Origin of the sequence: Pseudomonas cremoricolorata DSM 17059 = NBRC 16634, from assembly GCF_000425745.1 — a bacterium.
Classification (GTDB): Bacteria; Pseudomonadota; Gammaproteobacteria; order Pseudomonadales; family Pseudomonadaceae; genus Aquipseudomonas; species Aquipseudomonas cremoricolorata.
The window spans coordinates 280,309-335,314 of sequence record NZ_AUEA01000006.1; the positions used below are offsets into that span (position 1 = coordinate 280,309).

At 63.6% G+C, this 55,006-nt stretch carries 55 protein-coding genes and 5 tRNA genes (2 of these 60 running past the window's edge); 18 read left to right on the forward strand and 42 right to left on the reverse strand.

The features are described 5' to 3' along the window. From pstA to pstS, 3 genes are all read right to left on the reverse strand, one after another. Positions 1–457: the 5' portion of a phosphate ABC transporter permease PstA gene (gene pstA / locus H618_RS0108005; RefSeq protein ID WP_028694583.1), read on the reverse strand. It extends 437 nt beyond the left edge of the window; the window shows 457 of its 894 coding nt (coding positions 1–457); the start codon lies at positions 455–457; the stop codon falls past the left edge of the window. Next, complete coding sequence (gene pstC, locus H618_RS0108010) at positions 457–1,422, reverse strand: phosphate ABC transporter permease subunit PstC (RefSeq protein WP_028694584.1); 966 nt, start codon at positions 1,420–1,422, stop codon at positions 457–459. Before pstC ends, pstA begins: the two co-directional genes overlap by 1 nt. A 69-nt stretch (positions 1,423–1,491) precedes the next feature. Beyond that, positions 1,492–2,520 carry a phosphate ABC transporter substrate-binding protein PstS gene (pstS, locus tag H618_RS0108015; protein ID WP_028694585.1) on the reverse strand — a complete coding sequence of 343 codons (1,029 nt, stop codon included), beginning with the start codon at positions 2,518–2,520 and terminating at the stop codon, positions 1,492–1,494. Positions 2,521–2,898: 378 nt separating this feature from the next. On the opposite strand from pstS, the gene H618_RS0108025 reads away from it, so the two are divergent. Then, positions 2,899–3,333, forward strand: a complete 435-nt coding sequence (locus tag H618_RS0108025; RefSeq protein WP_050577246.1) for a DUF2846 domain-containing protein — start codon at positions 2,899–2,901, stop codon at positions 3,331–3,333. Between the two features lie 99 nt (positions 3,334–3,432). On the opposite strand, the gene H618_RS0108030 is transcribed toward H618_RS0108025, so the two are convergent. Together H618_RS0108030 and phnN are read right to left on the reverse strand one after the other, a co-directional pair. Continuing rightward, a tRNA-Arg gene (locus H618_RS0108030) sits at positions 3,433–3,509 on the reverse strand. A 116-nt stretch (positions 3,510–3,625) separates the two neighbouring features. Next, positions 3,626–4,222: a phosphonate metabolism protein/1,5-bisphosphokinase (PRPP-forming) PhnN gene (gene phnN / locus H618_RS0108035; protein ID WP_028694587.1), complete on the reverse strand. Its 597-nt coding sequence runs from the start codon at positions 4,220–4,222 to the stop codon at positions 3,626–3,628. Between the two features lie 347 nt (positions 4,223–4,569). Between phnN and H618_RS0108040 the strand changes: the two genes are divergently transcribed. Beyond that, positions 4,570–4,896, forward strand: coding sequence for an Arc family DNA-binding protein (locus tag H618_RS0108040; protein WP_028694588.1), 327 nt, complete (start codon positions 4,570–4,572; stop codon positions 4,894–4,896). A gap of 65 nt (positions 4,897–4,961) precedes the next feature. Here H618_RS0108040 and mgtE read toward each other — a convergent pair whose 3' ends face one another. The 20 genes from mgtE to acs all read right to left on the reverse strand — a co-directional run bounded on the left by mgtE (position 4,962) and on the right by acs (position 26,211). After that, positions 4,962–6,404, reverse strand: a complete 1,443-nt coding sequence (gene mgtE / locus H618_RS0108045) for a magnesium transporter (RefSeq protein WP_028694589.1) — start codon at positions 6,402–6,404, stop codon at positions 4,962–4,964. 348 nt (positions 6,405–6,752) lie between these two features. Then, positions 6,753–6,829 (reverse strand) — tRNA-Arg (locus H618_RS0108050). 71 nt (positions 6,830–6,900) lie between these two features. Beyond that, positions 6,901–6,977: transfer RNA gene (locus H618_RS0108055), tRNA-Arg, on the reverse strand. Positions 6,978–7,084: 107 nt separating this feature from the next. Beyond that, a tRNA-Ser gene (locus tag H618_RS0108060) sits at positions 7,085–7,175 on the reverse strand. Between the two features lie 72 nt (positions 7,176–7,247). After that, positions 7,248–7,436: a carbon storage regulator CsrA gene (gene csrA / locus H618_RS0108065; protein ID WP_028694590.1), complete on the reverse strand. Its 189-nt coding sequence runs from the start codon at positions 7,434–7,436 to the stop codon at positions 7,248–7,250. Positions 7,437–7,586: 150 nt separating this feature from the next. Continuing rightward, positions 7,587–8,822, reverse strand: a complete 1,236-nt coding sequence (locus H618_RS0108070) for an aspartate kinase (RefSeq protein ID WP_028694591.1) — start codon at positions 8,820–8,822, stop codon at positions 7,587–7,589. Positions 8,823–8,946: 124 nt separating this feature from the next. Then, on the reverse strand, positions 8,947–11,571 hold the full coding sequence (alaS, locus tag H618_RS0108075) for an alanine--tRNA ligase (RefSeq protein WP_028694592.1): 2,625 nt from the start codon (positions 11,569–11,571) through the stop codon (positions 8,947–8,949). A gap of 291 nt (positions 11,572–11,862) precedes the next feature. Continuing rightward, positions 11,863–12,870: a succinylglutamate desuccinylase gene (gene astE, locus H618_RS0108080; RefSeq protein ID WP_028694593.1), complete on the reverse strand. Its 1,008-nt coding sequence runs from the start codon at positions 12,868–12,870 to the stop codon at positions 11,863–11,865. 12 nt (positions 12,871–12,882) lie between these two features. Beyond that, positions 12,883–13,170 carry a topoisomerase II gene (locus H618_RS0108085; RefSeq protein WP_028694594.1) on the reverse strand — a complete coding sequence of 96 codons (288 nt, stop codon included), beginning with the start codon at positions 13,168–13,170 and terminating at the stop codon, positions 12,883–12,885. A gap of 14 nt (positions 13,171–13,184) precedes the next feature. Next, the gene (gene astB / locus H618_RS0108090) at positions 13,185–14,534 is read right to left on the reverse strand and encodes an N-succinylarginine dihydrolase (RefSeq protein WP_028694595.1); all 1,350 of its coding nucleotides are present in this window, start codon (positions 14,532–14,534) and stop codon (positions 13,185–13,187) included. A 22-nt stretch (positions 14,535–14,556) separates the two neighbouring features. After that, positions 14,557–16,020 (reverse strand): succinylglutamate-semialdehyde dehydrogenase, encoded by a 1,464-nt coding sequence (gene astD, locus H618_RS0108095; RefSeq protein ID WP_028694596.1) that lies wholly within the window; start codon positions 16,018–16,020, stop codon positions 14,557–14,559. Then, positions 16,017–17,048, reverse strand: coding sequence for an arginine N-succinyltransferase (gene astA / locus H618_RS0108100; protein WP_028694597.1), 1,032 nt, complete (start codon positions 17,046–17,048; stop codon positions 16,017–16,019). Before astA ends, astD begins: the two co-directional genes overlap by 4 nt. Before the next feature lie 56 nt (positions 17,049–17,104). Beyond that, positions 17,105–18,124, reverse strand: a complete 1,020-nt coding sequence (aruF, locus tag H618_RS0108105; protein ID WP_028694598.1) for an arginine/ornithine succinyltransferase subunit alpha — start codon at positions 18,122–18,124, stop codon at positions 17,105–17,107. Positions 18,125–18,190: 66 nt separating this feature from the next. Next, positions 18,191–19,411: an aspartate aminotransferase family protein gene (locus tag H618_RS0108110; RefSeq protein ID WP_028694599.1), complete on the reverse strand. Its 1,221-nt coding sequence runs from the start codon at positions 19,409–19,411 to the stop codon at positions 18,191–18,193. Positions 19,412–19,683: 272 nt separating this feature from the next. Then, on the reverse strand, positions 19,684–20,664 hold the full coding sequence (argR, locus tag H618_RS0108115; protein ID WP_028694600.1) for a transcriptional regulator ArgR: 981 nt from the start codon (positions 20,662–20,664) through the stop codon (positions 19,684–19,686). A gap of 91 nt (positions 20,665–20,755) precedes the next feature. Then, positions 20,756–21,520, reverse strand: coding sequence for an ABC transporter ATP-binding protein (locus tag H618_RS0108120; RefSeq protein ID WP_028694601.1), 765 nt, complete (start codon positions 21,518–21,520; stop codon positions 20,756–20,758). Positions 21,521–21,542: 22 nt separating this feature from the next. After that, the gene (locus H618_RS0108125) at positions 21,543–22,241 is read right to left on the reverse strand and encodes an ABC transporter permease (RefSeq protein WP_028694602.1); all 699 of its coding nucleotides are present in this window, start codon (positions 22,239–22,241) and stop codon (positions 21,543–21,545) included. Next, a complete protein-coding gene (locus tag H618_RS0108130; RefSeq protein WP_028694603.1) occupies positions 22,238–22,927 on the reverse strand; it encodes an ABC transporter permease in 690 nt (229 codons plus the stop codon). The genes H618_RS0108125 and H618_RS0108130 overlap by 4 nt, the downstream gene beginning before the upstream one ends. A gap of 88 nt (positions 22,928–23,015) precedes the next feature. Next, the gene (locus H618_RS0108135) at positions 23,016–23,801 is read right to left on the reverse strand and encodes an ABC transporter substrate-binding protein (protein WP_028694604.1); all 786 of its coding nucleotides are present in this window, start codon (positions 23,799–23,801) and stop codon (positions 23,016–23,018) included. A 448-nt stretch (positions 23,802–24,249) separates the two neighbouring features. Continuing rightward, positions 24,250–26,211 carry an acetate--CoA ligase gene (acs, locus tag H618_RS0108140; protein WP_028694605.1) on the reverse strand — a complete coding sequence of 654 codons (1,962 nt, stop codon included), beginning with the start codon at positions 26,209–26,211 and terminating at the stop codon, positions 24,250–24,252. 397 nt (positions 26,212–26,608) lie between these two features. On the opposite strand from acs, the gene H618_RS0108145 reads away from it, so the two are divergent. After that, complete coding sequence (locus H618_RS0108145) at positions 26,609–26,866, forward strand: DUF2790 domain-containing protein (RefSeq protein WP_028694606.1); 258 nt, start codon at positions 26,609–26,611, stop codon at positions 26,864–26,866. Positions 26,867–26,907: 41 nt separating this feature from the next. Here the strand turns inward: H618_RS0108145 and H618_RS0108150 are convergent, their stop codons facing one another. Continuing rightward, complete coding sequence (locus H618_RS0108150) at positions 26,908–28,458, reverse strand: sigma-54-dependent phenylalanine hydroxylase transcriptional regulator PhhR (RefSeq protein WP_028694607.1); 1,551 nt, start codon at positions 28,456–28,458, stop codon at positions 26,908–26,910. Between the two features lie 255 nt (positions 28,459–28,713). Here H618_RS0108150 and phhA point away from each other — a divergent pair, with 255 nt between their 5' ends. From phhA to H618_RS0108165, 4 genes are all read left to right on the forward strand, one after another. After that, a complete protein-coding gene (phhA, locus tag H618_RS0108155; RefSeq protein ID WP_028694608.1) occupies positions 28,714–29,499 on the forward strand; it encodes a phenylalanine 4-monooxygenase in 786 nt (261 codons plus the stop codon). A 38-nt stretch (positions 29,500–29,537) separates the two neighbouring features. After that, complete coding sequence (locus H618_RS0108160) at positions 29,538–29,897, forward strand: 4a-hydroxytetrahydrobiopterin dehydratase (protein ID WP_028694609.1); 360 nt, start codon at positions 29,538–29,540, stop codon at positions 29,895–29,897. Between the two features lie 128 nt (positions 29,898–30,025). Further along, positions 30,026–30,154 (forward strand): hypothetical protein, encoded by a 129-nt coding sequence (locus H618_RS23275; RefSeq protein WP_276203299.1) that lies wholly within the window; start codon positions 30,026–30,028, stop codon positions 30,152–30,154. Positions 30,155–30,412: 258 nt separating this feature from the next. Further along, positions 30,413–32,569: a TonB-dependent siderophore receptor gene (locus H618_RS0108165; RefSeq protein WP_028694610.1), complete on the forward strand. Its 2,157-nt coding sequence runs from the start codon at positions 30,413–30,415 to the stop codon at positions 32,567–32,569. 114 nt (positions 32,570–32,683) lie between these two features. On the opposite strand, the gene H618_RS0108170 is transcribed toward H618_RS0108165, so the two are convergent. Further along, a tRNA-Ser gene (locus H618_RS0108170) sits at positions 32,684–32,773 on the reverse strand. A gap of 287 nt (positions 32,774–33,060) precedes the next feature. On the opposite strand from H618_RS0108170, the gene H618_RS0108175 reads away from it, so the two are divergent. Next, a complete protein-coding gene (locus tag H618_RS0108175) occupies positions 33,061–33,756 on the forward strand; it encodes a crotonase/enoyl-CoA hydratase family protein (protein ID WP_028694611.1) in 696 nt (231 codons plus the stop codon). A gap of 151 nt (positions 33,757–33,907) precedes the next feature. Beyond that, on the forward strand, positions 33,908–34,879 hold the full coding sequence (locus H618_RS0108180) for a magnesium and cobalt transport protein CorA (RefSeq protein WP_028694612.1): 972 nt from the start codon (positions 33,908–33,910) through the stop codon (positions 34,877–34,879). Between the two features lie 15 nt (positions 34,880–34,894). On the opposite strand, the gene H618_RS0108185 is transcribed toward H618_RS0108180, so the two are convergent. Beyond that, complete coding sequence (locus tag H618_RS0108185; RefSeq protein WP_028694613.1) at positions 34,895–35,617, reverse strand: amidotransferase; 723 nt, start codon at positions 35,615–35,617, stop codon at positions 34,895–34,897. 520 nt (positions 35,618–36,137) lie between these two features. On the opposite strand from H618_RS0108185, the gene H618_RS0108195 reads away from it, so the two are divergent. After that, complete coding sequence (locus tag H618_RS0108195) at positions 36,138–36,938, forward strand: cytochrome c (RefSeq protein ID WP_028694614.1); 801 nt, start codon at positions 36,138–36,140, stop codon at positions 36,936–36,938. Positions 36,939–36,972: 34 nt separating this feature from the next. Here the strand turns inward: H618_RS0108195 and H618_RS0108200 are convergent, their stop codons facing one another. The 4 genes from H618_RS0108200 to H618_RS0108215 all read right to left on the reverse strand — a co-directional run bounded on the left by H618_RS0108200 (position 36,973) and on the right by H618_RS0108215 (position 40,259). Next, on the reverse strand, positions 36,973–37,305 hold the full coding sequence (locus H618_RS0108200; RefSeq protein WP_028694615.1) for a ribonuclease E inhibitor RraB: 333 nt from the start codon (positions 37,303–37,305) through the stop codon (positions 36,973–36,975). Between the two features lie 172 nt (positions 37,306–37,477). Continuing rightward, the gene (locus tag H618_RS0108205; protein ID WP_028694616.1) at positions 37,478–37,714 is read right to left on the reverse strand and encodes a hypothetical protein; all 237 of its coding nucleotides are present in this window, start codon (positions 37,712–37,714) and stop codon (positions 37,478–37,480) included. 112 nt (positions 37,715–37,826) lie between these two features. Next, positions 37,827–39,905 carry an LTA synthase family protein gene (locus H618_RS0108210; protein WP_028694617.1) on the reverse strand — a complete coding sequence of 693 codons (2,079 nt, stop codon included), beginning with the start codon at positions 39,903–39,905 and terminating at the stop codon, positions 37,827–37,829. A 162-nt stretch (positions 39,906–40,067) separates the two neighbouring features. Beyond that, positions 40,068–40,259, reverse strand: coding sequence for a PLDc N-terminal domain-containing protein (locus tag H618_RS0108215; RefSeq protein ID WP_028694618.1), 192 nt, complete (start codon positions 40,257–40,259; stop codon positions 40,068–40,070). A 128-nt stretch (positions 40,260–40,387) separates the two neighbouring features. On the opposite strand from H618_RS0108215, the gene H618_RS0108220 reads away from it, so the two are divergent. Then, positions 40,388–41,326 (forward strand): ZIP family metal transporter, encoded by a 939-nt coding sequence (locus H618_RS0108220; protein ID WP_028694619.1) that lies wholly within the window; start codon positions 40,388–40,390, stop codon positions 41,324–41,326. Positions 41,327–41,420: 94 nt separating this feature from the next. On the opposite strand, the gene H618_RS0108225 is transcribed toward H618_RS0108220, so the two are convergent. The 3 genes from H618_RS0108225 to H618_RS0108235 are packed head-to-tail and all read right to left on the reverse strand — an operon-like array spanning position 41,421 to position 43,252. After that, positions 41,421–41,942 (reverse strand): DUF2937 family protein, encoded by a 522-nt coding sequence (locus H618_RS0108225; RefSeq protein ID WP_028694620.1) that lies wholly within the window; start codon positions 41,940–41,942, stop codon positions 41,421–41,423. After that, complete coding sequence (locus tag H618_RS0108230) at positions 41,933–42,727, reverse strand: class II glutamine amidotransferase (protein WP_028694621.1); 795 nt, start codon at positions 42,725–42,727, stop codon at positions 41,933–41,935. The genes H618_RS0108225 and H618_RS0108230 overlap by 10 nt, the downstream gene beginning before the upstream one ends. Before the next feature lie 12 nt (positions 42,728–42,739). After that, entirely contained in the window at positions 42,740–43,252 is a 513-nt protein-coding gene (locus H618_RS0108235; RefSeq protein ID WP_028694622.1) for a hypothetical protein, read from the reverse strand. A 117-nt stretch (positions 43,253–43,369) separates the two neighbouring features. Between H618_RS0108235 and H618_RS0108240 the strand changes: the two genes are divergently transcribed. Continuing rightward, a complete protein-coding gene (locus H618_RS0108240; RefSeq protein ID WP_028694623.1) occupies positions 43,370–45,421 on the forward strand; it encodes a S9 family peptidase in 2,052 nt (683 codons plus the stop codon). Here H618_RS0108240 and H618_RS0108245 read toward each other — a convergent pair. After that, the gene (locus H618_RS0108245) at positions 45,418–45,693 is read right to left on the reverse strand and encodes a hypothetical protein (protein WP_028694624.1); all 276 of its coding nucleotides are present in this window, start codon (positions 45,691–45,693) and stop codon (positions 45,418–45,420) included. The genes H618_RS0108240 and H618_RS0108245 overlap by 4 nt on opposite strands. A 133-nt stretch (positions 45,694–45,826) precedes the next feature. Between H618_RS0108245 and H618_RS0108250 the strand changes: the two genes are divergently transcribed. Together H618_RS0108250 and H618_RS0108255 are read left to right on the forward strand one after the other, a co-directional pair. After that, a complete protein-coding gene (locus tag H618_RS0108250) occupies positions 45,827–46,195 on the forward strand; it encodes a YajD family HNH nuclease (protein ID WP_028694625.1) in 369 nt (122 codons plus the stop codon). 99 nt (positions 46,196–46,294) lie between these two features. Continuing rightward, the gene (locus tag H618_RS0108255) at positions 46,295–46,615 is read left to right on the forward strand and encodes a DUF2461 domain-containing protein (protein WP_028694626.1); all 321 of its coding nucleotides are present in this window, start codon (positions 46,295–46,297) and stop codon (positions 46,613–46,615) included. Between the two features lie 52 nt (positions 46,616–46,667). Here the strand turns inward: H618_RS0108255 and H618_RS0108260 are convergent, their stop codons facing one another. Further along, positions 46,668–47,879 (reverse strand): M61 metallopeptidase family protein, encoded by a 1,212-nt coding sequence (locus H618_RS0108260; protein WP_028694627.1) that lies wholly within the window; start codon positions 47,877–47,879, stop codon positions 46,668–46,670. Between the two features lie 40 nt (positions 47,880–47,919). Then, on the reverse strand, positions 47,920–48,369 hold the full coding sequence (locus H618_RS0108265; RefSeq protein ID WP_028694628.1) for a YcgN family cysteine cluster protein: 450 nt from the start codon (positions 48,367–48,369) through the stop codon (positions 47,920–47,922). A 213-nt stretch (positions 48,370–48,582) separates the two neighbouring features. Between H618_RS0108265 and H618_RS0108270 the strand changes: the two genes are divergently transcribed. Continuing rightward, positions 48,583–49,176 (forward strand): nitroreductase family protein, encoded by a 594-nt coding sequence (locus H618_RS0108270; protein WP_028694629.1) that lies wholly within the window; start codon positions 48,583–48,585, stop codon positions 49,174–49,176. 42 nt (positions 49,177–49,218) lie between these two features. Here H618_RS0108270 and H618_RS0108275 read toward each other — a convergent pair whose 3' ends face one another. The 3 genes from H618_RS0108275 to rnd form a co-directional block, all read right to left on the reverse strand. Further along, positions 49,219–50,151, reverse strand: coding sequence for a D-2-hydroxyacid dehydrogenase (locus tag H618_RS0108275; protein WP_028694630.1), 933 nt, complete (start codon positions 50,149–50,151; stop codon positions 49,219–49,221). A gap of 75 nt (positions 50,152–50,226) precedes the next feature. Further along, a complete protein-coding gene (locus H618_RS0108280; protein ID WP_028694631.1) occupies positions 50,227–50,520 on the reverse strand; it encodes a YcgL domain-containing protein in 294 nt (97 codons plus the stop codon). Beyond that, positions 50,517–51,650 carry a ribonuclease D gene (gene rnd, locus H618_RS0108285; RefSeq protein ID WP_028694632.1) on the reverse strand — a complete coding sequence of 378 codons (1,134 nt, stop codon included), beginning with the start codon at positions 51,648–51,650 and terminating at the stop codon, positions 50,517–50,519. The genes H618_RS0108280 and rnd overlap by 4 nt, the downstream gene beginning before the upstream one ends. 204 nt (positions 51,651–51,854) lie before the next feature. On the opposite strand from rnd, the gene H618_RS0108290 reads away from it, so the two are divergent. Continuing rightward, positions 51,855–52,091: an HP1242/YdcH family protein gene (locus H618_RS0108290; protein WP_028694633.1), complete on the forward strand. Its 237-nt coding sequence runs from the start codon at positions 51,855–51,857 to the stop codon at positions 52,089–52,091. A gap of 46 nt (positions 52,092–52,137) precedes the next feature. Here H618_RS0108290 and H618_RS0108295 read toward each other — a convergent pair whose 3' ends face one another. After that, positions 52,138–53,304 (reverse strand): trans-sulfuration enzyme family protein, encoded by a 1,167-nt coding sequence (locus tag H618_RS0108295; RefSeq protein ID WP_028694634.1) that lies wholly within the window; start codon positions 53,302–53,304, stop codon positions 52,138–52,140. 139 nt (positions 53,305–53,443) lie between these two features. Between H618_RS0108295 and H618_RS0108300 the strand changes: the two genes are divergently transcribed. Together H618_RS0108300 and moaA are read left to right on the forward strand one after the other, a co-directional pair. Continuing rightward, positions 53,444–53,905 carry an Lrp/AsnC family transcriptional regulator gene (locus H618_RS0108300; RefSeq protein WP_028694635.1) on the forward strand — a complete coding sequence of 154 codons (462 nt, stop codon included), beginning with the start codon at positions 53,444–53,446 and terminating at the stop codon, positions 53,903–53,905. A gap of 139 nt (positions 53,906–54,044) precedes the next feature. Further along, positions 54,045–55,006, forward strand: partial view of a GTP 3',8-cyclase MoaA gene (gene moaA, locus H618_RS0108305; protein WP_028694636.1) — the 5' portion only. It continues 34 nt past the right edge of the window; only the first 962 of its 996 coding nucleotides appear in the window; it begins with the start codon at positions 54,045–54,047; its stop codon lies off the right edge, out of view.

Sequence of the window (55,006 nt, forward strand, 5' to 3'; positions counted from 1 at the left end):
CCGGGGCGGAATAGGTGCCGGTGGTCATCACCACCAGGGCGTAGGCGAACACGCCGGCCAGAATCGATGGCAGACCGGTGAGCATCTTAGCGGCGAAGCGCGAGGCGTTGGCCAGCTTGCTCTCGGGCCCCAGCTCGGCGAGGAAGATCGCCGCGAGGATGCCGATCGGCACGGCAATCGCCGCAGCGATGCCGACCATGACAAAGGTACCGGCCATGGCGTTGCCGAAGCCGCCGCCCATTTCGAAGCCGGTGGGCGGCAGCTCGGTGAACACCTCAAGGCTCAGCCGCGCACCGCCACGGGTGATCAGCATGTACAGCACGGAAATCAGCGGCACGCTGGCGATCAACGCCGCGCACCAGACCAGCGACGTGAGCACCAGGCTGCGCAGGGCGCGGCCTTCGAAACGGCGCTGCAGGCTCGGCAGGGCTTTGCTGGGGGTGGTCAGGCTGGTCATCATTTATTCCCCCGTTGCGCGTAGAGCATCAGCATGGAGCCGAGCACGTTCACCAGCAGGGTGATGAACATCAGCACCAGCGCGGCGTACATCAAGACTTCGATTTCGCTCGGGCCGGCTTCCGGGAAGTTCAGCGCGAGCAGTGCCGCCAGGGTGTTGGCCGGGGCGAACAGCGACACCGACAGGGTGTTGGCGTTACCCACCAGCATGGCCAGGGCCATGGTTTCGCCAAGGGCGCGACCCAGGCCCAGCACCAGCGAGCCGAAGATGCCGGTTGCGGCCGAGGGCACCATGACCTTGAGAATCGCTTCCCAGTGGGTCGTACCCATGCCGTAGGCGGCCTGTTTGGTTTTCATCGGCACGCTGGTCAGCGCATCCTGCGACACCGCAGCGACGGTCGGCAGAATCATGATCGCCAGTACCAGTGCCGCCGGCAGCAGGCCGGGGCCGCTGAGCGAGGTGCCGAAGAAAGGAATCCAGCCCAGCTCGCTGTTGAGCCAGGTGGTCAGCGGGCGGATGGCCGGGATCACCACATAGATGCCCCACAGGCCATACACCACGCTGGGAATCGCCGCGAGCAGTTCGACGATGGTGCGAAACACCGCCGCAAGCTTGGCGGGCAGAAAATCCTGGGTGAGGAAGATAGCGATGCTGATACCGAAGACGCCGGCGATCAGCAGAGCGATGAAGGCGCTGTAGAGCGTGCCCCAGATCGCTGGAAGAATGCCGTATTTGCCTTGGTTGACGTCCCAGACGGTGCCGAACAGCACGTCGAAACCGTATTTTTCCATGCCGGGGAGCGCTTTGCGTCCCACTTCATAAACCAGTGCGAAGACCAGTGCGAGAATCAGCACGACGCCGATGCGCGCCAGCCCGCGGAAGATGCGGTCGACCAGAAAATCCTTGGCAGACGGCGGCCGACAGGCCGAGTCGGGGTTATCCGGTATGGAAAAAGGTGTATTCATGGGCGAATTCCGGAACGGGAAACGAACGCTCTCGGCCAGCCAGGGCCTGCCGAGAGCGACCTGCTTGGCTTACTGAATGTTGGCAGAAGCCTTGCGCACCTGGTCGACGACCGACTGCGGCAGCGGGATGTAGCCCATCGAGTCGGCGATCTTCTGGCCTTCGGTGAGGCTGTACTCGACCATCTCGCGCATGGCCTTGGCCTTGGCCGGGTTGCCGTTGTCCTTACGGAAGATCATCCAGGTGTAGGAGGTGATCGGGTAGGACTTGGCACCCTGTGGATCAGGCAGCCAGGCCACCAGGTTTTCCGGCATGTTCACGGCAGCCAGTGCTTCGGCACCGCTTTCGGCGCTTGGCACTACGTACTGACCGGCCTGGTTCTCCAGCTCGGCGAAATCGACCTTGGCCAGCTTGGCGAAGCCGTATTCGATGTAGCCGATGGCGCCTGGGGTCTGACGTACGGTGGCGGTGATGCCATCGTTCTTCGGCGACTTGATGAACTTGTCGGAGGCAGGCCAGTTGACCGTGTTGCCCTCGCCCAGCGCTTCCTTGAAGGCAGGGCTGATGGCCGACAGGTGTTTGGTGAAGACTGCGGTGGTACCGCTGGAGTCGGCGCGCACGACGACGGTGATCGGCGTGGCAGGCAGTTTCAGATCAGGGTTGGCGGCGGCGATCTTCGGATCGTTCCACTGGGTGATCTTGCCCAGGAAGATGTCCGAATACACTTCGCGGGACAGCTTCAGCCCCTTGGGGTTGCCTGGCAGGTTGTAGGCCAGAACGATTTCACCGGCAGTCATGGGCAGCAGTTGCACGCCCTCGCTGACCTTGGCGATTTCTTCAGGCTTCATGGCCGAGTCGCTGGCGGCGAAGTCGACGGTCTTGTTCAGGAAGTCCTGCACCCCTGCGCCACTACCTTTGGACTGGTAGTCGACGGTCACACCCTCGGTTTTCTTGCTGAAATCCTTGAACCAGGTGAGGTAGATCGGTGCAGGGAAACTGGCACCCGAGCCGGTCAGGCGGATGCTCTCAGCGGCGAACGCCGAGGTGGCGCTAAGGGAGACCGCAACGGCAAGTGCAGCAGACTTCATCAGGCGTATCATGGAAAAGCGCTCCGTGTGATGGCCGAAGCACTGTGCAGCAGCAGCGTTACAAAATTATGAACGTCCAGTGGCAGCGCAGAAAGTTCCCACAGCGGGGGAAAAAATCACGACTGTGCGGCGAGAGGATCGACTTGATTCAACGCGATGAAGTCATGCAGGCGGATGACTGAACAAGCCAATTCACCGAGTGATGCGCCCCAATCAAGGATGCCTTCTACATTGGGCATCGATCAGGCTGATGCGGCATGAGCTCAGGGGATCTGGCAGTTCGGCGATGGCCGGACCTCTGCGCATCGGGCGGGATTGGCAGACCGATGAACCCAAGGTATAAACCTCGGCGAGCGGCACTTCGCCATCATCCACAGATAGGACATCAGAATGAAAAAGCTAGCGGGCGTACTTGCCCTGATCGGCATCCTGCAAGGTTGCGCCTCGGTGCCAATGGGGGACTCGGTAGCAGATAGCGAGATGAAGCGCTTCGTCGCTCCGACAGATATGTCGAGGATCTACATCTATCGCAATGAGCTCTTCGGGGGTGGCATCAAGATGAATGTGATGGTCGACGGCCGGGTGATCGGTGCCACGTCGGCGCATACCTATCTGGTGGCAGATGTGCCGCCCGGTGCCCACACCATTGCCTCCGACGCCGAAAACCTGGTCATGCTCAAGATCGACACCCAGCCCGGCAAGAATGTCTATATCTGGCAAGAAGTGAAAATGGGCTTGGGCTATGCCCGCAGCAGGCTGCATCTGGTGTCTGAGGCCGAGGGCAAGAAAGGCGTTCTCGAAACCAAGCTGGCAGGCGCTTTGTAAGCGGTGCTACATCAAGGACTCAGGGCAGTGAATGCGCCCATCACGGCCCTGCGGAGTCAGTCATCCAAGCGACCAGGGACTTCAACCCCGCATGAAACATGGCGTCCCAGGCAGGACTTGAACCTGCAACCTTCCCCTTAGGAGGGGGATGCTCTATCCAATTGAGCTACTGAGACCAAAGCGTTGCGCCGAACGAGCGCCAGCGCGGACGGCGTGCATGTTAACCAGCACACGCCCGTTTGTCATGTGCGAATCAGGCGATTGGCCTGTAAGCCATTTCCTGGGGTAGCGTTCAATCCCGCTGCTCGATGATTCCTTCTTCCTGCAACAGCGCAAGCAGGCCCTCCACCGCCTGGCTCAATTCACCAGAGTTCTCCAGGCGACGCACGTCGGGGATGTCTTCGACACGCCACATCATGCTGCGCGCCAGTCGCTGCTCGATGGCTTCGGGCGTCTCACGACCGCGGGCCAGCAAGCGCTCACGCAAGGACTGCGGGCTCACCTCCAGGTAAATCACCAAGGCCTGCGGATAGCGCTCGCGGGCCTGCGCCAGATGCCCGCGGGAGCCATTGACCACTACCGACCTGCCCTGCTCCAGCCAGGCATCGAGCTGCCGAGTGATGCCGTACTGCAGGCCATTGGCCTGCCAATGCAGGGCGAACATGTTCTGCTGGCGCATTTCATCGAACTGCTGTTCAGTGACCGCCACCGCCTGTTCGCCAACCGCTTCGGCGGAGCGAGTGATCACCCGCTGGGCGATCTCGACCTCCTGCGTCTGCAACACCGGCCTGGCGGCCTCCAGCAGCGAGTCCTTGCCAGCACCCGAAGGACCGACCAGCAAAACCAGCCGCCCATATTCTCTTGCGCAACCACTTGCCAGATGCCGGATCGCCACTACGCTCACCTCAGGGTATTCCTACAGATTTCTTGATTTTAACGACGCATTATCGACTGTTACACGATCTTTACGACAACATGCTTACTCGCGTCGATACGATGAAAAGGCTTTCACTTTTCTAACCAGTGCGCATTTCTGATAATAGGTACTGGCAAAAAGCCTTTACCCGGCTCACTATTTGTCACAGATTTGACGCCAAGGAACCGGCGACCCTGAGACACTATAGGTACCCTTGTCCACGCAGCGGTTGAACATTTTGCAGTCGTCGCGGTCGTACCATCAACGCGCGGGCAATCTGAGAACCGCTCCCCCTGAACCAGAAGAACCGGTCAATTTATATGCGCCCAATGAAACAGGCTGTTTACTCAAGCCGCACCGCTGACAAATTCGTCGTCCGCCTGCCAGACGGAATGCGTGAGCGCATTGCCGAAGTAGCGCGCAACCACCACCGCAGCATGAACTCCGAGATCATCGCCCGCCTCGAGCAAAGCCTTATTCAGGAAGGCGCTCTGGGTGAAGAATTGAGCATGCGCCTGGACAGCCCTGAGCTGAGCCTGCACGAACGCGAACTGCTGCAACGCTTCCGTCAGCTGTCCCACCGCCAGCAGAACGCCTTGGTAGCGCTGATCGCCCACGACGTTGAAATGGCTGCCGACGCTTCCTGATCCAATCGTCAAGCAGCAAAAAGCCAGCTTTCGCTGGCTTTTTTGTGCCTGTCGGTTGGCGATGATCAGAGCAGGAAGATGGTCGCAAGCCCCAGGAAAATGAAGAACCCGCCGCTGTCGGTGACCGCGGTGATCATTACACTGGCGCCCATGGCCGGATCGCGCCCCAAACGCATCAGGGTCATGGGAATCAGCACGCCCATCAGCGCTGCCAGCAGCAGGTTGAGGGTCATCGCACCGGTCATCACCACACCCAGCGACCAACTGCCGTAGAGCCAATAGGCGACCGCGCCGATCACCCCACCCCAGACCAGGCCATTGATCAGCGCCACGGCCAGCTCCTTGCGCATCAGCCGTGCGGTGTTGCCCGGACTGACCTGATCCAGCGCCATGGCGCGCACGATCATGGTGATGGTCTGGTTGCCCGAGTTGCCACCAATGCCCGCTACGATCGGCATCAGCGCGGCCAGTGCGACCAGCTTTTCGATAGAGCCTTCAAACAGACCAATGACCCTCGAGGCGAGGAAGGCGGTGATCAGGTTGATCGCAAGCCACGCCCAACGGTTGCGCAGCGAGCGCCAGACCGAGGCGAAGATGTCTTCTTCTTCGCGCAGACCGGCCATGTTGAGCACTTCGCTCTCGCTCTCTTCGCGGATCAGGTCGACCATTTCATCGATGGTCAGACGGCCGATGAGGCGATCGCTCTTGTCAACGACGGGTGCCGAGACCAAGTCATAACGCTCGAAGGCCTGTGCCGCGTCATAGCCATCTTCCTCGGGACGGAAGCTGACCGGATCGGTCGCCATGACCTCCGCCACCTTCTTGTCCGGGTCGTTGACCAGCAGTCGCTTGATCGGCAACACGCCCTTGAGGATACCGTCGTAATCGACCACGAACAGCTTGTCGGTATGGTTGGGCAGCTCCTTGAGGCGGCGCAGGTAACGCAGCACCACTTCCAGGCTGACGTCTTCGCGGATGGTCACCATCTCGAAGTCCATCAGCGCACCGATCTGCTCCTCGTCGTAGCTCAGCGCCGAACGTACACGCTCGCGTTGCTGGGCATCGAGGGTTTCCATCAGCTCATGGACGACGTCACGGGGCAGCTCGGGCGCCAGGTCCGCCAGTTCGTCGGCGTCCATTTCCTTGGCGGCTGCGAGCAGCTCGTGATCGTCCATGTCGGCGATCAGGGTTTCCCGGACGGCGTCCGAGACTTCCAGCAGAATGTCGCCATCGCGGTCCGAGCGCACCAGCTGCCAGACCGTCAGGCGGTCTTCCAGGGGCAAGGCTTCGAGGATGTAGGCGACGTCGGCCGGGTGAAGGTCGTCGAGCTTGCGTTGCAGCTCGACCAGGTTCTGCCGGTGCACCAGGTTTTCCACGAGATCGTGGTGCGGGCTTTCCTGGCAGTGCGTGAGGTCTTCGACGATGCGCTGGCGTTGCAGCAGCTCGATGACCTGGGCAAGGCGGTCTTGCAGGCTTTCCTGCGCTTTCTTTACTTCGATTTCGGTCATAGGCGAACTCCACTCCCAGCAGCGGAGCACGCCGGGAGAATCAATCGGTCAGATCAGGCTTGATGAGGCTTATCGACAAGTAACTACTGGGTAAGTCCATGGTGGGATTCCACAAGCCCCGGCGGGGCTGACGGGCGCAATCATACACTGCCCAAGCGGCTGGTTCGCTTAATTTTTTCGAATAGAACAAGCGCTTGCAGACTAAAGCTGTGACAACACACACGACATTCCGTGCGGCACACGGGAGTCTGGAATGACCGTTGTAGGGCAGTTTAGCGAGGGGATTGGACAGAAACATGAATCGCGGGCAATAAAAAGCCCGCTTGATCAAGCGGGCTTCTTTGAAAGTGGCGGACCCAAGAGGATTCGAACCTCTGACCGCTCGGTTCGTAGCCGAGTACTCTATCCAGCTGAGCTATGGGTCCGTGATGGTAGTTTTTGACCAGATTACCACTGGCTGATGAAGTTGCCTTGATGTTCAAAGCCACTTCAAAAGTGGCGGACCCAAGAGGATTCGAACCTCTGACCGCTCGGTTCGTAGCCGAGTACTCTATCCAGCTGAGCTATGGGTCCGTGTCTTGCTGCGCATTATAGTTTGCTGAGCGTATTTTCCAAGCTATTTTTCGTTTAAATTCAACGACTTAACAACTTCAACGATTTCAGCAAGCCTTGCGAAATAATGGCGGTGAGGGGGGGATTCGAACCCCCGATACCCTTGTGAGGTATACTCCCTTAGCAGGGGAGCGCCTTCGGCCACTCGGCCACCTCACCGCAACACGGGGCGTATATTAACCAGACCCCTCCCCGTTTGCAAACCTTTTTTCTAAAAAAAACCGATAAAAATTAAAGGCTTGGTTCGTCGTCCTTCTCTTTCTTGATCCGCAGGTAGATTTCCTCACGGTGCACGGCCACTTCCTTGGGCGCGCTGACACCGATACGAACCTGGTTGCCTTTGACTCCCAGAACGGTAACGGTGATCTCACCGTCTCCAATGATCAGGCTCTCGGCGCACCGACGAGTCAGAATCAACATAGCTTTCTCCTCAAACAATCAATCAGGGATAACAGTCATTGTGCAGCAGGGCCGAAGCCCATTGAACGGTCGTGCCGGCAAGGACAGGAGCAGGCACGAGCGCCAGAAACGCGAAAGGGCGCGGCAAGCCGCGCCCTTTTCAGGGGCGTGTCACTCGCCCTGGCGGGCAGGCGCGTCCAGCTCGAAAGCCGTGTGCAACGCACGCACAGCGAGTTCCAGATACTTCTCTTCGATCACCACCGACACCTTGATCTCCGAGGTGGAGATCATCTGAATGTTGATGGTCTCCTTGGCCAGGGCCTCGAACATGCGGCTGGCAACGCCTGCGTGGGAGCGCATGCCAACGCCGACGATCGACACCTTGGCGATCTTCAGGTCACCGATCACTTCACGCGCACCGATTTCACGGGCGGTGTTTTCCAGCACGCTCAGCGCCTTCTCGTACTCGTTGCGGTGCACGGTGAAGGTGAAGTCAGTGGTGTTATCGTGGGCCACGTTCTGCACGATCATGTCGACTTCGATGTTCGAAGCACTGATCGGGCCGAGGATCTTGAACGCCACACCCGGGGTATCGGGTACACCGCGAATGGTCAGCTTGGCCTCATCGCGATTGAAAGCGATACCGGAGATGATCGGCTGTTCCATGGATTCCTCTTCGTCAATGGTGATGAGGGTGCCCGGACCCTCCTTGAAGCTGTGCAGCACGCGCAGCGGAACGTTGTACTTGCCGGCGAATTCCACCGAGCGAATCTGCAGCACCTTGGAACCGAGGCTGGCCATTTCCAGCATCTCTTCGAAGGTGATCTTCTCCAGGCGCTGAGCCTGGGGCACCACACGTGGATCGGTGGTGTAGACGCCATCGACATCGGTGTAGATCTGGCACTCGGCAGCGTTCAGGGCCGCTGCCAGGGCAACGCCGGTAGTGTCCGAACCGCCACGCCCGAGGGTGGTAATGTTGCCGTGTTCGTCGACGCCCTGGAAACCTGCGACCACCACCACGCGGCCGGCCGTGAGGTCGGCGCGGATCTTCTGGTCGTCGATTTGCAGGATACGCGCCTTGTTGTGCGCGCTGTCGGTGAGGATGCGTACCTGATTGCCGGTATAGGACACAGCCGGCACGCCGCGCTTGATCAGGGCCATCACCAGCAGCGCGATGGTCACCTGCTCGCCCGTGGACACGATCACGTCCAGCTCGCGTGGGTCGGGCTTGTCGCTGATCTGCCTGGCCAGGTCGATCAGGCGATTGGTTTCGCCGCTCATGGCCGACAGCACGACCACCAGGTCATCGCCCGCCTCGCGGAATTTCTTGACCTTGTCGGCAACCTGCTCGATCCGCTCGATGGATCCGACAGAGGTACCGCCAAATTTCTGTACGATCAACGCCATTTCAAAGGTGCCTCAGCCCCCCAGGGGCCCCAGTAAACAATCCATCATGGGGCATGCGCCACCGCGGTCGAAGGCGCTGCCGGCACGGGCAGACGGCTCGACACGCAGCAGCGCACGCCCCATCTCAAAGTCCCTGCTCGGCGAATGGCACGGCCAGGGCCAGGGCCTTGTCCAGAGCAGCGACGTCCACGCCGCCGCCCTGGGCCATGTCCGGACGACCACCGCCTTTGCCGCCCACTGCTGCGGCGGCTTGCTTCATCAGGTCGCCAGCCTTGAGTTGGCTGGAGAGGTCCTTGGTCACGCCGGCCACCAGCACGACCTTGCCCTCATGCTCGCTGCCCAGCAGGATCACTGCGTGGCCGAGCTTGTTCTTCAACTGATCGACCAACGCCAGGAGTGCCTTGCCGTCCTGCCCGTCGAGACGAGCGGCGAGCACCTTGGCGCCCTTGACCGCAACCGCCGCGTTGGAGAGATCATCCCCGGCGGCGCTGGCGGCCTTGGCCTGCAACTGTTCCAGTTGCTTTTCCAGCTGACGGTTGCGCTCGAGCACCGCCGACAGCTTGTCGATCAGGTTGTCACGGTTACCCTTGACCAGCTGCGCGGCTTCCTTGACCTGCTCTTCGGCAGCGTTCAGGTAGGCCAGCGCCGCTGCGCCGGTGACCGCTTCGATACGGCGCACGCCGGAGGCGACGCCGCCTTCGCTGATGATCTTGAACACACTGATGTCGCCGGTGCGCTTGGCGTGGATGCCACCGCACAGCTCGACCGAGAAGTCGCCGCCCATGCTCAGCACACGCACGGTATCACCGTACTTCTCACCGAACAGCGCCATGGCGCCCTTGCGCTTGGCAGTCTCGATGTCGGTTTCTTCGGTGAGCACTTCGGTGTTGCGACGGATCTCGCGGTTGACGATGTCTTCCAGCGCCTTGATCTGCTCAGGCTTGACCGCCTCGAAGTGGCTGAAGTCGAAGCGCAGGCGCTGGCTGTCGACCAGCGAGCCTTTCTGCTGCACATGCTCGCCGAGCACCTGACGCAGCGCTTCGTGCAGCAGGTGGGTGGCCGAGTGGTTGAGCGAGGTGGCCTGTTGCACCTGGGCCTCGACCCGCGCCTGAACCTCGGCGCCTTGTGCCAGCGCACCTCTGGCCATGATGCCGTGGTGCAGGAAGGCGCCGCCGGTCTTGGTGGTGTCACGCACCTCGAAGCGAGCACCGCCCACCTCCAGTACCCCAACGTCGCCGATCTGGCCGCCCGACTCACCGTAGAACGGCGTACGGTCGAGAATCACCACGCCCTCTTCGCCTTCGCCCAGCTGCTCGACGGCCTGGCCGTCCTTGTACAGGGCAACGACCTTGCCCTGGCCTTCGGTGGCGGCGTAGCCGAGGAACTCGGTGGCGGTGTCGACCTTGACCAGGCTGTTGTAGTCCATGCCGAACGCGCTGGCGGAGCGGGCGCGCTCACGCTGGGCGTCCATTTCACGCTCGAAGCCTGCCTCGTCGATGGTCAGCTCGCGCTCACGGGCGATGTCGGCGGTCAGGTCCATGGGGAAGCCGTAGGTGTCGTAAAGCTTGAACACCACATCGCCCGGAACCACGTTGCCAGCCAACTGCGCGAGGTCTTGCTCGAGAATCCGCAGGCCCTGCTCGAGGGTCTTGGCGAACTGCTCTTCCTCGGCCTTGAGCACGCGCTCGATGTGCGCCTGCTGGCTCTTGAGTTCGGGGAAGGCATCGCCCATCTCGGCCACCAGGGCCGCGACGATCTGGTAGAAGAAGCTGCCCTTGGCGCCGAGCTTGTTACCGTGACGGCAGGCGCGACGGATGATCCGGCGCAGCACATAGCCGCGGCCTTCGTTGGACGGCAGCACGCCATCGGCGATGAGGAAGCCGCACGAGCGAATGTGGTCGGCCACCACCTTGAGCGAAGCCTGCGCATCGTTGCTGCAGCCAATGGCCTTGGCCGAGGCGGCGAGCAAGCTCTGGAACAGGTCGATCTCGTAGTTCGAATGCACGTGCTGCAACACCGCGCTGATCCGCTCCAGGCCCATACCGGTGTCCACCGACGGCGCTGGCAGCGGGTGCAGCACGCCGTCGGCGGTGCGGTTGAACTGCATGAAGACGTTGTTCCAGATTTCGATGTAGCGGTCGCCGTCTTCTTCCGGCGAGCCGGGCGGGCCGCCCCAGATGTCGGCGCCGTGGTCGTAGAAGATTTCCGTGCACGGGCCACACGGGCCGGTATCGCCCATGGTCCAGAAGTTGTCGGAAGCGTACGGCGCGCCCTTGTTGTCACCGATACGGACCATGCGCTCGGCAGGCACGCCGACTTCTTTGGTCCAGATGTCATAGGCTTCGTCGTCGGTGGCGTAGACCGTGACCCAGAGCTTGTCCTTGGGCAGGTTCAGCCATTTTTCCGAGGTCAGGAAGGTCCAGGCGAAGGTGATCGCGTCGCGCTTGAAATAGTCGCCGAAGCTGAAGTTGCCGAGCATTTCGAAGAAGGTATGGTGACGCGCGGTGTAGCCGACGTTTTCCAGGTCGTTGTGCTTGCCACCGGCGCGAACGCACTTCTGGCTGCTGACTGCACGGGTGTAAGCGCGTTTTTCCTGGCCGAGGAAGCAGTCCTTGAACTGGTTCATGCCGGCATTGGTGAATAGCAGGGTCGGGTCATTGCCCGGGATCAGCGAGCTTGACGCCACTCGGGTGTGACCCTGCTCTTCGAAGAAGCGAAGGAAGGCTTCACGGATTTCTGCGCTTTTCATAGGTTCTTCCACGGAAACGGCGGCCCCTTGGGGCAAACGCGTCGACGAAACGACGGCAAAGGGCCGCATTATATCGGTCCTGCAAGCTCGGTGCAGTGTGTTTTATGCGTTGGAAAGCGTCGAATGAACGGCTTTTCAGGCGGATGCGAAGCAAAACGGCATGCCGCGATGCTAAATGCAGCCTCTCGCCACTGGCAAGCCAATTACCGCCCAAGGCAGGGGAAAAGGAAACAGGCGGCGAATTAAAAGGTTTTCATGCGCCGGCGCGAAGTTGCCCCGGGTGGCCCCCGCTCAGCCCAGCTCGCTGTCGCTTGCCGGCACGATGAGGATGCCCGCGCGCAGGCCGTTGCGCACATGCGGGTTGGGGAAGATGATGCGCGCGCCCTGCTCTTGCACCACCCAGCGGCTGTGCGCCAGGTCTTCGGCGAGCAAATAGCCGGGGGCCAGTTCGGAGAAGTTTTCGATATCGTCAGGCAAGTGCAGCTGAAACTGATCGCTGTGCTTGATCACCTCGCGCGCCACGCTGAACAACTGCAGACCCTCGAGCGACTCATCGATGGCCGGCTCGCAGCCCTCGATCAGTTGCTCCAGGCGCAGACGCAGGCGATCGAGATCGACCACTCCGTTATGGCCGAACGGGCGTGCCTTGCCCAGCTCGAGCGTGAAAGCCTCGGCGCCCAGCCGCTCGTAGGTGAAGGCGCTGAAGGTGATCGACGACTTGCGCTGCAACAGCACCGCCTGCACCCCGGCGGCCTTGAGCCGAGCCAGTTCGCGGCGCGAATGGGCACGACCCTCCTGGTACGGGTACAGGGCGAACTGCTCGATCTTCGAGCCACGAATGGCGGTGTGCAGGTCGTAATGCAGGCGGCTGCGCTCGGGGACGCTGAAGAATACCCGGGCGAACTGCTCGAGCTCGGCGGCACGCATGGCTTCAACGCCGCTGGCAGACTCGTGGCGGCCGTTGAACAGGCGGTTGATGTCGTGCTCGACATAGCGCTCGCCGCGGCGAATCGCCGCCGGATTGCCGAACAGAAAGAGGATTCGCGCACGCGGCTTGAGCCGGCCGCTGGCAACGGCGCCGAGCAGTTCGTCGAGCAGCTCGATGGGCGCGGTCTCGTTGCCGTGGATACCCGCCGAAAGCAGCAGGTCGAGGCCGTTGTCGGTGGCCGCGGGCGGGCGCACTTCCAGGGCGCCCTCGCCGAGCCAGCGCAGGCGCACGCCCTCGACAGTCACTTGGGTCTTGTCGGCCGGCTCGCGGCCGGCCAGGGTCAGTTCAAGCAATTTGCCGAGGGAAAGCATAGGGCGCTTCCTTTAGTGGTGATGACCGCAATCAGGGCCGTGCACGTGATCGTCTTCGTCGATCTCGGCGGCTTCCATTTCCAGTTGCAGGCTGACCAGGTTGGTGGCCATCGGCCGCAGCAACAGGTTGGCGTACTCGCTGTCACCCTCGGCGACATCGACACCGATCAGCAACTGGCCGCGGCCATCCTGCTGAATCCAGACTTCCTTGCCTTGCCACAGCACGGCAAAACGGTTGCAGGAGGTTTCCAGCTGGGTGCCATCGTCATCTTCGAGGATCAGGCGCAGAGCATCGGACATTACAGGGTCTCTCTTCAAGGTTGGCGTTGGAACGGATAGACCGCGCCCAACTGGAGGATTCGGGTCAGCTCATCGAGGGCGCAGCGCGACTCGTCGAGCAGGTGTGGGTCAGCCAGGTCGGCGTCGGTGAGGCGGTCGCGGTAGTGCCGCTCGACCCAGTGCAGCAAGGTGGTGTAGAGGGCGTCATCGAGGATCACCGCAGGATTGACCGCCGCCAGCTCCGCCGCGTTGAGCGCCACGCGCAAGCGCAGGCATGCCGGACCGCCACCATTGCGCATGCTCTGCTTGAGGTCGAACACCTCGATCTGGCGAACCGGCCCGCCCTGGGCCAGCAGCTCGCCGAGGTAGCCCCAGACCCGTGGATTGTTGCGGCACTCTTCCGGTACCACCAGCAGCATCGAGCCGTCATCGCGGCTGAGCAACTGGCTGTTGAACAGGTACGAACCCACTGCATCCTGCACACTCACCGTCGCGCGCGGCACGTCGATGGTGTGCAGTTGTCCGCCGCGGGCGGCGAGCTTGGATTGCAACTCACCAAGCATCGCTTCGCTGTTGAGGAATGCGTCCTGGTGGTGAAACAGCACTTGGCCGTTGCCCACGGCGATCACATCGTTGTGAAACACGCCCTGATCGATCACCGCTGGGTTCTGCTGGGCGAACACCACGCCATCAGTGCTCAAGCCATGCAGCCGGGCCACCGCCTGCGACGCTTCCAGGGTCTGCCGTGCCGGGTAGACGCTGGGCGCCGGCAAGCGGCTGTCGAAGGCGCTGCGCCCATAGACGAACAACTCCACCCCGGCCTCGCCATGACTTTTGCAAAAGCGCGTGTGGTTGGCCGCGCCTTCATCGCCGAACTGCGCCACCGCCGGCAAGGCCGGGTGATGGGCGAAGTGCCGCGGGTCGTTGAACATGGCCTGCAGCACGCGACTGGTGGTCGGGTGTTCGAGGCTGCGGTGGTACTTGCAATTGAGGTTGGCGGCGGTGAAATGCACCCGGCCATCGGCGGTGTCGGCACTGGGGCTGACCGTGGCGGCGTTGGCGACCCACATGCTCGACGCCGAACAGCTGGCGATCAGCAGCGGCATGGCTTCACGGGCAGCGCGGCGAATCACCTCGGCATCGCTGCCGGTGAAACCCAGGCCACGCAAGGCGGCGATGTCGGGGCGCTCCTGAGGCGCGAGCACGCCCTGGACAAACCCCATGTCGGCCAGCGCTTTCATTTTCGCCAGGCCCTGACGCGCCGCTTCGCGCGGATTGGAGCCTTGCTGGCTGTTGCTCTGCGAGGCCACGTTGCCGTACGACAGCCCGCCATAGTTGTGGGTTGGCCCGACCAGGCCGTCAAAATTCACCTCGAAGGCGTTCATGGGCAAGCCTCCACCGCGCGGGTCATAGGCTCACCCCGGGGCTCAGGGTGGCTGGCAGGCTCAGTTGCGCGGTTTCCAGCGAGGCCACCGGGTAGGCGCAGTAGTCGGCCGCGTAATAGGCACTGGCGCGGTGGTTGCCACTGGCGCCGACACCGCCGAACGGTGCGCTGCTGGCCGCGCCGGTCAAGGGTTTGTTCCAGTTGACGATGCCGGCCCGGCTGCGCAGCCAGAACTGCTGGTAACGCTCAGCCGAATCCGACAGCAGACCGGCTGCCAGGCCATAGCGGGTGGCATTGGCCAGATCGATCGCCTGGTCGAAATCATCGTAACGGCTCACCTGCAACAGCGGGCCGAACCACTCTTCGTCGCGCGGCGCGGCGATGCCGCTGACATCGATGATGCCGGGTGTGAGCAGCGCCGCACCGGGCTGCGGCTGGGTCATTGCCAGCAACGCGACCCCGCCGCTGGCCAGCAGCTCGGCCTGAGCAGCCAGCAGCGTCTGCGCGGCGTCCAGGGAAATCACCGCCCCCATGAACGGCGCCGGCTGTTCATCGAAGGCGCCGACCTTGAGCGTGCGACACACCTGCACCAGGCGTTCGAGCAGCGCATCGCCCCAGGCCCCGCAGGGCACCAGCAGGCGGCGGGCACAGGTGCAGCGCTGCCCTGCCGAAGCGAACGCCGACTGCACGATGACATACACCGCGGCGTCCAGATCAGCCACCTCCTCCACCAGCAACGGGTTGTTGCCGCCCATTTCCAGGGCAAGAATTTTCTCGGCACGCCCGCCGAACTGCTGATGCAAGGCGGTGCCGGTGGCGCTGGAACCGGTAAAGAACAGCCCATCGATGCCCTCGCTGGCGGCCAGGGCAATGCCGGTGTCACGTCCGCCCTGCACCAGGTTGAGCACCCCCGCCGGCAGGCCGGCAGCAATCCAGCAGTCGAGGGTCAGTTGCGCGACCTTCGGGGTCAGTTCACTGGGCTTGAACACCACGCAATTACCCGCCAGCAGCGCCGGAACGATGTGCCCATTGGGCAAATGCCCAGGGAAGTTGTACGGCCCGAACACCGCCACCACCCCATGCGGCTTGTGCCGCAGCGCGGCCGTGGCATCGCCCAGCGGCGCCTGCTTCTCACCGGTGCGCTGGTGATAGCTCTGCACGGAAATCGCTACCTTGTTGACCATGCTGGTGACTTCGGTGGCGGCCTCCCACAGCGGCTTGCCGGTTTCCTCGCCAATGCACTGGGCCAGCAGCTCGGCATTGGCCTTGAGCTGTTCGGCGAAGGCTTCGAGCAGTTTGACCCGGGCATCCAGGCCCAGCTGTGCCCAGGCGGGGAACGCCTGGCGCGCCGCCTGCACCGCCGCCTCGACCTGACTTGCCGAGGCGCTCTGCCCCTGCCACAGCACGGCCTGGGTCACCGGGTTGCGCGATTGCAGCGGGCTGCCCTGGCCGACCTGCCAACTGCCGCCCAGATAATGGGTGGTCATGGCCGTGACTCCCTGGGCACCGACAGCGGCACCGCACGCACGTGGTCGCCAGCGCCCAGACGCAGGCGCTTGGCAGCCTGCGGGTCGACCACCAGGGTGCCTGCGGCAAAGCGCGCCGGGGCCGCGGTGATGCGGCAGTCTTCACGCTTGCGGTTGTGGATCAGGTAGGTGGTGGCGTCATCGCCGGGCGTGCCGACCGCCAGCACCAGGGTCTGGCTGTCGCGCACGCCGCGAATCTTCGCGGTTTCGCACTCGATGGCAGGGCCCGCGTCGAAGATGTCGACGTAACCCTGGTGGGTGAAACCCTCGCGCTCAAGCATCGCCAGGGCGGGCTCGGTATCGGCATGCACCCGGCCAATGACGTTGCGCGCCGCTTCCGACAGGAAGCAGGTGTACAGCGGAAAGCGCGGCATCAGCTCGGCGATGAAGGCGCGATTGCCGATGCCGGTGAGGTAATCGGCCTGGCTGAATTCCATCTTGAAAAAATGCCGCCCCAGGCTCTCCCAGAACGGCGAGCGCCCTGAGGCGTCACACATGCCGCGCATTTCAGCGATGACCTTCTTGCCGAACAGCGCACTGAATTCGGCGATGAACAACAGCCGCGCCTTGGCCAGCAAACCGCCGTTCAGGCCGCTGCGGTAATCGCCACGCAGAAACAGCGAGCACAGCTCGGAATTGCCGGTCAGGTCGTTGGCCAGAAACAGCGTGGGAATCTCGCGGAAGATCTTCAGCTCTTGCGAGGCGCTGACGGTCAGCCCGACCCGGTAGTTGTACCAGGGCTCACGCAGGCCGACGCCGCCGGCGATGGCGGAGATACCGATCACCAGACCTTCGTCGTTCTCCAGCACGAACAGGTAATCGGCGTCGCCACGCTCCAGCTCACCGCGAAAGCTCTTCTCGGCCAGCGCCACACGCTGGGCCAGACGCTCTTCGTTGGCGGGCAAGGTGGTCAGCCCGGTGGTGCCGGCGCTGCGGGCCAACTCGATCAGCGCGGGCAGGTCACTGCTGCGAACGGGACGAACGATCATGCTATCTCCTTGTGCGGTGGCCGGTGCCTGCCGCGAAACTCACTGTAGGCAGGCGCTCAGACGGCAACCAGGCGCACGCTGTCTTCATCGCCCACACCCAGCGCATCGGCGGCTTCGATATTCAGGACCAGCGGCTGGCCGGGGCTCCAGTCGAGCTCCAGGACCACGGCACGAAACTCCTGCAACTGGCCGTTGCACACCAGGTATGGACGCGTGCCGCCAGCGGCCCTGGCCTGCACGCTGACTGCAGCCACCTGGCTCTGGGCGATCGAACGAATGCCCGAGGTTCGCGCGTGCAGGGTCGGGCCACCATCGAAGATGTCGATGTAGTGCTCGGTTTCGAAGCCTTCGCGCATGAGGATGTCGAAGGTGATCTGCGCCCGCGGATGCACCTGGCCCATGGCTTCCTGGGCCTTGTCCGGCAGCAAGGGCACGTAGATCGGGTAGTGCGGCATCAGCTCGGCGAGAAAGGTACGGCTCTTGAGCCCGCACAGGCGCTCGGCCTCGGCGTAGTTGAGGTCGAAGAAGTTGCGCCCGATAGAATCCCAGAACGGTGAATCACCCTGCTCGTCGCTTTGCCCGACGATTTCGGTGACCACCGACTCGGCGAAACGCTCTGGATGCGCCGCCATGAACAGCAGGCGACCACGGGAGTTGAGCTCGGCCCAGGGCGTGCCGACCAGTTCCGGCAGCACGTAGAAGCTGGTCAGCAGGCTGTTGCCGGTCAGGTCGTGACACAGCGACAGCACGTGAATCTTGTTGTGGATCTTCAGCTCGCGCGAGGCGTGCACGAAGGTCTCGTTGCGAAAGCTGTAGAAGGGTTCGGAATACCCCGCCGAGGCGACGATCGCCGAGCAGCCGGCAAGCTTGCCGGTGGCGCTGTCTTCGAGGACGAAGAAGTAGCGTTCCTCACCGTTGAAGCTCACTTCGGCGGCGAACGAGGTTTCCGATACGGCGATCTTGTCGCCCAGACGACCCGCGTCGTCGGGCAACGAGGTGACACCGATGGGGCTGTCGGCAGCCAGACGCTGCACTTCATTCAGATCAGCCATCTGCGCGGGGCGCATTACCAACATGGTGTCACTCCTTTGGGAAAAAGCCGCAGCGCACCGGTCGCTGCGGGAAAACGGTGCAACCGCGACTCAGGCCTGAGTCAGGCGCGCCACGGCGCGGGCGAAGCGCTCGAGGCCTTCGTCGATATCAGCGTGTTCGATCACCAGGCTTGGCGCGAAGCGCACCACGTCGGGCCCGGCCTGGAGCACCATGACGCCTTCCTGCTCGGCGGCGTTGAGCACGTCCTTGGCCTTGCCCGCCCAGGCTGGGCTGAGCACGCAGCCGATCAACAGGCCGACGCCGCGCACCTGGCTGAACAGCTGGTGCTCTTGGCCGATCTGCTCAAGACGGCTCTTGAAGCGCTGGTGCCGTTCACGAATGCCGGCCAGGGTTTCGGGCGTGTTGACCACATCGAGCACCGCGCAGGCCACCGCGCAGCCCAGCGGGTTGCCGCCGTAGGTGGTGCCGTGGGTGCCGGGGGCGAAGTGGCTGGCCAGCGCCTCGGTGGTGAGCATGGCGCCGATCGGGAAGCCGCCGCCCAGGCTCTTGGCGCTGGTGAGGATGTCCGGGGTCACGCCAAAATGCTGGTAGGCGTACAGCGAACCCGTACGGCCGACGCCGGTCTGCACTTCGTCGAAGATCAGCAACGCGTTGTGCTCGTCGCACAGTTTGCGCGCGCCTTCCAGGTAGGCCTGGTCGGCCGGCACCACGCCGCTCTCGCCCTGAATCGGCTCGATCACCACGGCGCAGGTCTTGTCGGAGATCTGCGCCTTGAGCGCGTCCAGGTCGTTGTAGGCAACATGGCTGATGCCGGTGATTTTCGGCCCGAAGCCGTCGGAATACTTCGGCTGGCCGCCGACGCTGACGGTGAAAAGGGTGCGCCCGTGGAAGCTGTTCACGGTGGCGATGATTTCGTGCTTGTCGGCACCGAAACGGTCATGGGCCACGCGGCGGGCGAGCTTGAACGCCGCCTCGTTGGCTTCGGCGCCGGAGTTGCAGAAGAACGCGCGGTCGGCGAAGGTCGCGGCCACCAGCTTGTGCGCCAGGCGCAGTGCCGGCTCGTTGGTGAACACGTTGGACACGTGCCAGAGCGTGTTGGCCTGCTCGGTGAGCGCCTTGACCAGCGCCGGGTGGCAATGGCCGAGGGCATTGACCGCGATACCGCCAGCGAAGTCGATCAGTTCGCGCCCGGCCTGATCCCATACGCGCGAGCCCGCGCCGCGCACCGGAATGAACGCTGCCGGGGCATAGTTGGGAACCATTACTTGATCGAAGTCGGCACGTTGCACCGGGGCTTGCTCAACGGACATCGGAGTCTCCTGGAGAGGAACGCCGTCCATGGGGATGGTCAGCGTTGGGGAATTGTAAGGACTGCTCGGCGCTGACCCTTGCCGTCAGGCGACAACTTGTTACAGCGCCAAACCGGCTTTGTACCGGGCTTTCGACAATGCGACAAATGTTGTCGCAAAGGCGCAGTGTACCGACACAGCGAGGTGCGGTGAACGGGGCAGTTTGCAGATGCCTGCGGCAGTATTCATCGCGGCGCCGAGCGGGGGCTGCGACGCTGTGGCCCAAGCCGCCCTCAACCCTTCTCCACCGGCGCCGAGCTCAGCTCGAACGGGCTGCTGTTGCGCCGCTGGTTGCGGTCTTCACGGGGGGTGGCGCCGAAGAAATTACGGTAGGCGCTGGAGAAATGCGGCCCTGACGAGAACCCGCACGACAAACCGATCTGGATGATCGACTTGCTGGTCTGCATGAGCATCTGCCGCGCCTTGTTCAGCCGCAGTTCCAGGTAGTACTGGCTGGGCACGCGGCTCAGGTACTGCTTGAAGATGCGCTCGAGCTGGCGGCGCGACACGCACACATGCTGGGCGATTTCATCGGTGGTCAGCGGCTCTTCGATGTTGGCTTCCATCAGCAGCACGGCCTGGGTCAGCTTGGGGTGGCTGGAACCCAGGCGGTTCTGCAGCGGAATGCGCTGGCGTTCGCCGCCTTCACGAATGCGCTCGACCACCAGCTCTTCGGACACCGCACCTGCCAGCTCGGCGCCGTGGTCGCGGGCCAGCACCGCCAGCAGCAGGTCGGTGACGGCCATGCCGCCGCAGGCAGTGAGGCGGTCGCGGTCCCAGTCGAACAGATGGCTGGTGGCAAGCACCTTGGGGAAGCGCTCGATGAAGTCATCCTGCCAGCGCCAGTGCACCGCCGCGCGGTAGCCATCGAGCAGGCCAAGCGCTGCCAGCGGGTATACCCCGGCCGACAGCCCGCCAATCATGCAACCGGCGCGGGCGATCTGCTTGAGTGCGGCGGATAACGCAGCGCTGAGCGCCTGGGGCGGCTCATCGGCCAGCAGGAACAGCTTGTGACAGCCTTCCAGGCGCCCGTTCCACGCCTCGCCTGGCAAGCGCCAGGCGTGCTCGGCAGGCGCTTCGGCCTGGGCGAAGACCAGCTCGTAGATCACCTCCGGGTGCACCCGCTGCGCCACCTGCAAGACCTCTTCGGCCAGCGCCAGGGTCAGCGGCCGGGTGCTGGGCCAGATGAGAAAACCGATACGCTGGGTGGTCATAGAGTGCGGTCCGAAGCCTTGAGTCGTTCGAGTCGATAGCGCCAAGGGTAGCCTGCGCAGGATGCCCTATTCTGGTGCAAAGCGGCAGCCTTTACTTGAGGCTGCCGGAAAGGAACTGCTTGAGACGTTCGGATTGCGGGTTGGCCAGCACCTCGCGTGGGTTGCCGGTTTCTTCCACCACACCTTTGTGCAGGAACACCAACTGGTTCGAGACCTCGCGGGCAAAGCCCATTTCGTGGGTGACCACGACCATGGTCCGGCCTTCCTGGGCCAGGCCCTGCATGACCTTGAGCACATCGCCGACCAGCTCCGGGTCCAGTGCCGAGGTCGGCTCGTCGAACAGCATCACTTCAGGCTCCATCGCCAGCGCCCGGGCGATCGCCACGCGCTGCTGCTCACCACCAGACATGTGTCCCGGGTAGGCATCCTTGCGATGGCTGACGCCGACCTTGGCCAGGTAGTGCTCAGCCTTCTCCAGCGCTGCCTTCTTGCTCATGCCCAGCACCTGAACCGGCGCTTCGATGATGTTTTCCAGGGCCGTCATGTGCGCCCACAGGTTGAAGTGCTGGAACACCATCGACAGGCGCGAACGCATGCGCTGCAACTGCTTGGCGTCCGCCGCCCGCAGCGCGCCGTCCTTGCCGGCGACCAGCTTCAGTTCTTCGTCGTTGAGCAGGATCTTGCCGGCGTGGGGCTGTTCGAGCAGGTTGATGCAGCGCAGGAAGGTCGACTTGCCCGAGCCACTGGAGCCGATGATGCTGATCACATCGCCGGCTCTGGCCGCCAGCGAGACGCCCTTGAGCACCTCGTGGCTGCCGTAGCGCTTGTGCAGGTCTTGGACTTGAAGTTTGTACATGCGGTCGATTCTCACAGAGCGTTCAGTGCTTGCGCGGCGCCAGGTAGCCGAGCCAGCGGCGCTCGGCCAGCTTGAACAGGCGTACGAGGATGAAGGTCAGGCACAGGTAGAACACCCCCGCCGTGATGTAGGCCTCGAAAGGCAAATAGTACTGTGCGTTGACGGTGCGCGCCGCGCCGGTGATGTCGATCAGGGTGACGATCGACGCCAGGCTGGTGGTCTGCAGCATCATGATCACTTCGTTGCTGTACTGCGGCAGCGCCCGGCGCAATGCCGAGGGCAGCAGGATGCGCCGGTACATCCTGACCTTGGACATGCCCATGGCCTTGGCCGCTTCGATCTCGCCATGGGGCGTGGCCTTGAGGCTGCCGGCGATGATTTCCGCAGTGTAGGCGCTGGTATTGATGGCGAACGCCAGGCAGGCGCAGAAGGTGGCGCTCGACAGCCAGGGCCAGAAGATGCTCTCGCGCACCGCCTCGAACTGGGCCAGGCCGTAGTAGATCAGGAACAGTTGCACGAGCATCGGCGTGCCGCGGATGACATAGGTGTAGAGCCAGGCCGGCAGGTTCACCCAGGGGTTCTTCGACACGCGCATCAAGCCCAGCGGAACAGCGGCCAGCAGGCCGAAGAACAGCGAAATCAGCAACACCTTGAGGGTGGTCAGCAGCCCGTCCAGGTACAGCGGCATGGCGTCCCAGATGACGTTGTAGTCGAAGATCATAGTTCAGCCGCCTTGACGCCCACCGAGTAGCGCTTCTCGAGGTACTTGAGCGCCAGCAGCGAAACACTGGTCAGCACCAGGTACAACGCCGCCACCGCCAGGAAGAAAGTGAAGGGTTCGCGGGTGGCATCGGCCGCCTGCTTGGCCTTGAACATCATGTCCTGCAGGCCCACCACGGAAATCAGCGCAGTGGCCTTGGCCAGCACCAGCCAGTTGTTGGTGAAGCCTGGAATCGCCAGGCGGATCATCTGCGGCACCATGATGCGGAAGAACACCTGCCAGCTGTTCATGCCGTAGGCAGCGCCTGCTTCTGCCTGGCCTTTGGGAATGCCGAGGAACGCCCCGCGGAAGGTTTCCGACAGGTACGCACCAAAAATGAAGCCCAGGGTGCCGATACCGGCCGCCATCGGGTTGAGGTCGATGTAATCGTCGTATCCCACCAGCGGTGCGATGCGATTGATGATGTCCTGACCGCCATAGAAGATCAGCAGGATCAGCACCAGGTCAGGGATGCCGCGGATCACCGTGGAGTACAGATCCCCCAGCCAGGCGAGCCAGCGCACGGGCGACAGGCGCAGCGACACGCCGATCAGGCCCAGTACCGTGGCCAGCGCCATCGACGACAAGGCGAGCTGTAGCGTCAGCCACGCCCCGTCGAGGATGACTGCCCCGTAGCCTTTCAACATGTTTGCAATTCCTCACGGCTTGGAAATGAAAAATGGCGCAAACCACAGCTGTGCTGCCGTTTGCACCATTGCACAGGCGAAACCCGTCTTATTGCGAGTCTGGACCGTAGATATCGAAGTTGAAGTACTTGGCTTCGATCTTCTTGTACGTGCCGTTGGCACGGATCGCGTCGATGGCGGCGTTGATGCGCTCGCGGTTGGCATCGTCACCCTTGCGTACGGCGATACCGACACCGTCACCGAAGTACTTCACGTCGGTGAAGGCCGGGCCGACGAAGGCATAGCCCTTGCCGGCGTCGGTCTTGAGGAAGCCATCTTCGAGCAGCGTGGCATCGGCCACGGTGCCGTCGAGGCGGCCAGCGGCGACGTCGAGGTAGATTTCGTTCTGCGTGCCGTACGGCACCACGGTCGCGCCTTTGGGCGCCAGTACTTCCTTGGCGAAACGGTCGTGGATCGAACCACGCTGCACGCCGATCTTCTTGCCCTTGAGCTCGTCGAGGCTGTCACCGACGCTGGTGCCTTCCTTCATCACCAGGCGCGCTGGGGTCAGGTAGTAGCGCTTGGTGAAGTCGACCGACTTCTTGCGATCTTCGGTAATCGACATCGACGACAGAATGGCGTCGATCTTGCGCACCTTGAGTGCCGGAATCAGGCCGTCGAACTCTTGCTCGACCCAGGTGCACTTGGCTTTCATCTGCTCGCACAAGGCATTGCCGATATCGTAGTCGAAGCCCGCCAGGCTGCCGTCGGGCTGCTTGAAGGCGAACGGTGGGTAGGCCGCTTCGATACCGATCTTCAGCGGTTTCTCGTCGGCATGCGATACCAGGGACATCACGGACAGCGCCAGGGCGCCGAGCAGTGCAAGCTTCTTCATCAGGTAACTCCATCGGTACGGGGCAATACAGGACAGTGTAACGGCTGCCAGGTATGCCAATGGGTACAGCGTGAGCCACGGGCATCGACCAGGGTCGCTGAGCACAGCGACGTGGCATTTTAACGACAGCGCGGAAGTCGATATTTCTTCAAAGCGACAACTATGTATAGAAGCGCATGAATACGTAGCGGATGGCATTGACAGCCCTTGCAGGATATGCAAGAGCGAGAGGAAAACAACCCGTGAGTCAAGCAATAAGCGGGCCTATTATTGGCAAAGCCCGGTGCGACGGCAAGTGCAGCGATTCAGCAGCAGTGTGCAGGGCAATGATATTGCACCATCGTTCCGCATTTGTGTTTCCCGATGCCCCAATGCGGGGCGGGCGCCGGAATCAGTAACAGTCGTCGAAAATGAAAGGGGCCGCTAAGCGGCCCCAGTGGTCATCGGATCAGGCACTCGCCAGGTTCATGGCCTTGTGCGTGTCGATCAGATGCTGGACCACGCCTGGGTCGGCCAGGGTGGAGATATCGCCCAGTGCATCGTATTCGCCGGTGGCGATCTTGCGCAGGATCCGCCGCATGATCTTGCCCGAGCGGGTCTTGGGCAGGCCTGGCGCCCACTGAATGACATCCGGCGAGGCGATCGGGCCGATTTCCTTGCGCACCCAGGTCTTCAGCTCCTGGCGCAATTGCTCGCTTGGCTCTTCACCGGCATTCAGGGTCACGTACACGTAGATGCCCTGCCCTTTGAGGTCGTGGGGCACGCCCACCACCGCCGCTTCGGCGACCTTGCTGTGGGCGACCATGGCACTTTCGATTTCGGCGGTACCCATGCGGTGCCCCGAGACGTTGAGCACGTCATCGACGCGGCCGGTGATCCAGTAGTAGCCGTCTTCGTCGCGGCGCGCGCCGTCGCCGGTGAAGTACATGCCGCGGAAGGTCTTGAAATAGGTGTCGACGAAACGGTCGTGGTCACCGTACAGCGAGCGCGACTGCCCTGGCCAGGAATCGAGAATCACCAGGTTGCCTTCGGCGGCGCCGTCGATCAGGTTGCCCAGGTTGTCGACCAGAGCCGGCACAACGCCGAAGAACGGACGGGTTGCCGAGCCTGGTTTGAGCGCGGTGGCGCCGGGCAGCGGGCTGATGAGGATGCCGCCGGTTTCGGTCTGCCACCAGGTGTCGACGATCGGGCACTGCTGCTTGCCGACCACGTTGTGGTACCAGTTCCAGGCCTCGGGGTTGATCGGCTCGCCGACCGAACCGAGCAGGCGCAGGCTGGAGCCATCGGCACCGGCGACGGCCGCCTCACCTTCGGCCATCATGGCGCGAATGGCGGTCGGGGCGGTGTAGAGGATGTTGACCTTGTGCTTGTCGACGATCTTCGACACGCGGGTGATGTCCGGGTAGTTCGGCACGCCCTCGAACAGTACGGTGGTGGCGCCGTTGGCCAGCGGGCCATAGACGATGTAGCTGTGGCCGGTGACCCAGCCGACGTCGGCGGTGCACCAGTAGACTTCGCCAGGCCGGTAGTCGAATACGCGCTCGTGGGTCAGCGCTGCGTACAACAGGTAACCGCCGGTGGTGTGCTGCACGCCCTTGGGCTTACCGGTGGAGCCTGAGGTATAGAGAATGAACAGGGTTTCCTCGGCGCCCATTTCTTTCGGCGCGCAGTGCTTGGAGGCCACCGCCATGAGGTCTTCGTACCAGATGTCGCGGTGCTGGTGCCAGGCGATATCGCCGCCGGTGCGCTTGCAGACGATGATCTTCTGCACCGTCGAGGTTTCCGGGTTGGTCAGCGCCAGGTCGACATTGGCCTTCAGCGGGGTACGGCGACCGCCGCGCACGCCCTCGTCGGCGGTGATGACCACCTTCGAGCTGCAGTCGATGATGCGACCGGCCAGCGCTTCGGGCGAGAAGCCACCGAAGACCACTGAGTGGATCGCGCCGATTCGGGCGCAGGCCAGCATGGCCACCACCGCCTCGGGAATCATCGGCATGTAGATGGTCACCACGTCCCCGCGGTGCACGTCCTGCCCGCGCAGGGCGTTGGCGAATTTGCAGACGTCTTCGTGGAGTTCGCGGTAGGTGATGTTGCGGCTCTGGGTCGGGTCATCACCCTCCCATATGATCGCTACCTGATCGCCGCGCTCTTCGAGGTGGCGGTCCAGGCAGTTGTAGGACACGTTCAGAGTGCCGTCGGCAAACCACTTGATATCGACATGGTGGTCGTCGAACGAGGTCTGCTTGACCTTGCTGAAGGGCTTGATCCAATCCAGGCGCTGGGCCTGCTCGCGCCAGAAGCCATCCGGGTTGATCACCGACTGCTGGTACATGGCCTTGTAGGTGGCCTCGTCAGTCAGGGTGCTGGCGGCGACCTCGGGACGCACGGGATACAGTGGAGCGGCACTCATCTCTGATACCTCGGTTTAATAGTTGTTTTTGTATGGGACCGTTGTAACGGTAACAGACTCGCGGCGGCCATTCGACGTTGGTAGTAGCGGCGCGCGGCTTTGTTCGCAGGCCAGCACCGTGCTATTACCCAGTGCCACGCCCAATCAGCAGGCACCTGCGGCGGACCGCCCGATGATTCTTGTCGAAAGACGAAAAATCTTTATCAAAATGCGCTCTGTTTTAACTCGGCGACCACCGCTTAAACTTCTTCCTGCCTGCAACGGCACTGATTAACACCGACGACCACCCCCACCACGGCCGTATTAATCAGCAACTTCCGACACTTCCTACTTCGTTGGCTGCACGGCGTATTTCATGCGTCGGGCCGCCCCACGAGTTCAAACAGGTAATTCGAACATGAAAGTTCTACTGGCATTGGTTCTGGGCAGCGTCTGTGGCGCAGCACTGGCCGACGACGCCGCGTCCGCGACCGCTGAACCTGCGGTCGAAACCTACAGTTACTCGCAGCACCTGGATGTTGCCAAGGTCTTGAACATGAGCCCTGTGGCCAATGTCTGCGCCGTGGTACCGGCGCGCATGACATACGAAGACTCCCACGGCCAGCGCCATGTGGTCGAATACGAAGTCATGGGCAACGGCTGCTCGAACGGCTGAACAGCGCCTGCACAGGGCCGCACCCCGGCCCTGTGGCTTTGTCAGCGGCTGATCCCATAGTCGCGCAGCTTATTGGCGATCGTGGTGTGGGAAACCCCCAGACGCTTACCCAACGCACGACTGCTGGAATGTTCCAGCGCCAGGCGTTCAAGTACCGCCTTTTCAAAACGCCCGACAATATCGGCCAGACTTCCATCCAGGGAAAACTCACCCAATGGCTGACGCACCCCATAATCAGGCAAGCGAATATGTTCAGCATTGACCGCCCCTTCTTCGGCCAATGAAACTGCCTGAAACATTACATTCTCAAGTTGCCGCACATTACCCGGCCATTGATAAGCCGCCAACTTTTCGAAGGCGCCCGGCATTAACCGTGGCAAGGCACAACCAATCTGCCGACTGGCCTGATCGAGAAAATGCTCGACCAACCCAGGCAGGCCATCGAGGCATTCACGCAAGGGCGGAATGTGCAGTGAAAGCACGTTGAGCCGGTGATACAGGTCCTGGCGAAATTCGCCGCGGGCGCACAGCTCGGAAAGATCCAGCTGGGTGGCGCAGATCACCCGCACATCCAGATACACCTCATCGTCGCTGCCGACCCTGCGAAAACCGCCATCCTGCAAGAAGCGCAACAGCTTGACCTGCAAGCGCGGGCTCATTTCGTCGACACCGTCGAGGAACAAGGTACCGCCAGCGGTGAGCTCCAGCAGGCCCAGCTTGCCTTCGGCCCGCGCCCCTTCGAACGCCCCCGGGCCATAGCCGAACAGCTCGGTCTCCGCGCGTGATTCAGGCAGTCCGGCGCAATTGAGCGCCATCAACGGCGCCTGTCCGCGCGGGCTTGCCAGGTGACAAGCACGGGCCAGCAGCTCTTTGCCGGTGCCGGTTTCCCCCTCGATCAGCAGCGGCGCGTCGAGCGGCGCCATGCGCCGCGCTTCACGTACCACCGCGGCCATCGAGCGCGAGCTCTGGAAGATACTGTCGAAGCCGCGCAGCTCTTGCTTGCGCACGTTGTAGATACGCTCGCCGATGCGGTCGGCGCGGTGCAGGGTGAGCACGGCGCCGGCCAGGGCCTCGCTGTCGTCGTGCTCCATCTGCAACGGCGCGATGTCGGCCAGGAACACATCGCCGCGCACCTGCACACGTAGGCCGTTGACCCGCGACTTGTGCGAGCGCACCAGCGCCGGCAGGTCGAAATCCTCGACATAGCGCGACAGCGGCAACCCCGGGACCTCGTCGACCCGCACCCCAAGCAACTGCGCGGCACCGCGGTTGGCCGCGACGATGCTGCCAGCCATGTCGACCGACAACACCGGGAACTCCAGCGCCCCAAGCAGCGCGTTGAGCTCCATGTGCCGCCGCTCGCTGGGCATCAGGCCGACACGCTTGACGCCGAACACCCCGGCAATCGCTTCGAATTTTGCCCGCAGCGCCTGGAACTGCAGGTTGATCAGGTTCGGACAGTGCAGGTAGATGGCATTGCCATGGTCGCCGCCCACCTCGCCACGCCGCACGTTGATGCCGTAGTCCACCAGCAGGTCGAGGATGTCGCGCAGGATGCCGATGCGGTTCTGGCAGTGCACTTTGATTCGCATGTCGCCTCGCAGAGCGTCGAGAACCTGCCCTCGACGCAGAAATTCCGTAAAGAAAACCTGACAAACATCCCGGATATGGACGTGTCTCGAAACAGATAATCCGGCAACCTTTAGCGCTTGTAAAATTTACGTTACGAAACATCCGACACACGCTCACTTTTGCTCGCTGGTGGGGCGATGCGCAAGGGCACGCTCGGCGCTACAACTGAACCTATGTGCATCCCACAACAACAAAGCTTTCATCAGGAGAGCGACATGAAACAGACGCACTATGTGGCACGCGAACCCGATGCCAACGGGTTCATCGACTACCCAGCCGCGGAGCATGAGGTGTGGAACACCCTCATTACCCGCCAGCTCAAGGTGATCGAGGGCCGCGCCTGCGACGAGTTCATGCATGGTCTGGAGCGGCTCGACCTGCCCCACGAACGCATTCCGCAACTGAGTGAAATCAATCAGGTACTCGGCGCCACCACCGGCTGGCAGGTCGCCCGCGTACCGGCGCTGATCCCTTTTCAGACCTTCTTCGAGCTGCTGGCCAGCAAGCGCTTTCCGGTCGCCACCTTCATTCGCACCCCTGAAGAACTCGACTATCTGCAAGAGCCGGACATCTTCCACGAGATCTTCGGCCACTGCCCGCTGCTGACCAACCCCTGGTTCGCCGAATTCACCCACGCCTACGGCCAGCTGGGCCTGGCGGCCAGCAAGGAGCAACGGGTGTACTTGGCGCGGCTGTACTGGATGACCATCGAGTTCGGCCTGCTCGACACGGCGCACGGCACGCGCATCTATGGCGGCGGGATTCTCTCCTCGCCCAAGGAAACCCGTTATGCGCTGTCGGGCGAGCCCGAGCACCAGGCGTTCGATCCGATAGAAGCCATGCGTACGCCCTACCGCATCGATATCCTGCAGCCGGTGTACTTCACCCTGCCCAGCCTCAAGCGCCTGTTCGACCTGGCCCACGAAGACGTCATGGCGCTGGTCGCCCAGGCGACCGCGCTTGGCCTGCATGCCCCCAAATTCCCGCCCAAGGCTGCCTGAGGCGCCTTGTCTCATTATTTCTGCAAGGAATCGTTGCCATGACCACGTTGCACCAGAACCATTGCGAAGCCTGCAGCGCAGACGCGCCGAAAGTCAGCGAACAAGAGCTGGCCGAACTGATTGGTGAAATCCCCGACTGGAGCGTCGAAGTGCGCGATGGGCACATGGAGCTGGAGCGGGTGTTCCGCTTCAAGAACTTCAGGCACGCCCTGGCCTTCACCAATGCCGTGGGCGAGATCGCCGAAGCCGAGGGCCATCACCCGGGCCTGCTGACCGAATGGGGCAAGGTCACCGTGACCTGGTGGAGCCATTCGATCAAAGGCCTGCACCGCAACGATTTCATCATGTGCGCCCGCACCGACCAGGTCGCCGAGAATGCCGAAGGGCGAAAGACGTGAGCTGCAAGCCACGAGCGTGAAGCTCAAAGCTCAAAACGGTCACACAAACTCCGGTATGCTGCCCCGGCTACAGCTTGCCCAGGCCTGCCTGGTGCTGTCCGTTGACTCATCCTTGCGAGGACCTCGAGATGCATGAAATCCCGAACCATCCCTTCCCAAGCCTGAACCCCGAAGAGCCTGCCGTTAGCGCCCAGGCCGAACCCGCAACGACGTCCGAGCATGACGTCGAAGAACCCGCCAGCGCCGAACAGGACTGACGCCCCAGCGCATGACGGCGTGAAAAACAGCTGAATGCCGGGACCACCCGACAGCCGTTTTCCACGCCGCCCTGCCGAACAGCACCCCCCACGCAATCGATAATTTCCCGCCTCTCCACTCGTTCCTCCTACACAGATCGGCTTTCTGCTTATAGAGCAGCGGGCCTGCTACCATGTCGCGCGGAAAAATGGCGCAAAGCCATTATCGCCGTCACTCGCGCCTATCGCTGTGTTCCCGCCCGCCGCCAAGGAGTTCGCATGTCCTCGCTTCACCCTCGCCTGCCGCTGAGCCTGCTGGCCCTGAGCATGTCCCTGCCTGCCCAGGCCTGGGCTGTCGAAGACGTGACCCTGGCGCCGGTGGAGATTTCCGGCAGCGTCTCGAGCAACGGCTATCAGGCACGCGACGCACAAGTCACCGGCAAGTCGGCGACGCCGCTGCTCGACACACCAGCGGCCGTCAGCGTGTTCAACCGGCAACTGCTGGACGATCGCCAGGTGCGCCTGCTCAGCGAAGTGCTACAGAGCGACGCCTCGGTGGGCGAAAGCTACGCACCGATCGGCTACTACGAAAACTTCAACGTGCGCGGGTTCGCCCTCAATGCGGCCAGCAGCTACCGCATCAATGGCCAGACCATTGCCGGCGAGCAGAACGTCGCGCTGGAGAACAAGCAGCAGGTGGAACTGCTCAAGGGCTTGTCGGGCCTGTACAGCGGCGTTGCCGAACCGGGCGGGCTGATCAACTACGTGACCAAACGCGCCGAAGACGTGCGCAGCGTCACCGTCGCCAGCAACGAGCAGGGCGAACGTTACCTGGCCACCGACCTGGGCGGCTGGTTCGGCAGCGAGCGGCAGTTCGGCCTGCGCGCCAACCTGGCCCATGAAGACATCCGCTCCTACGTCGATCACGCCGACGGCCGCCGCGACTTCGCCTCGCTGGCCTTCGACTGGCAGATCAGCCCCGCAGCCACCCTGCAACTGGACGCCGAGTACCAGCACCGCGAACAGCAGTCGGTGCCGGGCTACCAACTGCTGGGCAACAGCGCCCTGCCCCACGGCGTGAACCCGCGCGACCGCCTCGGCTACCAGAGCTGGGCCAAGCCGGTGCAGAGCGATTCGCTGAACCTCGGCGGGCGCTTCGAATACCGCTTCGACGACATCTGGACCGGTGCAGTCAGCGCCTCGCGCAGCCAGGTGGTGATCGACGACTACAGCGCCTTCGCCTGGGGCTGTTATGGCGCGCCAAGCTGCGCCGATGCAGTCAATCCCAATTACTTCAGCCCCGAAGGCGACTACGACCTCTATGACTTTCGCAGCCCCGACGACACCCGCCGGGTGGTCGAGGCGCAGGCCACTCTCAATGGCCGCTTCGACGCCTTGGGCGTGAGCCACGACCTCACAATGGGCAGCACCGCGCAGCGCCGTACCCTCGATCAACGGCCGTACTACAGCGAGTACGTCGGCGCCGGCAACATCGGCGAAGATGCCCCGCCCGCCGACCCTGCCACACGCGCCAATGGCCGCCTCGAGCGACGCCTGGACAGCCGCCAGTACGGCCTGTTCTTCACCGATACCATCCGCTTCGATGAGCACTGGCAGACCGTGCTCGGCGCCCGCCAGGTGCGCCTGGACGAACAGACCTGGGGCGAAGGCCGCACGCCGGGGCGTCACACCCAGCGCTACCAACTGCTGCCCAACGCCGCGCTAATCTACAAACCGCAGGCCGACACCACCTTGTATCTGAGCTATGCCAAGGGTCTCTCAGCCGGTGGCACGGCGCCGATCTACGCCAGCAACCACAACGAAATCCTTGCCCCGAGCCTGTCGCACCAGCTGGAGCTGGGCGCCAAGCGTGAATGGCGCGGCATGAGTTTCGGCGCTGCGTTGTTCCAGATTCGCCAGGCCAATCAGTACGCCAGGCCCGAAGCGGACGGCAGCTACCTCTACCTCGAGCAAGGCCAGCGCAAGAACACCGGCCTTGAACTGAGCGCCAGCGGCCAGGCCACCGAGCGCCTGCAACTGCACGCCAGCGCCGCGGCGATTCGCGCGCGCATGGAAAACAGCGGTACGCCCGCCTACGAAGGTCATCAGGTGCTCAACGTGCCCAAGCTGCGCGCGGCCTTGCAAGCCGACTACAGCCTGCCGGTGCCGGGCCTGGCCTTGCTCGCCGGCGCGCGCTACAGCGCCAGCAAGTACGCCGACCGCAGCGGCAACGTCGAGGCCGGCGGCTATACGGTGTTCGATGTGGGCAGCCGCTACCAGACGCGGATTTCCGGCTACGACACGGTACTCAGGCTGACCGTCGACAACCTGTTCGATAAACGCTACTGGCGTGATGTCGGCGACTACCTGGGCGACGACTACCTGTTCCAGGGCGCGCCGCGCACGGCAAGGGTATCGGCGTCGGTCAGTTTCTGAGGCTGACGGCGCGGGGCATCGACGCCCCGCGCCATGGCCCGTCGCCCCGAGGCCCTGCCGGCCAGAATGCAAAAAGCCCCCGCTTCTTTCGAGGCGGGGGCTTCTTGACGAATGTGGCGGTGAAGAAGGGATTTGAACCCTTGATACGATTTCTCGTATACACACTTTCCAGGCGTGCTCCTTCGACCACTCGGACACTTCACCGTTTCTCTTCAAGCCATTCAGCCTGTCGAGGCGCGCTAATTTAGTGGAAGGCCTGCCCTTTGGCAAGCGCTTTTTTGAATATTTTCATGTGCTTAAGCAGGTGATACGCGGCCACGTGCGGGCCAGGGCATCGATGCCAATCACCCGGGCGCTTTTCCCAGGCAGGCTTTCCACACCTGCGTAGGCGGGCCCGAGGCAGGATGGCTGACCGGGCAGTCAGTCTTGTCGCTTTACCTGTCAGTCTGCGCTGGGTAACGTCGGCGCCACGCCCACACAAGGATAACGCCATGAGCGAGCTGATCACCTACCACGCCGAAGACGGCATCGCCACCCTCACCCTCAGCAATGGCAAGGTCAACGCCATCTCGCCAGAGCTGATCACCACTTTCCACACCCTGCTCGACCGCGCCGAGCAAGAGCGCGCCGTGGTGATCATCACCGGCCAACCCGGAATCCTTTCCGGCGGCTACGACCTCAAGGTCATGAGCGCCGGGCCAAAACAGGCGGTCGATCTGGTCAGCGCGGGTTCGGCGCTGACTCGCCGGTTGCTCGCCCACCCCTTCCCGGTGGTCATCGCCTGCCCGGGCAACGCCGTGGCCAAGGGTGCCTTTCTGCTGCTGGCTGCCGATTACCGCATTGGCATCGAGGGGCCGTACAAGATCTGCCTGAACGAGGTGCAGATCGGCATGACCATGCACTACGCCGGCATCGAACTGGCCCGCGACCGCCTGCGCCGCTCGGCCTTCCATCGCGCGGTGATCAACGCCGAGGTGTTCGACCCCCACGCTGCGGTCGATGCCGGCTTCCTCGACCAGGTGGTGCCCGCCGCACAACTGCACGAGACCGCGCTGAACGTGGCCCGTGAGCTGAAAAAACTGAACATGCTGGCCCACAAGAACACCAAACTGAAGGTGCGCCACGGGCTGCTCACGGCCTTGGACGAAGCCATCGTCCGTGACCAGGCGCACCTGGGTTCTGTATGAAAAGTTCTGAGACGCCGGGGAGACAAGGCGAAAACAGCCGAGGAAGCGGAGTTTACGGGTTGTAAATGAGCATTCCGAGGCTGTTTTCAACGCAGTATCACCAAGTATCAGGGCTTTTCATACAGAGCCTAGGCTGACAATCGGAGAAACCATGGGTCGAGTCGTTGCGGCGGCGGTCTACAGCGCTGGCAGGAAGGTCACCAACATCAGCCTCGAGGAGGGCCGTGAATGGGCGCAAAAGCCCGGGCACTTCGTCTGGATAGGCCTGGAGGAGCCCACCGCTCAAGTGCTGCACACTTTGCAGCAGCAATTCGGCCTGCATGAACTGGCCATCGAAGACGCGCTGGAAAAGCACAGCAAACCCAAGCTCGAGACCTTCGGTGACGCCTTGTTCATCGTCACCTATTCCCCGGTGCGCGACGAAGGCCGCCTGGCCTTCATCGAAACCCACATTTTTGCCGGCAAGGGTTACGTCATCACCTGCCGCAACGGCCATTCGCAGTCATACGCCCTGGTGCGTCAGCGCTGCGAGGCGCGCCCGTTGCTGCTCGAACATGGCGAAGACTTCGTGCTGTACGCGCTGCTGGATTTCGTCACCGAAAACTATCAACCGGTCAGCGAAGCGATTCACGAAGAAATCGAAGCGCTGGAGCACACCGTGCTGACCAAGTCTTTGCGCGAAGCCGACATCCAGCGCTTGCACTGCCTGCGCCGCGATACCTTGCGCATGCGCCGCTACGTGGCGCCGATGGTCGAGATTGGTGAGGAACTGCAGCGGCTGAACTTCCCCTTCATCGACAAGAACATGCGCCCCTACTTCCGTGACGTGCAGATCCACGTCAATCGGCAGATGGAAGACTTGAGCACCATTCGCGACATCGCCAGCCAGACCATCGAGGTGGGCATGTTGCTGGAGTCATCGCGCCAGAGCCTGACCCAGCGCAAGTTCGCCGCGTGGGCGGCGATCCTGGCGCTGCCCACGGCCATTGCCGGCATCTACGGGATGAACTTCAAGAACATGCCGGAACTGGACTGGCAATACGGCTACTTCGCCGTGCTGTCGCTGATCGGCCTGGGCTGCGTCGGCCTGTATGCAAGTTTCAAGCGCTCAGGCTGGCTCTAAAGCGCGCTAGCGGCTTCAGGCTTTGGCCGGCCCATGCGCGATGAAGCGCAACATCCACTCACCGACCAGATCGCCCTGATGCTCGGTCGCAAGGCTGGCCACAGCGCGTTGGTACACCTCATCGCCCAGATGCTGCTGACGGGCGTCGAGCAAGGCCCGTGAGTAGTCGTTGACGAACTCCGGGTGCCCCTGGAAACACAGCACCTGATCACCGATGTGGTACGCCGCGTTCGGGCAGAAATCACTCGAGGCGATGACCGTCGCGCCTTCCGGCAATTGCGTGACCTGATCCTGATGGCTGATCAGCAAGGTCAGCTCGGTGACCTTCGGGTCCATCCACGGCGCGTGGGCGGCCAGCCGATAGCGATGGGTACCCACGCCCCAGCCCTGCTCGGCCCGCTCGGCCTTGCCGCCGAGGGTCAGCGCCAGCAACTGGTGACCGAAACACACCCCCAGCAATTTTTCGCCGCGTGCGTAAAGTTTGAGCAGGTACGCCTTGAGCGTGACGATCCATTGATCGTCGGCGAACGAATCGGCTTTGCTGCCCGTCACAAGATAGGCGTCGAAGGTTTCATCATCGCCCGGGTAGTCACCGTTCATGACGTTGTAGATGAAAAACTCTGCGGCGATGCGCTGGCGTGAAAACAGTTGTTCGAACATCCGTCCGTAGCCTTGGTACTGCGCGGTCAGTTCTTCGCGCAGAACATCGGTTTCCAGGATGCAGATGCGTAGCGACATGGCGGTAGTCCTGAACGACATAGGTTAGGGATGGCGGTAGAGACTGACGCGAAAGACACGTACAAGCAAGTAGGCCGTACTGACGAATGGCTATGCTGCCGCGCAAAGTTGCTGTGGCACTTGCGCGCGTCTAGCCAGAGCCATTGCACAGGCGTCAATTAAAAACGATAACTCAACGCAATTAAAAGCCCGGCAAGTAGAACAAAGGGGTCTCTGACATGGATACGCTTCGCCCTACTGTTGGATATGCGACAACACGCTCTCAGCGCGACGCACGGGTAGTCCCGATTACTCTCGATCCGACGCCACGCACGCAAGCCCTCAGGTTTTCAGGAATAACAACAAGAAGGCAGTCAGCCATGTTCAGACATTCCAAGTTCCGCCAGGCCGGGCTCATTGTGTTTGCCACCACGCTGTTGCTCATCCTGCCGAACATGACCCGCCTGTTCGGTTGAATGCAGGCTGGCTCGACGCCTGCCGGGCGAGTAATCTGCCCAGCCCTTTCGCTCGGAGCCAGCCCATGCGCCGTTGCCTGCCGCTGCTGACGTGGCTGTTCAGCCTGCCCCTGTGTGCCGCGCAGTTGCAGCTGGACGCCGGCACGCTCTCCCGTCAGTGGAGCACTGCCGAACTGCTCGACCACCCCAGGGCTGCCGTCATCGAGGTGCCTGCAGACGTTTCTTACAAACGGGCGATGCACTACCGTGCAGTGCCTCTGGCAGCATTGCTCGAGGGCATCGCCAGCGACGACCACCTGCAAGCCGTGGCACTGGATGGCTTCGCTGCGGAAATGCCCGCTGCGCCGCTGTTGCAAGCGGGTCCCGCGCAGGCCTGGCTGGCGGTGGAAGACCCTGAACGGCCGTGGCCGCCGCTGGCCGCCGGCAAGCCTAGCGCCGGGCCGTTCTATCTGGTCTGGACCGACCCGCAGCGCAGCGGCATCCGCCCAGAACAATGGCCGTTCCAGATCGCCAGCCTGCGCCGCCTCCAACCTGTCGAACAACGCTTCCCGCAGATGCGCCCCGACCCTTCGCTGCCAGCCGATGCGCCCGAGCGGCTGGGCTTTGCCCTGTTCCAGCAGAACTGCATGGCCTGCCACCGCCTCAATGGCGGCGGCGATGCCCAGGTCGGCCCCGACCTCAACCTGCCGCATAACCCCACCGAATACTTCGCCACGCCCTGGCTGCGCCAGCTGATTCGCGATCCGCAGGCACTGCGCCAGTGGCCACAGGGCAAGATGCCAGGCTTTGGCGAAGGCGTATTGAATGAGGCTGAGCTGGATGCCTTGCTGGCCTACCTCAAGCACATGGCAGGCCGCAAGTCGTAGAGGGCAGACCCGCAGGCCGGGTCCGCGCTGAGGGTCAGGCGACGATACGCTCCTGCTTGACACCCCAACCGTTGACCTCACCGCCCAAGGGCGATACCACCCGTTCGAGCGCCTGCTCGAACGCGCCGATGCCGCGCTGGGTGGCGTACATGACTTTGCTCAGTTCCAGATGCCAGTCACCCTCCCGCGACTCGTGCACCTGGGCCAGGGTCGATTCACCGCGAAACGCCTGCGCAGCGCGCCAGGCATCTTCCTCGCTGGGAAACACGGCATAGAACTCGATGGGATGAAAACGCGTGAAATCGAACCCGCCTTCCTTCATCTGGCGGAGTACGGTGCTGCTGATGTCGTCGTTGTGGCTGGTCATGAAACGTCCTCCTGCATTGCGATGGATAGACTTTTCGTACAGTACACGTTGGCCGGCGTAACGCCTTGGAGCAGCTGGGGGAGATGGGAAAAACGAAAGGGTCAGCGCGCATATCGGCGCTGACCCCAGGGGCAAGCCTAGCGCGACCTGCGACGGCGCGCCAGGGCCAGGCTCAAGGACGCTCGACGATCTCGCTGATGGTCACGCCGCTGTTTTCCTTGAGCCAGCGCGCGGTGGGCGACACGGCGCGGTCCTGAAAATCATTGAGGTCCAGCTCATCCATGACCGGGAACAACACCGAACGAATCGCACGTGCAGCTTCTTCCTCACTCGGGCGCTGTTCGGCGCTGAGGTGCAACGTGGTCAGTTCGCCCTTCTGGTCGGCAAAGATGACGTCCCACTCTTTCATTAACGAGCCCTCTGATGGTCAAGGAACAGCGAGTACTGCCTGATGTAGCTGACCCTGCTCGCCAAGGTTTTGTTCAGTCCGGCTGCCGGGACGTGAGCCCCGGCAGCGGCGCTCACTGCGGCGTGCCGTGGACGACCCCTGCGGTGTTGTCCAGCAGGCTCTTGGTCGCCGTCTGGATGAACGCTTCGAGGGTGTTGAGCAACTGCGGCTGGTCAGGACTTTCGATGAGTTCGGCCTTGAACTCGCGGCCCAGCTGGTAACGGTACAGCCGCGGTGACATGTCCTTGGACTCGATCAACACGCGGTCACCGGTGACCAGGCCGACGATCTGCTCGCTGCCGGAGGGCTTGATCATGCCCACCCCAGGATCGCCTGCCGGCAGGCTGAGCAAGTCACGCCCCCAGCACTGGTGGCGGGTTGGCCCACCGAGACGGCCCATGATGGTCGGCACGATGTCGACCTGGGTGCCCACGGTATGGCTGACCGCGCCGAACTTGTCCTGAATGCCCGGAGCGATCAGCAACAGCGGAATGTTGAAGCGGCCGAGGTCGAGCTCGGTGACCTGCTGATGGTTGCCAAAACCGTGGTCGCCAACGATGACGAACAAGGTTTCGTTGTAGTACGGCTCCTTGCGCGCCTTCTCGAAGAACTGGCCCAACGCCCAGTCCGAATAGCGCATGGCGGTGAGGTGTTCATCGAGCCGGCCCTGACCGGTGACCGGTGCCACCGGCAGGTCTTTGGGCAAGGCGTAGGGGGTGTGGTTGGACAGGGTCTGCAACAGGGCATAGAAGGGTTTCTTGCCGTAGTTGTTGGCCAACTCCTGCGCGCCGCGGTCGAACATGTCCTGGTCGGAGACGCCCCAGGTCGGGTCGGAGAACACCGGATTGACGAAGTCGTTGCGGCCGATGAAGGTGGTCATGCCCTGGTTGCCGAAGAAGCCGGACTGGTTGTCCCAGGCGAAATCACCGTTGTAGACGTAGACATCGTCGTAGTCGCGGGCGCTGAGCAACGCCGGCAGCCCGGACAGCTTGTGGCCACCCTCAGGGGTCTGCATCAGGTATTCGAAACCTGGCAGGTTGGGGAAGCAGGCCATGGTGGCGAACATGCCCTGGTGGGTATGGGTGCCGTTGGAGAAGAAGCGGTCGAACAGCAGGCCCTGCTTGGCCAGTCTGTCGAAGTTCGGGGTGATGTCATTGGGGCCGCCGAGGGCGCCGACCGAATGGCCGGCGAAGCTTTCCATCAGAATCACTACGACGTTCTTGATCGGCAGGGTCTTGTCTGCGGGCGGGACAAAATCACGGCGGATCGCCGCCTGGTCGGCATCGACCAGCGTGTCGTGCTCGGTCAGCAGTTGCTTGCGCACGCTCTCGAGCGCCACCTGCGGATCGAGGGTAGCCTTCCAGATGTTGGCGCGGTCTTCACCGAAACGGCTCTTGGCGGCATCGATCAGGGTCAGGGTGCCGTTCAGGCCCAGCTGGTTGACGAAGTTGGAGTCGGTGGTGAACGCATCGCCCCAGCGCATCGGTGGGCCCTGGCGAAGGGTGCCACGGGCGGCCACCACGGCAACCAGCAGAATCACCATGAACACCGCCAGGCGGTTGTACCAGGGGGTGACACGGACTGCGCCGAGGGTAGCGTCGGGGCTATCGCTGCCACGGGTGATGCGGTCGATGCCTTTGAACACCAGGCTCAGCAACCAGGTGCCGAACAACCAGGCGAGCAGGTAGCGCACCACCGGGAAGCCGTACCAGAGCATGCTCAGTACGGTCTTTGGATCTTCCTTGACGTACTGGAACACGAGGCCGTTGAGGCGCTGGTGGAACTCGCGGTAGAAGTCCAGCTCCATCAGCCCGAGCAGCAGCACCACGCTCGAGGTCAGCGTCAGCCACAGGCGGAAGAAGCCGCGCCGGGCCATGGCCCAGGTGCTGAGGGTGGCCAGCAGCAGCGGCACGCTCAGGTACACCACCACCCGCAGGTCGAAGCGCAGCCCATTGAGGAACCCCTCGGCCACCGTGGCGGTAGGAGTGTCGCCGACCATGTCGCTGTTGTAGAGCAACAACGCCAGGCGCACCAGGCTGAGCATGAGCATGATCGCCAGGGCGCTGAGCAGGGTGTAGGCCAGATGGCGGGAAACGGTGGGCGTGAAGGGAGCGCGCACGCCCCGTTGCTTCAAGGCATTCGGATGAGCCATGAATGGAGAAGTCCTAAGAATGCAGGTTTGCGGAAAAGGCTGGGTCGCCCACAGCGCCCGCAACGAGGAGCTGGCAGCGGACGGACGCAGCATTGTGCGGCGCGGATTTTCAGGAATCCAGTGTGAAAATTATGTCACGCCGCCCGCTGCGTCCTGCGTTGGCTAGACGCGCGGATTGCCCCGCGGACCGGCAATGGCCCAGATGATCAGCCCCACCACCGGCAGCAGCAGGATCAACACGATCCAGAGAATCTTCGCTCCAGTCGAAGAACTGCTTCTTGCCACGCTGATGATAGCCCAGATGTCCAGGGCCAGAATGATCAGCCCCACCAGGCCGTTGAATGTCGAACCCATACCCTTGCTCCTTATGAATAGCTGCACCGCTCAGCATAGCGGGCTATCGACGCTATAGAACGGAATCCTTGGCGTGAGGTTCAGGTCAATCGCTAGACTCGCTCATTGTTCTGATTCCGAGGTTCGCGATGCCCCCAGCCGATTCTTCCACTTCCGCCCTGCCCTCCCTGCTGGGCGCCTGGCGCCAGCAGGCGCAGAGCAATCCGTGGCTGAGCGCCGGGCTGGGCATCAGCCTGCTGGCGATCATCGTGTTGCTGCTGGCGAGCATCTACAACGCGGTCAATGGCGATCACGCCGACAACCTGCATTTCGCTGTACTCGGCGGCCTGGCCGGGTTCGGCGCCACCGCGCTGGGGGCGGTGCTGGCGGTGATTCTGCGCGATGTCAGCACGCGCAATCAGGATGTCATGCTCGGCTTCGCTGCCGGCATGATGCTCGCGGCCAGCTCCTTTTCGCTGATTCTTCCAGGGCTGGAGGCTGCCCGGGAAATCACCGGCAACGGCTCGGCTGCAGCCGGCACGGTGGTGCTGGGCATGGCCCTTGGCGTGCTGTTGATGCTCGGGCTCGACCGTTTCACCCCGCACGAACACGAAACCACCGGCCCCTGCGGCCCGGAAGCGGCGCGGGTCAATCGGGTCTGGCTGTTCGTGCTGGCGATCACCTTGCACAACCTGCCCGAAGGCATGGCCATCGGCGTGAGCTTCGCCAATGGCGACATGAACATCGGCCTGCCGCTGACCAGCGCGATTGCCATTCAAGACATTCCCGAAGGCCTGGCGGTCGCCCTGGCGCTGCGCGCGACCGGGTTGTCCAGCCTGAAGGCGGCGCTGGTAGCGATTGGTTCGGGGTTGATGGAACCCCTGGGCGCGGTGATCGGCCTGGGCATCTCCACCGGCTTCGCCCTCGCCTATCCGATCAGCATGGGCCTTGCCGCCGGGGCGATGATCTTCGTGGTGTCCCACGAGGTGATTCCCGAAACCCACCGCAACGGCCACCAGACCTCGGCCACCCTTGGCCTGATGGGCGGTTTCGCGGTGATGATGTTTCTCGATACGGCGCTGGGCTGAACTGCCCAGGGCTTGGGTCAGTCAGGCGCGCTTCGCGCGCCATGGCGGGTACACCGCAGCGGCGGACGATCCGCGACGACCGATAGGCCCGGTCTTAGCGCCAGCTCTCCTTGACCGGCCGGCGGCGTGCGCCGAGGGCCAGCCAACCGATCAGGCGCAACAGGCTTTCCACCGCCAGCGACAGCAGCAGCCCGGCGCCCACGCCCCAGGCGATGGCCTCGGGCACCAGCAGGATCTGGTAGCTGTAGCCCTTGAGGGTTTCTTCGCGCAGGTCAGGGTCGGGCTGCACCAGCACGTGCCAAGTGCGCACCCACCAGTTGCCCTGCAAGGTCTGCCACTCGTTTTCCAGCGCTTGATTGCGAATCAGCAGGCTGTCGATGCTGTTGGCATCGCTGTTGAACACCGGGTCGTCGCTGCTGCGGTAATGCCGCACCAGAGCCTGCAGGTCACCGTTGAAGAAGCGTTCGGCGGTTTCCTTGAAGCCGTTCAGCGCTTCGCGCGACTCCAGCACGTGGGCCTCGACCCGTTGGCTGTAGCTGTTGATCAGCCCAGGCACCTGAATGCCGGCCAGCAAGCCGCCCGTGAACAGCAACAGACGCAGGTAGCTCATGAACATGCAGGGGCCTCCTCGCTGTGGCCATGGGCGGTGCACTCACCATGGCGCCACAGCGCCCAGTCACCGGGCACGTAACGGTTCCAGGTTTCGTTTTCGGTCAGCGGTTCGGTGGCGATCACCGTGACCACATCGTTGGGGGTAGTTTCAGTGAGAAAGTCGACGATCAGGTCGACATCCTTGAGCCGCGCCGCGCCAAACGGCGCGCGCCGGGTGATGTGCACCAGCTTGGTCGAGCAGAAACAAAACAGCCAGTCGCCGTTGCTCAGCAGGCAATTGAACACGCCCTGGCTGCGATAGCCGGCGCAGGCCTCGACCAGCACCGGCAGCAGTTGCTCGACCGCTACCGGCTCGGGGAACGCCGCACGTACGCGGTTGAGCAGGTCGCAGAACGCCGCCTCGCTGTCGGTATCGCCGACCGGGCGGTAGAAAGTCTTTTCGCCGCTGAACTCGCGCAACTGACCATTGTGCGCAAAGCACCAGTTGCGCCCCCACAGCTCGCGAACGAACGGATGGGTGTTGGACAGGCAGACAGTGCCGACGTTGGCCTGGCGGATGTGGCCGATCACCACCTCGCTCTTGATCGGGTAACGCTGCACCAGATTGGCGACTTCCGACTCGCTGCTCGCCGACGGGTCCTGGAACAGCCGCAGGCCACGGCCTTCGTAAAAGCCGATGCCCCAGCCATCACGGTGCGGCCCGGTGCGCCCGCCGCGCTGCATCAGCCCGGTGAAGCTGAAGACGATGTCGGTGGGCACGTTGGCGCTCATGCCGAGTAGTTCACACATGACCCTCTCCTGCTACAGGCGCGGTTCGAAACGGCCGCCAGCGCTGTTCGGGCGCGGCGCGGACGGCTCGACACGGGCGTGGTCGTCGCGGTAGCGATCGGTGCGCTCGGCGGCAAGCGACGGGTGCTCCAGCTGCTGGTCTTCGGCAGCGCGGCGCTGCGCGACGGCCTCGGCCAGGGCACGGCGCTCGCGGGCGCGGCGCTCCAGCGGCCAGCGAATCAGCACGAAGATGAAGTACAGGATGAAAGCGATCAGGCCATACATCGCCAGATCGGACGCCGCGCGCCAGGCGTTGTTACCGACTTTGAAGGCGAGGTCGAGGGTGCTGATGGCGATGGCCGGAGCGAAGCTGTCCTTGGCCGGGTCGACGATGGTCGGGCTGAGCAGCAGAACCGCCAGCACGACGCGCAGGGGTTCGCGCAGCCAGCGCCACATCCAGCCGGTGAGCTTGAAGCAGACCAGCAGGCAGCCCAGTGCGGCAAAGGCATACAGGCCCCACGCGAGGGTGTAGTCGTGTTCGGTCATGGTGTGGGTGCACGCCAGGGAAAGAGTTGCCTATGATAACGACTTTTCCGGGCGCAGGCGCCCCCCATGCCGGCCATGCCCGGGTTATCCCGACATCGCCCCAGCCAAGAGAATCCGATGCCCGCCACCGATCGCACCGCCCAGCCGCCCATCGCCCGCACGCTCAGCTCGGGCGATCCCTATGCCTGGCTGCAACAGCGCGACGACGCAGAGGTACTGGCCTACCTCGAGGCCGAGAACACCTACCAGCAAGCCTGCCTGGCGCACCAGGGCCAGGCGCGCGAGGCGCTGTTCGAGGAAATCAAGGGGCGCATCCTGGAAACCGACCTGTCGCTGCCCTCGCCGTGGGGTCCGTACCTGTACTACACACGCACCACCGCCGGAGACGAATACCCGAGGCACTACCGCTGCCCAAGGCCCGCCGACGACTCCAACCAGGTCGACGAGCAGGGCGAAGAGCTGCTACTCGACCCCAACGCGCTGGCCGCAGGGGGTTTTCTTTCGCTCGGCGCCTTCAGTGTCAGCCCCGACCACCAGCGCCTGGCCTACAGCCTCGATACCAGTGGCGATGAGGTCTACACGCTGTTCGTCAAGGAACTGAGCAGCGGCGCCGTCACTGCCCTGCCCTTCGACGACTGCGACGGCAGCATGACCTGGGCCAACGACAGCCAGACATTGTTCTTCAGCGAGCTGGACGACACCCACCGGCCCTGGTGCCTGCGCCGTCACACCCTCGGTGAAGACGCTGCGCACGTGGTGTTCGAAGAGCCCGACGGACGCTTCTTCCTGCACTGCTACCGCAGCAGCTCCGAACGCCAGCTGGTGCTGCTGCTCAATAGCAAGACCACCAGCGAAGCCTGGGTGCTCGACGCCGGCACGCCACACGCCGAGTTCACCTGCCTGGCCCCGCGCGAAGAGGGCCATGAGTATTTCCCCGACCACGGCCAGCTCGATGGCCAGTGGCGCTGGTTCATCCGCAGCAACTGCCACGGCATCAACTTCGCGCTGTTCCAGGCGCCCGCCGAGCACGTGCCCAGCCAAGCGCAATGGCAGGTGCTGGTAGCGCATCGCGAGCAGGTCATGCTCGAAGGCCTCAACCTCAACGCCGGCGCCTATACGCTGAGCCTGCGCGAAGGCGGCCTGCCGATCATCGAAGTGCACCCGCAGGGCCTGGAGGCGTACCGCGTCGAGTTGCCCGATGCCGCCTACAGCCTGTACGTGCAGGACAGCCTGGAGTTCGTCAGCGCGCGCATTCGCCTGCGTTATGAAGCGCTCAATCGTCCCGCCCAGGTGCGCCAGCTGAACCTGGTCGATGGCGCGCAGACGGTGCTCAAGCAAACCCCGGTGCTGGGCGACTTCGATGCCGATGCCTACGTCAGCGAGCGCCTGTGGGCGACCGCCGCCGATGGCACCCAGGTGCCGATCAGCCTGGTGCGCCGGCGCAGTGACCTGCAGCGCACGGTGCCGCTGTACCTGTATGGCTACGGTGCCTATGGCGAGAGCCTCGACCCGTGGTTCTCCCACGCGCGGCTGAGTCTGCTCGAACGTGGCGTGGCCTTCGCCATCGCCCATGTACGTGGCGGCGGCGAGCTGGGCGAAGCCTGGTACCGCGCCGGCAAGCAGGCGCACAAGCAGAACACCTTCGATGACTTCATCGCCTGCGCCGAGCACCTGATCGAAAGCGGGGTCACCACGGCCGAACGCCTGGCGATCAGCGGCGGCAGCGCTGGCGGGCTGTTGATCGGCGCGGTGCTCAACCAGCGCCCTGAGCTGTTCCGCTGCGCCATCGCCGAAGTGCCGTTCGTCGACGTGCTCAATACCATGCTCGACCCGGACCTGCCGCTGACCGTCACCGAGTATGACGAGTGGGGCAATCCGCAGGAGCCTGAGGTGCATGCGCGCATCAAGGCCTATGCGCCGTACGAAAACGTCAAGGCCCAGGCCTACCCGGCCATGCTGGTGGTGGCCGGCTACAACGACAGCCGGGTGCAGTACTGGGAGGCGGCCAAGTGGGTTGCGCGCCTGCGCACGCTCAAGACCGACGACAACCTGCTGCTGCTGAAAACCGAGATGGACGCCGGACACGGCGGCATGAGCGGGCGCTACCAAGGGCTGCGTGACGTGGCACTGGAGTATGCGTTCGTGCTGGAGACGCTACAGGTCGCTTAATCCTGGCTCGGAAGCCTGACCGGCGGCGTCTGCGCCGGCTGCGGCAGCGGCTGATCCTTGCGCGGGCCGGGCAGCGGCATGGGCGGCAAAGCCGGCCCACCGGGTTTGCCAGCGCCTTGGCGCGGTGGGCTGCTCGGGGTGATCTGCGGATAGGGCGATGGCGTGGCGGTGCCGGGCGCGCCGGGTGCCGGGTTGAGCACTTGCGGCTGGGGTCCGGCGGCCTCGGCCAGAGGCCAGCCAATCAGTACTGCGGCGATGAGTAGGACGCGCATGGGGGGCTCCATTTCTGCACACTGTCTACAGGCTACCTGCTGGTTACACATCGCGCCTGTCCGCAGCGCCAGGAGGCAGGCTAGACTTGCTTCAACCGTCATCCGCCTGCACACAACAGAAAAAGGTAACACCATGAGCTCGGCCTCTACTTCCGCCGCCACCGCGCGCCTCGACCGCATCCTTGCCGACGCCAAGCGCGACAAGGAAATGGGCTACCGCGACAAGGCCCTGAAGATGTACCCGCACGTCTGCGGTCGCTGCGCCCGCGAGTTCGCCGGCAAGCGCCTGTCGGAGCTGACCGTACATCACCGCGACCACAACCACGACAACAATCCCCAGGACGGCTCGAACTGGGAGTTGCTGTGCCTGTACTGCCACGACAACGAACACTCCCGTTACACCGACCAGCAATATTTCAGCGATGGCTCGCTGAGCTCGCCGAAGACTGCCAAGGCCACCCACAACCCATTCGCGGCGCTCGGCGATCTGCTGAAAAAGTGACACTGCCGGCAATGGCCCGAGCGCCAGCCGGCAACCCGGCTGAACGCCTGGCCGCAGGCTGCGGTCAGCTCCTGTACCTACCCTTTCAGGAGATCAGCCATGCGCGACATTCTTTCCAACGAGCACAACGTCCAGGGCATCGAGCGTATCGGCTCGGTTGCCGGCGGCGCCCTGATGATTACCAAGGGCCTGCGCAAGGGCGGCTTTCTCGGCCTGGTGCAGATCGCCATGGGCGGCTTTGCGGTAGCGCGTGGCGTGCGCGGGCAGTGCGCCGCCAAGACCTGGTTTCAGGAGCATCGCTCGGAGTACCTGCGCCTGCGCGAGGGCATCGAACACGATGCCGCCGAGCTGACCAAGCTCAAGGCCAGCGCCGACGCCGCCACCCGCGGCGTGACCGTTACCGGTAAAGATCCGCTGTAATCGCTCGGGCCGCCGCTCGGCGGCCCACGCTCGCTGCTCCGCGCTCGCCGGCCTAGGGGCGCAGCACCTTGCTCTGCAACACTTCCGAGCGACGTCCCAGCACACTCTCGCTGATCTGCACGAACTCCTCGGTACTCACGCTGGGCAAGCGCATCAGCGCGCGCACCACATCATCCAGCGAACGCTTGGCGTGGGTGTGAATGCGGATTTCGCTGTCCAGTGCCTGCAACAGCAACACCCCGCGCGCAACCTGGGCCGCAGAGGCTTGCTCGCCGCGCACGCTGGTCACCGCGGCGGCCTGTTTCTGCAAGCGCACTTGCAGCGCCTGGTAGCGATCCTCGCTGACGCCGCCGGCCCGGCGCAGCAGTTCGAACGCGTAATGCTGGTTGATGCTTTCGCTCAGCCAGTCACTGCGCTCGCGGTCACGGACTTGGGTGAACACCTGCACCACATCGCGCAGCAGCGGACTGGCGCCGTTGTCGTCGATCAATGCGCGGCCGCTGTGCAGGAAGATCGACTGATACCCCGCCGACGCGCCGCGCCACATGCCATCCCGAGCGCCGACCACCAATAGCTTGCCCGGGGTGCGCGGAAAGATCGCCTGGGCCTGCGGCCAGACCACGGTGAGCAAGGTCAGCGTGTCCATACGCCGCATGCCCTGGCCTTGCGGTGCAGCGACAGTGACCTCGGTGTCACCCAGGCGGGCACGGCGGCTGCCCAGGTTACCGGCCAGCATCCAGCCGGTGGGGCGGTCGAACAGCCGTGACACGTTGTCGATGCGGAACTTGTGCTTGCCGATCCGCGGCCAGGCGGTCTCGACGCTTTTCCAGCCCTCGGGAAGCGTGAAACTCAGACGCGCGACCAGCTCGGTGCCGTCCTGCTGATCGAGGCGCGCCGCAGGCACCAGTTGCTCACCGCGAAACACCGCCCAGTGCGGGGTGATGCGGCTGCTGAACACGCCGTTGGGCAGTGGTTGATCCAGCCGCACGCGGTAGCTGAGCTGGCTCTTGCCGGGGCCCGGCTGCCAGACCCCACGTGTGCCTTGGCGCTGCCACTGGCCATCGGCGTGAAAGTCGCTATAGACCTCGCCGCTGCCCAGCGCGAAGTCCAGGCTGCGCACCATGCGGCCATCGGCCAGCGACAGCTGCACCTCGGCCTGGCCGCTTTGCGGCAACAGACGCACGGAATAATCGAGGTCGACTTTCTTGGCGAAGGCAGGGCTGCTGAGCAACAGGCTCAACAGCAACAACAACCGGCAACGCATGCGGGGACTCCTTGTCGGGGCTGGGGATACAGGACGGCCGTCAGCCGGCGCGGAAGATCAGGTAGTCTTCCCAATCGTCTTCGTTGACCTGCGACTCGCTGAGCATGCGCCCGGCCTGGGAAATGCGCTGGGCGTGGACCTGGCTGCGGTCGCCGCAGACCAGCGGATGCCAGGCTGGAAGGTCCTGGCCTTCGCTGACCAGACGGTAGCCGCAGGTGGTCGGCAACCACTTGAACTGGTCGGCCTTGCCCGGCGTGAGCTGGATGCAGTCTGGCACGGCGGCGAAGCGCCCCGGGTAATCGCTGCACTGGCAGGTCTGCAGGTCGAGCAGCTTGCAGGCGATGCGCGTGTAGTACACGCCACCGTCGTCTTCATCCTCGAGCTTTTGCAGGCAGCACAGGCCGCAGCCGTCGCACAGCGACTCCCACTCGACCGCACTCAATTGTTCGAGGGTCTTGCGCCGCCAGAACGGCGCGGTGTCTGCGTTCATCAAACAGGTTTCCAGCAATGGGTTTCAGGCCGCCGGGCGCGGCGGCGCCAGTCTAGAGCCTGCCCGACCGCTTTGCCAGACCGCTTGTCAGCGCTGCGGCTACGCGCTAGCGTGCAGCCTTTCCTACCCAGCGCCGGGCGCAACCCCAGGCTGTGGCGGGTTGCATCTGCGCCTGCCAGAGCCTTTTTGCCCCCTTTTTCGACAGGAGCCGCCATGAGTGCCAACCCTCGTATCACCGAGCATGCCATCGACGAGCAGTTCATCAACCGCTGGTCGCCGCGGGCGTTCAACGCCGAACCGATCAGCGAAGACACCCTGCTCAGCTTCATCGAAGCCGCGCGCTGGGCGCCTTCGGCCTACAACTCGCAGCCCTGGCGCTTCCTCTATGCACGCCGCGACAGCGCCCACTGGGAACACTTTCTCGACCTGCTGGTGCCGTTCAACCGCAGTTGGGCGCAGCACGCATCGGCCCTGGTGCTGATCCTCTCCAAGACCACCTTCACCGCCCCCGGCGCCAGCGAAGAAAGCCCGGCCCTGTGGCACACCTTCGACACCGGCGCAGCCTGGGGTCACCTGGCGCTGCAAGCGAGCCTGAGCGGCTGGCACACCCACGGCATGGCCGGTTTCGACCAGGCGCGCACGCGCAGCGAGCTGAACATCCCGGACGACTACGCCGTGCATGCCTTCGTTGCCATCGGCAAGCAGGGTGACAAGTCTACCCTGGCCGAAGCACTGCAAGCCCGTGAAGTGCCCAGCAGCCGCCTGCCGCTGAGCGCGCTGGCCGCTGAAGGCGAATTCAGCCTGTAACGCACCTTGAGCGGCGGCCTGCCTGATGGCGGAGCCGCTGCGTCAATAGCCGCGCTGGAAATCCACCTCACCGCGCAGCGGCTCGCCGTTCTGATACGCCCGCAGATTCTCGACGAACAGTCGCACCAGCGCCGGTGGTGATGTCGGTGCGGCGCTGTGGCCGGTGAGCAGCAGGCCCCAGGCGGTCCAGAACGGGTGCTTGGGCGGCAGCGGCTCCTGGCGGCAGACGTCGATCACCGCCCCGGCCAGATGCCCTTGGCGCAGCGCCTCGACCAGGTCGGCATCGACGATCGCCGCACCGCGCCCGGCATTGATCAGCAACGCATCAGGGTTGAACTGGCGCAGCAGCGCTGCGTCGTAGATGTCCTGCGTGGCGGGCGTGTCCGGCAGCAGGTTGAGCACGTAGTCGGTTTCTGCCACCAGCCGTGGCAGAGCTTCCAGGCCGGCCACTTCAAGGAACGGCGACTGCTCCCGCGCGCGATTGGCGACGCCGCGCAGAACCACTCCGAACGGCGCCAGGAACTGCGCCACCTGCTGGCCGATCTCGCCACAGCCGACGATCAGCACGCGCCGCCCCTCCAGGCTGCGCCCGGGGCGCTCATCCCAGCGCCGCTCCACCTGGCTCAACAGCCGCGACAGCACATCACGCTCGTGGCTGAGCATGTAGGTGAGCATGTACTCGGCCATCACCTGACCGAACACGCCCACCGCACGGGTCAGCCGGTAGCCTTGCGGCACGCCTTCACGCAGCAGTGGCGTGATGCCGGCCCAGGTCGACTGCATCCAGCCGGGCAGCGCGCCGCTGCGCAGCAGATTGGCCAGCAGATCGGGCTGACCGAGCCAGATGTCGGCATCGGCCGCCATCCGTTGCAGTTCTGCGGGGTCGCCGCTGCTCAGCACCTGCACGTCAGGTGCATGGTCGGCAAGCAGACGGGCATAGGTGGCGTGAGCCTTTTCGGCAATCAGCACGGGCATGGCAGGTGAACCTTGGCAGGCGATGCGGCCCGGTGGCGGGCCTGCATCAGGGGCGGGGCGTTGAAGAGGGTGAACTCAAACTGGGTCGTTGCGGCGCAGCAGTTCTTCGGGCAGGTGCTCGATGTATTCCTCTTCGGCAGGCGGCATCTGCAGGTGATAGCCCTGGCTGTCGAGGTTTTCCAGCACCTTGGCGATGTCTTCACGGGCCAGGGTGCGCTCCGGGCTCAGCACCAGGTCGAAGGCGTGCACGGGCGTGCCGAAGGCTGGCAGCAGGCCTTGCGGTACTCGTTCGAGGCCCTCGGCCTTGAGCACGTACAGGTACATTTCGTTCTTGCGCGGGCTTTTGTAGATCGAACAGATGCGTTTCATTGCGGGTCTCCGGCGCCTGCCAGGTCATCGAGCAGGGCCTGGCCCATTCGCTCGCGGCGCCAGCCACGCAGCGAATCGGGCAATTGATATGGGCCGTTGGGGTAGCCGCTCTTGAGCAGCGCCTCGAGGGTTTTCTTGCGCAGCATCAGTTCCGGGGCGATGCCCAGCCGCTCGCCTTCGGCCTGGCCGATGGCGCGCAGGCGCTTGAGAATGCCGGAGGCTTCGATGGGCAGGGGTTCGGGTTGCGCGGGCGGCCAGGCCTCGGGCGGCAGGCTGCCGGCCTGTTTGAGCAGCTTGAGCAGCTGCTCGCCATCCTGGCGCAGGGTGCGCGGGTGGATGTCGTCGATACGGGCCAGGGCGGTGAGGCTTTCCGGCTGACTCTTGGCCATCGGCCACAGCGACTGCTCGCGCAGGATGCGGCTGCGTGGCACATCGCGGCTGCGTGCTTCGCGCTCGCGCCAGGCGCACAGCTCACGCAGCACGGCCAGCTGCTGGCGCGACAACTTCCAGGCCAGCTTGACGTCGCGGTACAGGCCCTCCGGCGGCACTTCGCGGCGCATCTGCGCGACCAGCTCGGCACCGTCTTCCAGCACCCAGGCGAATTTGTCGGAGGGCAGCCGTGGGCGCAGCGCCGAGAACAGCTCGGCCAGATGCACGGCGTCTTCGGCGGCATAGCTGACCTGGGTGTCGGACAACGGCCGCTGCAGCCAGTCGGAGCGCGTCTCGCCCTTGGGCAGCTCGATGCCGAGCACCTCGTGGACCAGGCGCGAGTAACCCATCGAGAAGCCGATGTTCAGGTAACCCGCCGCCAGCTGAGTGTCGAACAGCGGCTGCGGCAGCTTGCCGGTCAGGCGCAGCAACACTTCGAGGTCTTCGCTGCAGGCATGCAGCACCTTGATCACCGCAGGGTCTTCGAGCAGTTCGCCAAGCGGTGCCCAGTCGCCGATGGTCAGCGGATCGATGAGAAAGGCGCGTTGCCCGTCACCGATCTGGATCAACCCGGCCTTGGGGTAGAAGGTGTCGACGCGCATGAACTCGGTGTCGACGGCCACGAACGGCAGTTCGTGCCAGTGCCGGCAGTGTTCGGCCAAGGCCTGATCGTCACGGATCCAGAGTATTTCGATGGGCACGAGGCTCTCCTACAAACAGTGGCGCGCAGTATATACGTCGTCGCCCCTGCGGGTGAAACCCGCACGGTTCTGACCGGTCACAAGGCAGTAAGGATGACGCGCCCACCGCCCTGGGCTGCGTGCCTACCCGGCAAGTTCGCCAGCCACCGGCAGCGCGTCTATCCTCAGCCACACCACCCTGTACCCTTGAACCGAGGTGAAGAGATGCCAGTTCCGCACGATTTGCTCGCCGACCTGAACATGACTGCCGACACCTTCCAGGCGCTGATCGACGAGGATCACAACCTGCACACCCTGCACAAGCAGTACAACGCCAAGGACAAAGAAGTGCTGGTGGCCGAGCGCAATGGCACCAGCGACGAGACCATCAACCGCATGCGCAAAGAGCGCCTGCTGCTCAAGGACCAGATCGAGCGCATCGTCCACCCAACCCAGAACTGACCCCTCGCCACTGGACTGCGCCCGGCTCGGCCGGGCCAGCCCTGGTTCAACCCGCTGCCGCAGCCAGTGCCGTGTCCAGGTCGTCGATCAGGTCGCGGTAGTCCTCGACGCCCACCGATAGCCGCAGCAGGTTCTCGCTGATGCCCATGCCGTGCTTCTGCTCCGCGCTGAGCGAGCAATGCGACATGCTCCAGGAATGGTTGATCATGCTCTCGACCCCGCCCAGCGAGTCGGCCAGCACGAACAACTGCAATGCCTCGACCAGCCGGTTGAGCGCGGCGTGATCGCCCTTCACGCGCATCGCCACCACCGCCCCGCCGCTGCGCATCTGCCGTTGGCACAGGGCGTGCTGGGGATGGCTGGGCAACCCCGGGTAGAACACCTGCTCGACCTGCGCATGGTTCTCAAGGAAGCGCGCCACCTGCAGGGCATTGGCGCACTGGCGCTCCATGCGTACATCCAGGGTCTTCAGCCCACGCAGTGCCAGGTAGCAGTCGAACGGCCCCTGCACTGCGCCAATGCTCATGCTGATCCGCCGCAGCCGCGCCAGCAGGGCGTCATCGGCGGCGACCACGATGCCGCCGGTCAGATCCGAGTGGCCGCCGATGTATTTGCTCGCCGAGTGCATCACCAGATCGACGCCGAGGCTGATCGGCCGCTGGTTCCAGGGCGAACAGAAGGTGTTGTCGATGCAGGTGAGGATGCCCCGGGCCCTGGCCAGCTCGCACAGCGCCTTGATATCGACCAGGTGCAGCAGCGGGTTGGTCGGCGATTCGATCCAGATCAGCTGGGTATTGGGCCGTAGGGCGGCAGCGACGGCGCCCAGGTCGTTGAGGTCGACATAAGTGGTGGTCAGCCCAGAGGTGCGCCCGCGAAAGTCCTCGAGAATACGGAACGTACCGCCGTAGACACCGTTCATGACCACCACGTGGGCGTCCTTGGGCAGCAGCTCGAGCACGGTGGCGGTGGCGTTGACGCCTGAGGCACAGGCGACCGCACCGACGCCCTCTTCCAGCGCCGCCACGCAGCTTTCATAGGCGTGCCGGGTCGGGTTGCCGACCCGGCTGTAGGAATATTCGGGCGCGTCGTCGAGGCTGCGCTTGATGAACGAGCTGGCGGTGACGATGGGCGGGAAGATGGCATTGTCGGCGACGCGGGACTGCTCGCCAGCGTGAATCGTACGGGTGGCAAAACTGCGCGGCTTGTCGGCCATGGCGGGCTCCGGTGGCAGGGAAGTGGCGTCACTATGGCACAGGCATCGCCGACAGCGACGCAGCCACACGCCAAGGGATGCTTTTTCCGGTCCAGCCGGTAGTCTTAGGGGCTTCACCCTCAGGATCGACCGCAACGCCATGGACAGTTTCGACCAGCATATCCTCACCCTGCTGCAGCGCGATGCCTCGATTTCGCTCAAAGACCTGGCCGAGGCCGTCAACCTCTCGACCACCCCCTGCTGGAAACGGGTCAAGCGCCTGGAGGAGGACGGCTATATACGCGGCCGGGTCGCCCTGCTCGACCCGGAACGCCTCGGCCTGGGCCTGACGGTGTTCGTCCAGCTCAAGACCCAGCGCCACGACAGCGCCTGGCTGGAGCGCTTCGGCGCCACTATCACGGCGTTCGAAGAGGTGATGGAGTGCTACCGCATGGCCGGTGACTGGGACTACCTGCTGCGTGTGGTGGTGGCCGATATCGCCGCCTACGACCGCTTCTACAAGAAGCTGATCAACTGCACCGAAGGCTTCTCCAACGTGACCTCGAGCTTTGCCATGGAAAAGATGAAGTACACCACCGCCTACCCCGTACGTCGCAGTTGAACGTCGATAGAGGCGATCGATGGTACGGTCGGTGAAAGCGATTTGACGGCGCCCCGATTCACGCTATAGCGTGACCCCATGCCGGGACGCGCTGCACCCAGGGCTCCTGGCAACTCTATCTGGCAACACAGGCAACGACGTGAACGACGCTCTGATCGACGGTTTCAATCGCAAGATCGACTACCTGCGGATGTCAGTGACCGACCGTTGCGATTTCCGCTGCGTCTATTGCATGGCCGAAGACATGCAGTTCCTGCCGCGCCAACAGATTCTTTCCCTCGAAGAGCTGTACCAGATCGCCGAACGTTTCGTCGCCCTTGGCACGCGCAAGATTCGCCTCACCGGCGGCGAGCCGCTGGTGCGCCAAGGCATCGTCGAGCTGTGCCAGCGCATCGCTGCCCTGCCGGGCCTGCGCGAACTGTGCCTGACCAGCAACGGCTCGCAACTGCCGCGCCTGGCCCAACCGTTGTTCGACGCCGGTGTCACCCGGCTCAACATCAGCCTCGACAGCCTGAGGCCCGAACGCTTCCGCCAACTGACCCGCACCGGCGACCTCGCCCAGGTCATCGCCGGCATCGACGCTGCACGCGCCGCAGGCTTTCGGCGCACCAAGCTCAACGCGGTGGTGCTCAAGGGGCGCAACGACGACGAACTGGTCGACCTTGTACGTTTTGCCATCGAGCGTGAGCTGGATATCACCTTCATCGAGGAAATGCCGCTCGGGGTCATCAGCGAGCACGAGCGCGGCGAATCCTTCTGTTCCAGCGATGAAGTGCGCGAACGCCTGGCCGAACATTTCACTCTGATCGAGTCGGCTGAGTCTTCAGCGGGCCCCGCGCGTTACTGGCGCCTGGCCGAAGCCGCGCAAACGCGAGTCGGCTTCATTTCACCGCACAGCCACAACTTCTGCGCCACCTGCAACCGCGTGCGCCTGACCGTCGAGGGTCGTCTGTTGCTGTGCCTGGGCAACGAGCATTCGCTGGACCTCAAGCAGGTCGTGCGTGCCCACCCTGGTGACCGCGCACGGCTCGAAGCCGCCATCCGTGAAGCTGTGCAGCTCAAGCCTTACCGGCATCACTTCGAGGTCGGCGGTGATGTGCA

Bases quoted from the DNA above. Each gene is read 5' to 3' on its own strand.
- pstC (WP_028694584.1), bottom strand. From the start codon at position 1,422: ATGAATACACCTTTTTCCATACCGGATAACCCCGACTCGGCCTGTCGG.
- pstS (WP_028694585.1), bottom strand. From the start codon at position 2,520: ATGATACGCCTGATGAAGTCTGCTGCACTTGCCGTTGCGGTCTCCCTT.
- H618_RS0108025 (WP_050577246.1), top strand. From the start codon at position 2,899: ATGAAAAAGCTAGCGGGCGTACTTGCCCTGATCGGCATCCTGCAAGGT.
- H618_RS0108040 (WP_028694588.1), top strand. From the start codon at position 4,570: ATGCGCCCAATGAAACAGGCTGTTTACTCAAGCCGCACCGCTGACAAA.
- mgtE (WP_028694589.1), bottom strand. From the start codon at position 6,404: ATGACCGAAATCGAAGTAAAGAAAGCGCAGGAAAGCCTGCAAGACCGC.
- csrA (WP_028694590.1), bottom strand. From the start codon at position 7,436: ATGTTGATTCTGACTCGTCGGTGCGCCGAGAGCCTGATCATTGGAGAC.
- H618_RS0108070 (WP_028694591.1), bottom strand. From the start codon at position 8,822: ATGGCGTTGATCGTACAGAAATTTGGCGGTACCTCTGTCGGATCCATC.
- alaS (WP_028694592.1), bottom strand. From the start codon at position 11,571: ATGAAAAGCGCAGAAATCCGTGAAGCCTTCCTTCGCTTCTTCGAAGAG.
- astE (WP_028694593.1), bottom strand. From the start codon at position 12,870: ATGCTTTCCCTCGGCAAATTGCTTGAACTGACCCTGGCCGGCCGCGAG.
- H618_RS0108085 (WP_028694594.1), bottom strand. From the start codon at position 13,170: ATGTCCGATGCTCTGCGCCTGATCCTCGAAGATGACGATGGCACCCAG.
- astB (WP_028694595.1), bottom strand. From the start codon at position 14,534: ATGAACGCCTTCGAGGTGAATTTTGACGGCCTGGTCGGGCCAACCCAC.
- astD (WP_028694596.1), bottom strand. From the start codon at position 16,020: ATGACCACCCATTATCTGGGCGGCAGTTGGCAGGTCGGCCAGGGCAGC.
- astA (WP_028694597.1), bottom strand. From the start codon at position 17,048: ATGATCGTTCGTCCCGTTCGCAGCAGTGACCTGCCCGCGCTGATCGAG.
- aruF (WP_028694598.1), bottom strand. From the start codon at position 18,124: ATGTTGGTAATGCGCCCCGCGCAGATGGCTGATCTGAATGAAGTGCAG.
- H618_RS0108110 (WP_028694599.1), bottom strand. From the start codon at position 19,411: ATGTCCGTTGAGCAAGCCCCGGTGCAACGTGCCGACTTCGATCAAGTA.
- argR (WP_028694600.1), bottom strand. From the start codon at position 20,664: ATGACCACCCAGCGTATCGGTTTTCTCATCTGGCCCAGCACCCGGCCG.
- H618_RS0108120 (WP_028694601.1), bottom strand. From the start codon at position 21,520: ATGTACAAACTTCAAGTCCAAGACCTGCACAAGCGCTACGGCAGCCAC.
- H618_RS0108125 (WP_028694602.1), bottom strand. From the start codon at position 22,241: ATGATCTTCGACTACAACGTCATCTGGGACGCCATGCCGCTGTACCTG.
- H618_RS0108130 (WP_028694603.1), bottom strand. From the start codon at position 22,927: ATGTTGAAAGGCTACGGGGCAGTCATCCTCGACGGGGCGTGGCTGACG.
- H618_RS0108135 (WP_028694604.1), bottom strand. From the start codon at position 23,801: ATGAAGAAGCTTGCACTGCTCGGCGCCCTGGCGCTGTCCGTGATGTCC.
- acs (WP_028694605.1), bottom strand. From the start codon at position 26,211: ATGAGTGCCGCTCCACTGTATCCCGTGCGTCCCGAGGTCGCCGCCAGC.
- H618_RS0108145 (WP_028694606.1), top strand. From the start codon at position 26,609: ATGAAAGTTCTACTGGCATTGGTTCTGGGCAGCGTCTGTGGCGCAGCA.
- H618_RS0108150 (WP_028694607.1), bottom strand. From the start codon at position 28,458: ATGCGAATCAAAGTGCACTGCCAGAACCGCATCGGCATCCTGCGCGAC.
- phhA (WP_028694608.1), top strand. From the start codon at position 28,714: ATGAAACAGACGCACTATGTGGCACGCGAACCCGATGCCAACGGGTTC.
- H618_RS0108160 (WP_028694609.1), top strand. From the start codon at position 29,538: ATGACCACGTTGCACCAGAACCATTGCGAAGCCTGCAGCGCAGACGCG.
- H618_RS23275 (WP_276203299.1), top strand. From the start codon at position 30,026: ATGCATGAAATCCCGAACCATCCCTTCCCAAGCCTGAACCCCGAAGAG.
- H618_RS0108165 (WP_028694610.1), top strand. From the start codon at position 30,413: ATGTCCTCGCTTCACCCTCGCCTGCCGCTGAGCCTGCTGGCCCTGAGC.
- H618_RS0108175 (WP_028694611.1), top strand. From the start codon at position 33,061: ATGAGCGAGCTGATCACCTACCACGCCGAAGACGGCATCGCCACCCTC.
- H618_RS0108180 (WP_028694612.1), top strand. From the start codon at position 33,908: ATGGGTCGAGTCGTTGCGGCGGCGGTCTACAGCGCTGGCAGGAAGGTC.
- H618_RS0108185 (WP_028694613.1), bottom strand. From the start codon at position 35,617: ATGTCGCTACGCATCTGCATCCTGGAAACCGATGTTCTGCGCGAAGAA.
- H618_RS0108195 (WP_028694614.1), top strand. From the start codon at position 36,138: ATGCGCCGTTGCCTGCCGCTGCTGACGTGGCTGTTCAGCCTGCCCCTG.
- H618_RS0108200 (WP_028694615.1), bottom strand. From the start codon at position 37,305: ATGACCAGCCACAACGACGACATCAGCAGCACCGTACTCCGCCAGATG.
- H618_RS0108205 (WP_028694616.1), bottom strand. From the start codon at position 37,714: ATGAAAGAGTGGGACGTCATCTTTGCCGACCAGAAGGGCGAACTGACC.
- H618_RS0108210 (WP_028694617.1), bottom strand. From the start codon at position 39,905: ATGGCTCATCCGAATGCCTTGAAGCAACGGGGCGTGCGCGCTCCCTTC.
- H618_RS0108215 (WP_028694618.1), bottom strand. From the start codon at position 40,259: ATGGGTTCGACATTCAACGGCCTGGTGGGGCTGATCATTCTGGCCCTG.
- H618_RS0108220 (WP_028694619.1), top strand. From the start codon at position 40,388: ATGCCCCCAGCCGATTCTTCCACTTCCGCCCTGCCCTCCCTGCTGGGC.
- H618_RS0108225 (WP_028694620.1), bottom strand. From the start codon at position 41,942: ATGTTCATGAGCTACCTGCGTCTGTTGCTGTTCACGGGCGGCTTGCTG.
- H618_RS0108230 (WP_028694621.1), bottom strand. From the start codon at position 42,727: ATGTGTGAACTACTCGGCATGAGCGCCAACGTGCCCACCGACATCGTC.
- H618_RS0108235 (WP_028694622.1), bottom strand. From the start codon at position 43,252: ATGACCGAACACGACTACACCCTCGCGTGGGGCCTGTATGCCTTTGCC.
- H618_RS0108240 (WP_028694623.1), top strand. From the start codon at position 43,370: ATGCCCGCCACCGATCGCACCGCCCAGCCGCCCATCGCCCGCACGCTC.
- H618_RS0108245 (WP_028694624.1), bottom strand. From the start codon at position 45,693: ATGCGCGTCCTACTCATCGCCGCAGTACTGATTGGCTGGCCTCTGGCC.
- H618_RS0108250 (WP_028694625.1), top strand. From the start codon at position 45,827: ATGAGCTCGGCCTCTACTTCCGCCGCCACCGCGCGCCTCGACCGCATC.
- H618_RS0108255 (WP_028694626.1), top strand. From the start codon at position 46,295: ATGCGCGACATTCTTTCCAACGAGCACAACGTCCAGGGCATCGAGCGT.
- H618_RS0108260 (WP_028694627.1), bottom strand. From the start codon at position 47,879: ATGCGTTGCCGGTTGTTGTTGCTGTTGAGCCTGTTGCTCAGCAGCCCT.
- H618_RS0108265 (WP_028694628.1), bottom strand. From the start codon at position 48,369: ATGAACGCAGACACCGCGCCGTTCTGGCGGCGCAAGACCCTCGAACAA.
- H618_RS0108270 (WP_028694629.1), top strand. From the start codon at position 48,583: ATGAGTGCCAACCCTCGTATCACCGAGCATGCCATCGACGAGCAGTTC.
- H618_RS0108275 (WP_028694630.1), bottom strand. From the start codon at position 50,151: ATGCCCGTGCTGATTGCCGAAAAGGCTCACGCCACCTATGCCCGTCTG.
- H618_RS0108280 (WP_028694631.1), bottom strand. From the start codon at position 50,520: ATGAAACGCATCTGTTCGATCTACAAAAGCCCGCGCAAGAACGAAATG.
- H618_RS0108290 (WP_028694633.1), top strand. From the start codon at position 51,855: ATGCCAGTTCCGCACGATTTGCTCGCCGACCTGAACATGACTGCCGAC.
- H618_RS0108295 (WP_028694634.1), bottom strand. From the start codon at position 53,304: ATGGCCGACAAGCCGCGCAGTTTTGCCACCCGTACGATTCACGCTGGC.
- H618_RS0108300 (WP_028694635.1), top strand. From the start codon at position 53,444: ATGGACAGTTTCGACCAGCATATCCTCACCCTGCTGCAGCGCGATGCC.